This window comes from Nocardioides lijunqiniae (assembly GCF_015024225.1).
Lineage (GTDB): Bacteria > Actinomycetota > Actinomycetes > Propionibacteriales > Nocardioidaceae > Nocardioides > Nocardioides lijunqiniae.
This window is the reverse complement of sequence record NZ_JACJGM010000033.1, coordinates 1-41,453: the sequence shown is the minus strand read 5'-3', so window position 1 is coordinate 41,453 and position 41,453 is coordinate 1. Positions and strand designations below refer to the sequence as shown.

Below are 41,453 nucleotides of genomic sequence, written 5' to 3'. Positions count from 1 at the left end.
TGGCGTCTCGCGGGAGCCGGCGCGCCGTGGGCGCGGTGACCGCCGCGGCACCGGCCGCCGACCTGCCCGCCGCCTTCCGCACGGCGCGCGGCGCGCTGGCGCTGGCCGCCACCGGGGGACGGGACGGTGTCGTCGTGGACCTGTCCGACCTGGCGCTGGACACGCTGCTGCTCCAGCTCGACGACATCGAGGGGCTGCGGCGCTTCGCCGTGCGCGTCCTCGGGCCGGTTCTGGACTACGACCGGGAGCGGCACACCGAGCTCGTCGCGACGCTGCGGACGCTGCTCGACGCCGACCTCGACCGACGCGCCGCCGCCCGGGTCCTGCACCTGCACCCCAACACCGTGCTGCAACGCACCCGTCGGATCGAGGAGCTCACCGGCCTCCGGCTGACGCACCCCCGCGACCTGCTCGAGCTGACCTCGGCGCTGACGGTGGCGCGCCTGGCCGGGCTGTGAGGCTCAGCCCAGGGCCAGACCGCGCCAGGTGGTGAGGACCGCGGCGGCCATGGTGACCGCGGCGAAGCCCAGCAGGACCGTGACCGGGGCGAGGACCAGCAGGGCGAGCCCGGTGAGCAGCACCGGGACGGTCAGCCCGGCGTAGGCGGTGAGGAACAGCGCGGCGAGGACCTCACCGCGCACCTCCGCCGGTGCGAGCGCCGCGGCCCGGGCGACCGCCGACCGGAACACCAGGCCGACGCCGGCACCGGCCACGACTGCTCCGACGAGGAAGGCCGGGAGCGACGCCAGGGCTCCCCCGGCGGCGACGACCGCCAGGCCGGCGACGAGGCCGACGGTGCCGTCGCGCAGCTGGCGCTGCGGCGACCAGGCACCGGCCAGCACCTGGGCGAGCGCGGCCGAGGCGAACACGGAGAACGTCACCGTGCCGGCCAGCAGGTGGTCGCGGTGGCCGAGCACCGTGACCAGGAAGGTCGGGGCGAGCGCCGTGAACATCCCGAAGACCGCGAACGCCGCGCAGGCACTGGCTCCTGCGGCCCAGAAGGCCCCTCGCGACTCGGTCGGGACGGCGACCCGCTGCGGCCGGTAGGGCGCACGGGCCTCGGGCGGGACGACGGTCTCGGGCACCCGGCTGGTCGCCCAGGCGGCGGCGACGAGCAGCACCAGGAACACCGCGTACGGCGTGACGAGCGGCGCCGGCGCGTACTCGGCGATCAGTCCGCCCACCAGCGGCCCGAGAGCCAGGCCGCCGATGTTGGCGAGCCCGGCCACGGTGGCCGCGTGCCGCGGTCCGGCGCCGGGACGCGCCACCCCGCGCAGCTCGCCCAGGTGGGCGGTGGCCGACGCGGTCAGCGTCCCCACGCCGATCCCGCACAGCAGTCGCGCCACCAGCAGGGCGGGCAGCGAGGTCGAGGCGAGGAAGACGAGCGCCGAGACCACCTCCACCCCGATCGAGACCAGGATCAGCGGCCGCCGTCCGAGGGCGTCGCTGAGGTGCCCGGCGAGGAGCAGGCTGACCATCACCCCGACGGCGAAGGCCGCGAAGACGACCGTCACGACGACCGGCGCGAAGCCGGCCTCCTGCTGGTAGATCGCGTAGAGCGGCGTCGGCACGGTCGCGAACGCCATGACCGAGAGGAAGGCAAGGGCGACGACCCAGTAGCCGGTGGCGTGCCGGGCCCGGTGGCGGTGGTCGTCGTCGCGGTCGGAGACGAGGGTGGGCCGTGCTGCTGCGGTGGTGATGGACATGGCACCAGCGTGCGCCTGTCCGGTCGACGAGTCCAACGAAGAATCATGCAGATACTCATCGGCGAGAGCGCATAATGGCGAGCATGGAGCTCCGCACACTCGAGCAGTTCGTCGCCGTCGCGGAGGAGCTGAGCGTGACCCGCGCCGCGCTCCGCCTCTACGCCGCCCAGTCGACGGTCTCCGCCGGCCTGCGCAGCCTCGAGCGCGAGCTGGGGACGACGCTCTTCGTGCGGACCACGCGGAGCATGCGGCTGACCCCGGCGGGCGAGCGCGCCCTCCCGGAGGCGAGGGCGACCCTGGCGGCCGCGGCCCGGCTGCGCGACGCCACCTCCGAGGACGGCGAGGAGCTGCGCGGCCGGGTGCGGCTGGGCTCGTTCGCCGCGCTGGACGTGATCGACCTGCCGCGGCTGGTCGCGGACTTCCGAGGGGAGCACCCCCTCGTCGACCTCGCGCTGGTGGCGTCCGCGACGGGGTCCTCCGGCCTGCTCGACGACCTGCGCCACGGCCGCATCGACCTCGCGTTCTCGGGCCTGGCCGACGAGGACGACCCCGAGCTCGCCTCGGTCCCGCTGCTGTCGTTCCCCTTCGTCGCCCTGGTGGCGCCGACCCACCGGCTGGCCCGGCGCAGGCGGGTGCGGCTCGCCGACCTGGCCGACGAGCCGTGGGTGGACACCCTCGACGGCTACGGCAACCGCGTGCTGCTCGACCGGACGCTGCGCGAGCGCTCCCTGCGACGACGCCTGGTCGTCCAGCTCGGGGACCTGCCCTCGGTGCCGGGATTCGTGGCGGCAGGGGTGGGCGTGGCCGTCGTCCCGGACGCCGTGCCCACCGGCGAGTGCGTCAGGATCGCGGTCGCCGACGGGCCGGCGCCGTGGCAGGTGTCGCTGCACTGGCGACGGGACCAGCCGCTCGGAGCGGCGGCCCGCACCCTCGTCGACGTCCTGGTCGAGGCCGCGGGCGCCGCATCGTCGTCCGGCGGCTGAGCGCCGGGGCGCGCGGTCGGCGCGTCCCAGGTCCTTCCGATGTCATCGTCAGGTCGATCCCCGGTCTCGCCGGGACCGGGACGGGCGGACTGCCGGTGCGGACGCGAGGACCAGCAGCAGCCCGGCCACCCCGAGCGGCGGCAGTCGCTCGCCAGGAAGACGACCGCCAGGGCGGTGGCCGACACGACCTCGAGCAGGGACAGGACGCTCGCCGTCGTCTCCGGCCATGAACAGCAGCCAGCCCGCCCCGAGGCGTCACCGGTCACGACGACTCGCTCCGCCGGAGCGGCGTCAGCCGGGGCGACGGCGTCAGCCGGAGGTGACGAACCCGATGGCCAGGCAGTCCGGGGTGCCCTCGTCGGTGTCGATGACGCCGGTCACGACCGAGCCGTCGGCGGCGCCGTAGGCGAACTCGACGTGGTTGGTGTCGCCGTCCTCACCGGCCTGCAGGTCGAAGACCTCGCCGATCACGAAGCCCGAGCCCTCCTCGTCGGCCTGGAGGGGGTCGGCCGGGTTGGAGTCACGGCTGGCGTAGGTGCTGATGTACGCCGCGTTCTTGCTCGTCGTCGCGGTCAGGGTGAGCTCCCCGCCGGCGCACGACGCTCGCACGGTCAGGCCCCCCGCGGCCGCCAGGACGGTGGAGCCGGGGCCCGCAGGCTTCCGGTAGGACACCTTCGCGATCGACACCCCGTCGACGGCGTCCGCCTGGGAGGCTCGCTTGGCCTTGCCGACCGCGCCCAGCGTGGACTCCTTGACGTCGGCGCCGGTCACGGCGTCGTTCTTGATCTTCGCCGACGTCACGGCCCCCTTGGCCAGCTTGGGGGTCGTGACCGCGCCGCTCTTGAGCTGGGCGGTACCGATCTTGACGGCCGCGTAGCTGGTGCCGCCGAGGGAGACGGCGAGGGCCAGGGTGGCGGCGACGGCCGCGTAGCGACCGGCGGTGAGGGATGACATGGAGGCTCCTGGGGTTGGCGGTGTGCTTCAGCGTCGCCCCTCGGCCCCGCACCCACCATGGCCCAGACAGGTGGTCCCACCCTGACCCACCTGTCCGTCCCGCCTGGCCCACGTGCGCGTCCCGCTGGCCCGCTTGCGCGTTCCGCCCCGGCGCCACCGGAGGGCGACCGGCACCGGACGCGACAGGGCCGGCAGCACCCGAAGGTGCTGCCGGCCCCGTGCTCAGCTCAGGTCAGCGGACGACGCGCACCACCTTCCGGGTGGTGGACGCCTTGACCCGGGCGTTGCCGGCGTAGCTGACGACCAGCGTCTTGCGGCCGACCTTGCCCAGCTTGGCCAGGGTCAGCACGACCCGGCCGTTGGCGCCGACCGTGCCGCGACCCACGACCTTGCCGCCCGAGCGGACCACGACCTGCCCGGCGACGGGCGCCGAGGCCGTGACCCTCACGGTCAGCCGGGCCCGGGTGCTCCGGGTGATCCGCGCCGGGGCCACCTTGGTGACGGCGACCTTGGAGGCCACCTTCACCACCGGCGCCGCGGTGACCTGGACGGTCACCGGAGCCGAGGACCCACCGGAGGTGACGTCGTCACCGGAGTACGTCGCCACGACCGGGACGGACCCGGCCCTGGTGAACGGACCCACGGGGCCGCTGGCCCTGCCCTCGGCGTCGACCGGCAGGGTGCCGATCGTCTCGCCGCCGGCCTTGACCGTGACCGTGCCCGACGGTGCGAGCTCGAAGTCGTTGGTCGCGGTCACGGTGACCGTGGCCGTGGACTTCTGACCCTGCTTGACGCTCGTCGGGGCGAGCGACAGCTCGACGGTCGAGGTGCCGGCCTCCGGCGACCACGACGGGTCGGCGATCCACTTGCGGTAGCGACGGTCGGCCGCGTCGGTCGGGTCGTAGCCCGCCTCGACGTTCTCGGCCGGGTCGACGGCGTACCAGTAGATCGGGGTGCCCTTGGCGACGCTCAGGCGCTTGCCGCCCTCACGGTCGCCCTCGGACTCCCAGCGGATGCCGTTCTCCTTGGTGGGAGCGGTGCCGTCCAGCGTGTAGTAGATCTCCGCCGCCTCGTTCGAGGAGAAGGTGAAGTCGACCCGGTCGGGGTCGCTCGTCTCCGCGAACTCGATCTTGGTGGTCGGCGCCGTGACGTCGAGCTCCTCGTCGCGGGCGACCCGCAGCAGCTCGATCAGGCCGTTGGCGTACTCGAGCGACTCCTGGTGCGCACCCGGACCGGTCGGCGTCAGGGACTCGAACGGGGGCTGGAAGGTGCGGCCCACCTCGAAGTTCCAGCCGTACAGGCCGTACTTGTACCAGGCGAGGTCACCGGAGTTGCCCGCCGCGGAGTAGAGCACGTCGATGATCGGGCCCGTGCGGGCCGGGGTCACCGTCATCCCGCGCTGACGCTTGATGGCCGTGAGGATCCGGCTGGAGGCCTGCCAGAAGTAGGCCTCCTCGCCCACGCTCGGGCGCGGCGCCGTCTCGCGACCCGCGTCCTTGTACGCGCCCGGCGCCCACATGAAGTAGTCGCCCGACGAGTGCATGTTCATCGAGTAGCGCATGTTGGGCTTCGCCATCATCCAGTCGACGTTGCGGGCCTCGGGCTCGGAGAGCTCCTGCGGTCCGGCGTAGGTGTCGCTGGTGCAGTTGGTGGGCGACGCCCCCGAGTAGCCGTCGTGCGCGCTGTACTCGGTGTGGTTGCGGTTGAGGTCGACGCCCCAGCTGTTGCGACCGGCGGCGTCGTAGACCCCGCCCTTCGCGCAGTGCCGCGTCATGTTGCGACGCTGCGACGCGAAGTCGAAGAACGAGTAGTGGCCACCGTCGGGGTTGATCGACGGGGCGATCCAGATCTCGAGGTTGTCCACGAGCTCACGCGTCGGGGCGTGGGTCGAGTAGTTGCGCAGCAGTCGCTCCGCGGCCTCGAGGGTCACCAGCGGCGGCACCCACTCGCGAGCGTGCTCCTGGGCGTAGGCCAGGACGCCCGGCTTGGAGCCGTCGCGGGTCTTGCCGATCTTGATCGCGTAGACCGGGTGCGGGTCGCGGGAGACCCACGCCGGCGCGTTCAGGTTGTCGCTGAGCGCGACGACCGGGGTGGCGCGCACGACGCCGGTTCCGGTCTCGGTCCGGTACGGGTAGGCGTCGACCAGCGCGGCGGCGGTGGGGTTGGCCTTGATCGCGGCCACCACCTCGGCCACGGTGCTGACGATCGCACCCTCGGCGTTCGTGGCGGCGCTGACCGTGATGGCGTTGCCGGACACCGTGACCTCGAGCGGCGCGTTGGCGGGCTCGGGGTCGACGATCTGGGCGGTGATGTCGTTGCCACCCTCGTGTCCCCAGGCCAGGGACTCGATGCCGAGCCGGGAGGCGTTGGGGGTCGCGGTGACGGGGACCAGGCGGCCCGTGACGGTGGTGCCGCCGTTGCGGATCTTGGTGGCGTCCTGCAGCGAGATGCCGACGGTCGGCAGGGTGACGGCCGTCGCGCTGCCGGTGGGGGTGGCGGAGCCGCTCGGGGCGGTGGCGAGGCCGGCGGTGGCGTTGACCAGGGCGACGGCGACGGCGCCGGCGTTCTGGGCGTTCTGCACCTTGTCGGCCAGGCTGCACTCACCGCGGTCGATGACCGCGATGGCGCCGGCCGGGAGACCGGAGATCGCGCCGCAGCCCATGCTCGGCGTCGCCGCCGGCCAGGCCGGGTTGGCGGCCGCGTTCACGCGGCGCACGGCGACCGGGTTGGGCGTCGTGGTGTCGCTCGGGGCGAGGGTCGCCCAGGCGCCGGTGGTCGCCACGGCGTACGGCAGGTCGACGCTCTGACCGCCGATCGTCGCGCTGATCCGGTTGGTCGGCTCGAGGAGTGCCTGCGCCTTGCGGCGGTAGCCCGCCGAGGCGTTGGGCAGCTCGACGATCTCGGCGAGGGCCGGGTAGGTCGCCGCCAGCTGCTTGATCCGGGCGTAGAGCTCGGTCGGCACGAGGTACTTGTTGACGAAGTCCTCCTGGTAGCCGGCGCCCTTGAACGGGTCCTGCTCGGCACCGGTCGGCAGCCAGTCGTTGACCTTCGCGATGACGACGTCGCCGCTCGGGCTGGTGATCTGCACCCGGTCGGGGCGCGTGGACTCGCCGCGCACGTCGACGTTCACGTTGGCCGCGCCGAGGTGGTAGAGGTAGACGCCGGCGTCGACGAAGCGCGAGATGCTCTGCGTGCCGCCGGAGCCCATCGGGGTCCCGGGGCCGCTGTCGCGCTGGACGACGAGGGGCGTGTTGGACGTGGCGCCCTCGGCCCACTTGGCCTCGACCGAGAGCACCCCGGTGCCGAAGCTCGTGTAGTAGTCGGCGCGGATGATCCGCACGTCGGAGGCGTCCGCGGGGGTGGAGCCGGGGAGGGCGCGCAGGCCGGAGGACTTGCCGCGCTTGAGCCCGACGTTGGCCGCGCGCTCCACGGCGAGGGTGGCCTCACGGCCGGCGAGGGCCTTGGCGGAGTCCTCCGCGGAGTAGAGGATCTCGCCGACGTCGTAGCCGCCGGTCTTCAGCTGCTGGATCTCGCTGTCGGTGACGACCGCGCGGACCGACAGACCGTCGGGTCCCTGCTGGACGCCGTGGTCGAGGTCGACGCCGGTGGCGACCAGGCGGTCGAGCTCGGCGGTGTCGGCGAGGCGCACCTCGACGACCATCGCCTCCTCGTCGGGCTGCCGCTCGAGGACGACGTCGGAGTCCCCGGTGGCGGCGGTGACGCTCGCCGTCCCGGGGATCGCGAGGACGGCCAGCACGAGGGCGGCGGGCGCGACGAGTGCGAGCCCGCGCCTCCTCCAGCCGTGCCGTCGGTGGGGTAGAGACATACCTGCTCCTTCACGAGGGGACGCTCCGCGCGCGCCACATCGTGCGGCCGGACCCTGAGGGTCCGGTCGTGAACTGCGGGTGGCCAGCGAAGGTCCGGGGGGTGCAGAAAACCAACCAGTTCTGCTGACACGCGTCAACGGTTTCGGACACTTTGTCTGACAAATCGTCGAAACCAGGCCGATCCGCGCCGCTCGAAGCCCCTCGGCGGGCCTCGCCTAGACTCTCGGCCTGCACGCGCAGCACGTCGGCGAGCGACCGCCCCCACGCGATCCTCCCGGCCCAGATCCCCCCGGGCCCCTAGCTCAATTGGCAGAGCAGGAGACTTTTAATCTCTTGGTTGTGGGTTCGAGTCCCACGGGGCCTACCGGCGTGACGCCCCCCGGCGTCCCTTCCTCGTCGCCCTCCCCCGAGTAGCAGCCGAGCCGCAAGAGGAGTCGCAGCCGCTGCCTACCGGCCGGAGCGGTGCACGGTCGTGACGACCGTGTGCAGCGCCATGGCCACGAGCACCAGCAGGAGCACCTCGAGGGCTGACATGGCGGAACCGTTCCCCTCCCGACGCGCTTCCAAACCTGCCTGCCTGCTCGACGTCCGACCGATGCGCTTAAGTAGAGTGTGTCACTGGACTGAAGCATGTATGAGGAGGCGTCGTGCGGGACGACCTGGGTGGGGCTCCGGACCCCTCGGCCGACGAGGTGTGGCCGACCCTCCTCGGCGTGACCGGCTTCGCCGTCCTCACTCTGCTCGCGCTGACCGAGCACTTCGCCGAGGTGCCCGCCGCGGCTGTCGCCTTCGTCGCGGCGTGGCGCGTCTCGCGCTGGTGAGTGGCGGCGACGCTCCCCCACACTTCTGCCCGTAGGGTCGCTCCCAGCACAGGGAGCGGGAGGTGAGCGGGCATGGCGGCAGGCGACGCCGAGCATCGCTCCGACGAAGACGCCCAGCGGCTGGTCGCGGTCGAGCGGGCGATGCGCGAGACCAGCGAGCGCTACCGCTCGCTCTTCGAGTACCACCCCAACGCGGTGTTCTCGCTGGACCTGGAGGGTCGCTTCACCAGCGCGAACCCCTCCTCGCAGCTCCTGAGCGGCTACTCCGAGGCCGAGCTGCTGGGGATGCTGTTCACCGACCTGCTGCCGCCCGACGAGCTCGAGCCGACGCTCGCGGCCTTCCTGCGGCTGCTCGACCGCGAGCCCCAGCGCTTCGAGGTGCAGTTCCTGCACAAGGCCGGGCACCTCGTCGACCTCTCGGTCACCGGCCTGCCGATCATCGTCGAGGACGAGCTGGTCGGCGCCTATGGCATCGCGGAGGACGTCACCGCGCGCAACCGCATGCGCGCCGAGCTCGACGACGCGAGGCGAGCCGCCGAGGAGGCGAGCAACGCCAAGTCACTCTTCCTGGCCAACATGAGCCACGAGATCCGGACGCCGCTCACCAGCGTGCTTGCGGCCGCCGAGATGCTCAGCGACACCGACCTCGACGACCGGCAGCAGCGGCTCGCGGCGGTCATGGACCGCCAGGGGGCCCAGCTGCTGCGCCTCGTCGACGAGATCCTGGACTTCTCCCGCGTCGAGGCCGGCAAGGCCGACCTCGTCCGGGTGCCGTTCGCGCTGCGCGAGGTCCTCACGCAGGCCGTCGGCACGCAGGCGGCCGCCGCGGAGGGCAAGGGGCTGGCGCTGAGGCTCGAGGTCGACGAGCGGCTGGACGACGCCGCCACCGGCGACCCGGCCCGGCTGGCGCAGGTGCTCACCAACCTGGTCGGCAACGCGGTGAAGTTCACCGAGACGGGCTCGGTGCGCGTGCAGGCGGAGCCGGGGCCACCCGCGCCCGACGGCCCGACGGTCCTCGTCGCCGTCACCGACACCGGCATCGGCGTGACCCCGGAGCAGAAGGACCGGCTCTTCACCTCGTTCAGCCAGGCGGACCCCTCGATCACCCGCCGCTACGGCGGCACCGGGCTCGGGCTGGCGATCTGCAAGGAGCTCGTCACGCTCATGGGCGGCGAGATCGGCCTCGAGCTCCCCGCCGAGGGCGGCTGCCGGTTCTCCTTCCACGTGCCCCAGCACCTGCCGGCCTGAGGACGCGTACGGCGCCCGGCGTCAGCGCAGGTGCCACCAGTCGCGGGAGGCGGAGTCGCCGGCGGGCTCGGTCGCCGACCCCGGCCAGAAGTCCAGCAGGTCGCCCGGCCCGAGGCCGAGCGCGCGCTCGATGTCAGACGGCGTGGTCTCCTGCAGGTAGCGCGAGACCCCCAGCGTGAGCTCGCGCCAGTAGCCGCGCAGCGTCGACTCCGACAGGAACAGCGAGCGGCTCAGCTCGGCGTAGGTGAGCCCGCGCGCCCGGCCGGCGAGCACCTGACGCTGCCGCTCCCCCAGGATCGTGATGCAGTTGCGGCGCACCAGCAGCTCCATCAGGCTGATGATCGCCTGCGGCACGACGATCTGGCCGGCCATCGCGTCCAGGAACATGCTCTGCGCCGACTCGACCGGCTCGGACTTCGAGACGATGCCGGTGGCCCCGGCCGCCAGGCACGCCGCGAGCACGAACCGTCGCTCCTCCTGGCTGTAGACGCAGGCGCGGTAGCCCGCCGCGACCACGGCGCGCACGGCGGCGACGCCCTGGCGGGCGGAGGGCTGCGTGGAGTTGACGAGGTGCAGGTCGAGGATCACCAGGTCGGCGTGCGGCCGCTCGGCGATCAGCGCCTCGACGCGCGGGTAGGAGCCGACGATGTCGAACGCCGGCATCAGCGCCGGTATCGACTGCCGGATCACCGTCGCGTCGTCGACCACCACCGCGGTCGGTCGCTCGCTCATCGCGTTCCCTCCACATCGATGCCGGGGAAGCCGGCGACGGCTCCCGCCATGGTCACGGTCGTGCCGCCTGCGGCCGTGGACTCGATCCGGACGTCGACCCCGTGCCGGCCGAGCTCGCCGCGGACCACCTCGCGCAGCCCCACGCCCAGCTCGACGCCGGCGGGGTCGAACCCGTGGCCGTCGTCGTGGACCGTGAGCACCCAGCCGGTCGGCGGGAAGTCGTCGCCGGCGTCCAGGTGCACCACCACGAGCCGGGCCCCGGAGTGCATGCGCACGTTGAGCAGGAGGCTGGTGAGCGCGTTCTCGACGGCCTCGGCGACGGCCGGCTCGACCCGCACGCCCTGGCCCAGGTCGAGGGCGACCTCGATCACGAGGTCGTCGAACTCGCGGCACTTGCGGCTCACCACGTCGGCGAGCGGCCGGGGACCCGAGGTGTCCTCGTCGGGGTCCAGGTGCGACCGCGGCACCCCGCGCAGGTAGGCGCGCATGCGGGTCGCCTCGTACTGAGCCTGCTCCAGCAGCCGGTCGCGCGTGACGTCGTCGAGGCTGGGGTCGCCCAGCAGGTGCATGACCGCGGCACCGTTGTGGATCGCGACCTGGGCGCGCTGCTCCTCCCGGAGACGGGCCAGCTCCGAGGCCTGGGCGCGGGCCTCGTCGGCGTCGTCCGCGACCCGCCGGAGGTACTGCACGCTGCCCCGGCCGACGACCCCGAGCACGATCACGGTGAACAGGTTGCCCACGATCGTGGAGGCGCTCGCGGTCTCGGACGCCGAGGCGAGGTAGAAGACCTCCGCGGCCACGATGGCGCTGAGACCGGCCAGCCACACGCCGCCGTGGCGCATCGCGATCATCGACAGCACGACCGACAGCGCGTAGCCCGGCTGGAAGCCCTCCCAGGAGCCGATCCGGTCCTCCACGGCCACGGTCCACGGCCCGAGCAGCACGATCACGACGGCGAGCGCGATGTCGACGGCCTGCGCGCGGTCGGACAGCGCGTGGCCGCGGCGGTAGGACGTCACGCTGACGGTGATGGACGCGGCGGCCGCGGCGGCCCAGCAGGCGACGTACCAGGCGGGGGCCGGGGAGCTGGACACCCCGCCGGGCAGCGAGGGCAGCGCCTGGACCAGCGTCCCGATCCGGGCGCCGATGACGAGCACCACGATGGCGCTCTCCGCGCCGGCGACCGTCGTGGGCGGCCCGCCGCCCCGCACCCAGGACCACGTGCGCGGGCCGGGGACGGCGTCCGCGGTCTCCTCGCGCAGGTCTGGTCGTCGGCTCACGAGGTCACATCCTGCCGGACCGTCGAGGCGTGTGGGAGCGCGGATTCCGCGGTTTCGTTGGTGTCCCGGTCACCCCGGCCACGACAGGCTGGGCGCGCCGGTCATCGGGGCCGCGCATCCCAAGGAGGACCCATGAAGATCCGACTGTCCGCAGCCGCAGCGCTCACCGTGATGAGCCTGGGAGTCCTCACCGCGTGTGGGGGCGACGACGAGCCCGCCGACGAGCCCTCGAGCTCGGCCAGCGAGAGCGAGAGCAGCTCCGACGACGCCACCCCCAGCCCGAGCGAGCCGGAGACCGAGCCGGAGACTGAGCCCGAGGCTGGCGCCGCGGACGGCGACAAGCCCGAGCGCGACGTCGTCATCTCGGGCTACGAGAAGATCATCACGGCTCAGACGACGGTCGAGCTGCCGGCCGACATCGTCAAGCAGACGGCCACCTGCTTCGTCGACGAGATCTACGACGACGCCTCGGCCCAGACGCTGCAGGCGATCGCCGACGAGAAGCCCGAGGGCATCGACCCGTCGGACGCCAGCCTCTTCACCGAGGCCACCACCGCCTGCACCGCGGCCGGCTAGTCCGGCTCGCACTCGGCAGCCGGGGCGGGACGCGCCGCTAGTCGCCGTCCGCGGGGACGAGCGTCAGCGTGTCCGCCCCGGCGTCGAGGACGGCCTCGCGGGAGAAGACCCACGGCAGCGAGCCGCCGGCGGCCCACACGTCGGTCTGGTCGGTGTGGTGCGCGCTGAACGGGTGTCCTGAGACCCCGGTGAGGTTGACCCAGCGTGACTCGTCGAGGTCGCCGAGCGACACGACCATCCGCATCGACGGCGCGGTGACCACCCCGTAGCCCTCGCGCGCGTCCCAGCCCGTGGCGTCCACGGTGGCCGAGCCGCCGCCGACCTCCCAGCCGCCGCGGTTGACCATCCGCTCGACGGGGCCGATCCCGGACTCCCCGAGGGTGTTGGAGCGCAGGTCGAGCCGGTGCAGGTCGCCCCAGCGCCACTCGCCGGCGTCCGGGGAGAGCCGCGACGTCAGCTCGTCGCGGGCGGCGAGCTGGGCGGCGGCGAGCACGTCGTCGCGGGTCTCGACGACGTCGTCGGTGGCGACGTCGTCCCACCACGGGGACCGCGGCCTCTCCAGGAGCTGCTCCACCACGCCCATCCAGCGGCTCCCCCCGTCGGGGCGCTGGTCGCCGGTCAGCTCGTCGTGGAAGGTGAGCTCCAGCAGGTTGCGCCAGACCACGTTGAAGTACGCCGCCGCGCCGCTGTCGGCCTGCTGACGGAAGTCCCAGCCGCGCAGGAGGCGCTGGCCGTCGTCGGCGTACCCGCGCCGCAGCCGCACGTCCAGCAGGTACGGCGTGAGCACCGGCGCGAGCGGGTGGCGGTCGTCCAGCTGGAGGGAGCCCATGTCGGCGACCGACAGCTCGCCGCCGTCGAGCAGCTCCCGGCGGATCCGCTCGGAACGGTAGCCGCGGTCCCAGTCGCCGGTGAGGAAGTAGGGGTAGTCGTCCTCGCCGATGACCGCCTGGTTGGCCGTGACCAGGAAGCCCTCGTCGGGGTCGAGCACGCGCGGCAGCCCGTCGTAGGGGACGAACTCCCCGGTCCAGTCGTTCTCGGGGCGCCAGCCGGCCGAGGGCACCGTGCCGTCGTTGCCCGACCGGCGGATCGGCACGAGACCCGGCGCCTGGTAGCCGATGTGCCCGGCGCGATCGGCGTAGACGAGGTTCTGCGCGGGCACGGCGAAGTCGGCGGCGGCGTCGCGGAAGGAGTCCCAGTCGGTCGCCGCGTTGAGCCCGAGGATCGCGTCGGCGGTGGTGCCCGGCTGCAGCGCGGTCCACGACAGCGCGACGGCGTACTCGTCGCGCTCGGGGCCGCTCCTGCGGCTGCCGGCCGCGCCCGCGACCCGGGCGACGGCCTCGTCCACGTCGGAGACGAGCGGACCGTGGTCGGTCTCGCGCACGGTGAGCTCCACGTCGTCGCCGCCGGCCACCTCGACCGTCTCGGTGCGCACCCTGAGCGGACGCCGGCGCCCGTCGTAGCGCCAGGTGTCGCCGCGCACGCGCTCCACGAAGAGATCGGTGACGTCGGGGCCGAGGTTGGTGAAGCCCCAGGCGATGTCGGCGTTGTGGCCGATGATCACGCCCGGCACCCCGGAGAACGTGAATCCGGCGACGTCCAGCGGGCACTCCGGACCGACGCGGCGGCAGTGCAGGCCCATCTGCATCCACACGCCGGGGATGCCGACGCCCAGGTGCGGGTCGTTGGCCAGCAGCGGCTCGCCGGTGGCGGAGTGCTCGCCGTCGACGACCCAGGAGTTGCTGCCCAGGCCCTCGCCCCTGCCCAGCCACGACGGCATCCGCGCCAGCCCCTCGCCCAGGGCCGCGAGCGGCGCGCGCTGCGCGGCGGTGAACGGCGCGCGCTGCGGGTTGCGGGTGCCGCCGGTGGTCGCGTCCTGCTCGAAGACGCCGTCCACGACCGCCCCCTGCTGCACGATCGGCGCGTGCTCGGCGTAGGGGTAGGCCGGGTAGAGCTCGGCCGCGCGCCGCGCGCCGACCGCGTCGGCGGTCAGGACCCGGTCGATCTCCTCGGCCATGTTGCCGCGCAGGTCCCACGCCATCGCCTTGAGCCAGGCCAGGGAGTCGACCGCGGTCCAGTCCTCGGGGTGGTAGTCGAGGCCGCCGGCGTTCAGGACGGTGTACTCGAGGGCGGTCTCGGTCGGCGAGCTCTCGGCCAGGAAGGCGTTGACGCCGGCGGCGTAGGCCTCCAGCGCGGTGCGGGTCGACGGCTCGACCAGGGCCAGCTCGCGCTCCGCGACGCGTCGCCACCCCATCGTGCGGACGTAGAGGTCGGTCTCGAGCGCGTCCTCGCCGAACATCTCCGCGAGCCGTCCGGCCGTCGCGTGCCGCCGGACGTCCATCTCGAAGAACCGCTCCTGGGCGTGCACGTAGCCCTGGCCGCGCATCAGGTCGTCGAGGGTGTCGGCGTAGAGCTGCGGGATGCCGTGCTCGTCGCGGACCACCTCCACCTCGCCGGTCAGGCCGGGCAGGACCAGCTCGCCCGTGGTCTGCGGCAGCGGCCTCCGGGCCAGCACCACGAACGTCGCCAGCCCGGCGACGAGCGTCAGGACGACCAGCACGGCGACGTACGTCGTGACGCGCAGCCCGCGCGGCAGCCCCCGGAAGCCCGGCCTGCGGTCACGCGGTGCTGCGGTGTCCTCGGCCATGGCGCGACTCATTGTGCCGTGCCGTAGAATTGGCAGTCGCCAGGGCGGAGTGCCAGATCCGTGCCACCGAGGAGTAACAGTGCCGACCTACCAGTACGCCTGCACCGAGTGCGACCACTCGTTCGAGCAGTTCCAGAGCTTCTCCGACGACACGCTCACCGAGTGCCCGGAGTGCCACGGCCGCCTGCGCAAGCTCTTCAACGCGGTGGGCGTGGTCTTCAAGGGCTCCGGCTTCTACCGCAACGACAGCCGCTCGGCGACCACCTCGTCCGACGCCCCCGCGGCGAAGTCCGAGACCAAGCCGGAGACCAAGTCCGAGTCGAAGTCCGACTCCTCCTCCAGCACGCCCAAGAGCGACAGCAAGCCGGCAGCGGCCACCACCGCCTGAGGCTCCTTGGAGGTCGGGCGGGCGCTCCGGGGCCGGCCCTGTGGAGAGCCGGCGCACCGACGTCCCGGCTCGCCTAGCGTCGTGGGATGCACTCCCCCGCACCTGCTGACGGCGCGCGGTCGCGTCTCGCGCGGGCCCACCGTCGCGTACGCCGTGCGGTGCTGCGCCGCCGTCGGCTGCTCGCCGCGGTGCTGACGGCGGTCGCCCTCGCGGCCGGGCTGCACTCCGTCGCCGCTCCCCCGCCGGCGCGCGTGGAGGTCGTCGTCGCCGCCCGCGACCTGCCCGCAGGCACCGTCCTGTCCCCGGGCGACCTGGTCGAGGCGTCCTTCGCGCCCGGCTCGGTGCCCGACGACCTGGCCGAGGGCGCCGTGGGTCGCACCCTGGCCTCGCCGCTGCGACGCGGGGAGGCCGTCACCTCGGTGCGGCTGGTCGGGCCGGCGCTCGCCGACGGCCACCCCGGCCGGGTCGCGACGCCCGTGCGGCTCCCCGACCCGGGGATGGCGGCCCTGCTCACCGTCGGCGACCGGATCGACCTGGTCGCGGCCGACCCCCAGGGCGGGGACGCCGAGGTGGTGGCGCACGACGTACCCGTACTGGCGCTGCCCGCCGACGACGGCGCGGCCTCCGCGACGGGGCTGCCCGGACGCCTCGTGGTCGTGGGCGCCTCGGCCGGCGAGGTCGCGGTGGTCACGGCGGCGGCGGTGCGCGCGGTCGTGACATTCACCTGGGCCGAACGCTAGTTTCGAGGTCCCGGTGGGCGCGTCCCACCATCTCGGCAGCGAGGAGCAGCCATGACCGGCTTCAAGAACTTCATCCTGCGCGGCAACCTGATCGACCTGGCCGTCGCGTTCATCATCGGCAGCGCCTTCGCCGCGGTCGTCACGGCGTTCACCGAGATGCTGCTCTCCGCGATCGCCAAGGTCCTGGGCGGCAACGAGCCGGACTTCAACAACTTCGCGCCGGGCGACATCGCGGTCGGCTCGTTCCTGACCGCGCTCGTCGCGTTCCTGATCCTCGCCGCGGTCGTCTACTTCTTCGTCGTGACGCCGTACGTCGCCGCCAAGGAGCGCTTCTTCCCCAGCCCCGAGCCCGGCACCCCCGAGGACGTCAAGCTCCTCCAGGAGATCCGCGACCTGCTCGCCACGCGGCCGCAGGTCTGATCGGCAGGGTTATCAGCAGATGCTGAAATCCCTGACGTTCTGGGGCGAAATAACGGCCCAGAACGTCAGGGAAAAGCCCAGAACCCCCGGGGAATGCTGGTCCTAGCCGCCGTGGTGCGGCGGGACCTGGGCGCGGAGCCAGGCGTCGTTGTCGTCGCGGCCGGCGGGGTCGCGCTCGTCGCTGGTGGTGTCAGGGAGGGCGTCGCCGAAGACCGCCTCGAGACGCCGCCGGCGCTCCCAGTCGGACTCCTCCGGCTGCGTGGTCCCAGTCGGCCCCGTCGGCCCCGTCGGATCCGTCGGCTCGCTCACGCGCAGAGCCCCGCGGCCTCGCGGGCGGCGGCCTGGTCCTCGTCGACGTCCGGGGACGGTGAGCCGCCCGGGCTGGTGGTCGGCGAGCCGCTGGGCGGACCGTCGGGCGAGCCGCTGGGCGTCGCACCCGGGAGGTTGCCGGCGTCGATGGAGCCCTCACTGAGGCGCTTGCTCAGCGGCTCGTCGGCGCGCACCTTGCGCCAGACGTTCTTGGCGTCGGGCAGCCACACGACGCGGCCCTCGAAGCCCTCGCGGGTGTCGTAGGCCCACGGGACGGTCACGAACTTGATGTTGTCGAGGCCGATGCCCTTGAAGCCCAGCCCGAGCTTGCCCATGTCGACGACGCTCTTGAGGCCCGGGTCGACGATGAGCGACTTGGTGGCAGCGTTGAGGAAGCGGATCACGCGGTCGGGACGGGCGAGGGTGCCGCCCGACACGACCTTGTTGGCCATGGCCGCGACGAAGACCTGCTGGCGCTGGATGCGGCCGATGTCGGAGCCGTCGCCGAGCGTGTAGCGCGCTCGGACGTAGTTGAGCGCCTCCTTGCCCCGGATCTGGCGGGTGCCGGCCGGGATGCTGATCCCGTGGGCGGGGTCCTCGATGTCCTCGGGGATGCAGACCTCGACCCCGTCGATCGCGTCGACCATGTCGCGGAAGCCCGCGAAGTCCACGACGACGAAGTGGTCGATGCGGACGTCCGTGAGCTGCTCGAACTGCTGGATGGTGCACGCCGGGCCGCCCAGCGCGAAGGCGGTGTTCCACATCTGGTTCTCGCCGCCGGGGATGGTCTTGCCGTCCTCGTCCTTGCACTCCGGACGGGTCACCAGCGAGTCGCGCGGGATGCTCACGCCGTACGCGTGCTTCCGGTCCGCCGAGAGGTGCATCAGGATCGTGGTGTCGGACCGGGCGCCGTCGCCGGTGAGCCCGTCGATGTTGTTGCCGGCCCCGTCGCGGGCGTCGGAGCCCATCACCAGGATGTTCAGCGGCTCCTTGGGACCCGAGTCGGTGTCGACCTTGTCGGGGCGGTTGGAGAGCTGGGCGCGGGGGTCCAGGACGGTGACGTTGCCCTCGAGGTGGCGGGTCAGGAAGACCACTGAGAGCCCGGTCACCATGGCCAGCACGACGGCGGTGGTGAGCAGGACGCGCGCGACGACGTGCCGCTTGCGGGTCCGGCCCCGACGCCGGCCCTTGCGCGGGGTCGACGGCTCCGACTCAGCAGCCTGCTGCTCGTCGGACATCTGCACCTCTGCTCGCGGGGGTCACCTTCGCAGTGGCGAAGGTACGTGCTAACGCCAAATTGTCTCCGTGACCGACGAGTAGGCCAAACCCTCGCCGTGGACGGACGCACAACCTCGACCCTCCAGCACGCGTCCCACCGGCATGGGAACCAGACGTACGCGCACCGACGCCCTCCGCTGGGTCTGCCTCGTGCTGGCCGCAGCGTCGCTGAGCGCCTGCAGTGCCGCCGGGGACTCGCCGGGGCCGGCTCACGCCAGGGACGGCTCGCGGGTCACGGCGCCCGCTGCTGACCCACCCGCGCCACCGGGACCGCCCGCAACGGACGACGACGACGACGACGACGACGACGCGGCGAGCATCAGGCGCCTGGCGACCGCGGCGCGCGAGCTCGACCGCGACGAGCTGATGGCGATGCCCCTGTCGGAGCAGGCACGGCTGCTGTCGGCGTGCGCTCCGCTGAGCTGGGGCGACCTCTACTGCCTCGGGTTCGGCTTCGTCACGGAGCGCCCCGACCACCGCGCGGCGCTCCGGCCGCCGCGCTACGAGTCGACCGGCGACCTGTCCTTCCGGGACTGGGTGGCCAGACGCGCCGCCCTGCCACGTCGGGAGCGACTGGTCGAGCAGCGGGAGGAGGCAGTGAACGCGAGCCTCGGCGTGGACAAGGCCCGGTCCTTGTCGCGCATGGTCGAGGGGCCGGAGCGCGAGTGGCCGGACGAGCTGTGAGCCGGGCCGTCTCCCCTGGACGCAGGGCGACGTGCACGCTCCGCCAGCGCGCGCGGGCCCTCTGCTGCGGGGTCTGGTTCCCCGCCGCCGGCCGGTCCTGACAAGATGAGCGCCGTCAGCGTCACCTCCACGTGGGGGATGCGCTCGGCCCGCCCCAGTAGCTCAGTGGATAGAGCAGCCGCCTCCTAAGCGAAAGGTCGCAGGTTCGACTCCTGCCTGGGGCACCATCCTCGTCCCGCGCCTGGGTAAAGGTTGTGCCGAACGCCACACCGGCCGCTGGCGCGACCATTACCGTCGGCCCACCCGGCCCTGCGCCGGGTGAGTGCGGAAGGCTGGGGGGTCTTCCCACTCACCGAGTGGGAGGTACGGCATGACCCGACCCGTGGAAGTCATCGCGATCCTGGTCGGCGTCTGCTGGCTCGACGGAGCGACGAGGACGCTGTCCAACCTCACGACGGTGCTGTGGGGATGAGCGGCTCGTAGGCCGTCGCGCGGGGGTCCGGTCCCGAGGCAGTCCGGTCAGCGGGTCGACGACGCGACGACGCCCGACGCCGCGTCCGGTACGCCGGTCAGCGTGCGGCGGGCGCGCTCGGCGAGGGCGGCCGCGACGAGCCCGGCCACCAGCGGCAGGGCCCAGGCGACGCGCAGGCTGCTGGCGTCCGAGACCACCCCGACCACGGGTGAGGTGATGAGGAAGCCGACCCGCATCAGCCATCCCAGGATCGCGATCCCGGTGCCCTCCGGGAGCCCGGGCACCCGGCCCGCCGCGGCGAACGCCGCAGGGACCAGGGTCGCGCTGCCGAAGCCCGAGATCGCCAGGCCGACGACCGTGAGCGGGTAGACCGGGGCGACGATCGCCACCAGCGCCCCGAGCGCGATCAGCAGGCCGCCGGCGCGCGCGACCCGGTCGCGGCCCCACCGGTCGGTGATCGGGTCGCCGCACAGGCGGCCGACGAACTGGGCGGCCAGCATGACGCTCACCCCGAGGCCCGCGACGGCCAGCGGCGCGTCGGTCTCGACCTGCAGGTAGAGCACCGACCAGTTGTTGGCGACGTCCTCCACGAGGGTCCCGCAGATGGCGAGCAGACCGAGGGGCGCGAGCAGCGCCCAGGTGCCCCGCCGCGACGGCAGCGACGTACCCCCGGCCTCCGGCTCGCCCTCCGGAGCGGCTTCCTGGGGCGAGGAGTCGGAGGGCAGGCGGGCGACGAGGGTGGCGAGGACGGCCACGGCGGCCCAGACGCCGCCGTTGACGACCATCTGCGTGGTGAGGTCGACGTCGCGCGCGGCGCACCAGGCGCCGATCAAGCCCCCGAAGGCCGCGCCCAGGCTCCACAGGGCGTGCAGCGAGTTGATGATCGAGCGGCCGGCCCGGTCCTCCACGATCACGCCGTGGATGTTCTGGGCGGCGTCGACGACGGCGTCGATGGCGCCCGCGGCGAACAGCGCCGCGGCGAACAGCAGGGCGGACGTCGAGGCCGCCGCCAGGGCGAAGGCCACCGCGAGCAGCACCGACCCGACGCAGCCCGCGCGCAGGACCCCCACGGCACGGGTCACCCGGCCGGCGTAGGCGGCGGCGACCAGGGCGCCGACCGGGAAGGCGACCAGGACCAGCCCGAACTCGCTGTTGTCGAGGTCGAGCTGAGCCTTGATCTCGGGGTAGCGAGGCAGCAGCGCGGCCAGCAGGACGCCGTTGGTGAAGAACATCAGCGACACGCCCGCGCGCGCCCGGCGCACGGTCGAGCGGGTGGGGGTGGACGGGTGGCTCACGCGGCGGCCCCTTCACGGCGAGGAACGGAACGTCGGGACGCTAGGTGCCACCATGATCACGTGCAACGATCACTTCGTCATGCTTCGATCACCAAGGCGGTCGCTCAGCCGGGCCTGACGTCGGTCGAGGCACTGGTGTCGCTGACCGGCGCGTCGGCGGTCACGATCCGGCGGGATCTCACCGACCTGGAGTCGCGCGGGCTGGTGCAGCGCAAGCGCGGCGGCGCGGTGCGGGCACCCCGGCGCGGCGTGCGCACGCCGTTCACCGCGCGGTACGAGACCGGCCGCGCTCCCAAGCAGGCGCTGGCGGCGCACGTGGCGACGCTGGTGGCCGACGACGACTCGGTCATCCTGGACAACGGGACGACCTGCTTCGCCGTGGCCCAGGAGCTGGTGGGGCGGCCGCTGACGGTGCTGGCGCTGTCGCTGCACGCCGCGGCGGTCCTCGCCTCCCGGCCAGGCCCGACCGTGCTGGTGCCGGGAGGGCCGGTCGAGGTGGACTCGCTGGCCATGGTCGGGTCGGCCGCGCTCGAGTCCGTCACCGAGACGCTGGCCGACGTGCTGATCCTGGGAGCGTGCTCGGCGTCGCCGGCCCACGGCCTGTCGAGCTCGACCCACGAGGACGCCCGCATCAAGCGGGCCGCGATCGCCGCCTCCACCCGGCGGGTGCTGGTCACGACCGGCGAGAAGCTCAGCCAGACCTCCACCTTCCGCTTCGGCACGATCAGCGACGTCACCGACCTCGTGACCACCTCCGACGCTCCCCCGGACCTGCTGCGGTGGTTCTCCGACAAGGGCGTCGTCGTGCACGTCGTCACCACCGACCCCGGTGACGATCCCGCCGACGACGGCCCCGACGCGCCCTGAGAGGCGCCGCCCGGACAACGCGAACCGCCCCCGACCTGCGCGCAGGTCGGGGGCGGTCCACTCACAGGTCAGCGCAGGACGCGCACCCGCACCACCCGGGTGACGGTGCGGTCACCGACGCGGAGCGTGACCCGCACCCGGTGCCCGCCCAGGCGCGCCCGCTCGCCGATGGCGAAGCGGAAGCTCACCCTGCGCACGGCGCCGGCACGGACGCCGGGCAGCCGCACGACCCGCTTGCCGTAGGCACGCAGCGCCGCCGGGGGCCGGGCGCTGACGGTCGAGCGCAGCGCGCGCGACGTCTTGTTGCGCAGGACGAAGCCCAGCCGCGCGCGGTCGCCGCGGTGGACCGTGACGACCTTCTGCGACGCGCCGAACACGACGGCGCCCATCGGACCCCGCGGACCCTGCGGACCCGCCGGACCCTGGGGGCCGGTGGCACCCGGGGTGCCGGACTCGCCACCGGGGCCCTGGGGACCCTGCGGACCCTGCGGGCCGGTCGGGCCGGTCGGGCCGTCCTGGCCGGGCTCGCCCGGCTCCCCCTTCAGCGGACCGGTGCTCAGACCCGTCAGGGGCACCTCGACGCGACCCTCGGGGGTGTTGGCGGTGATGACCAGCTCGGCGGTCGAGGTGACCTCCGCGGCGGACGGCGAGAAGCGCACCAGCGCCTCGCAGGACGCACCCGGAGCGATCTCGACGTCGACGCACTGCTCGCCGGCCAGCACGAACTCGCCGGCCGGGCTGGTGCCGCTGGCGGCGATCGCGACCTTGGTGATCCGCAGGGGCTGGTCGCCGCTGTTGGTCACCGTCACCCGCTGCCCGACCCCGATGGTGCCGACCGCCTGGGTCGGGAAGACCGGCGCCGGGGCGTCGATGCGGGACCCGGGCCCGGCGTAGGCGACGACCTGGACGGTGCGCCGGCCGGTGACCGGAGCGGCGGAGGCCTCGTCGGTGTACTCGCGCATCGAGTCGTTGGTGACGCTCAGCGTCACCTCGCCGGTGCGCAGGCCCGTCAGCTGGCGGGTCCGCGGGTCCAGGATCGCGACCTTCTTGTCGGCGCGGGCGGCCTCGACCGCGGCGTCGCCGGAGCCGATCGCCAGGGCCGGGTCACCGGACCAGTGCACCGAGACCGGGAAGGACAGCGGGACGACGCGGCTGCCGGGGGTGACCCCCGACGGCTGGACGACGTGGCCTCCGACCGTGGCGGTCCGGCTGACCTCGAGGGTCTCCGGGGCGTCCACGACGGTCTCCTGCGAGAAGGCGCGGACGTCGGCGGTCAGCCACTGCTCGGCGGCCGACGCGTCACGGTCGACGCTCCAGCTCAGCCACCCGGTAATGCCGCCCCGGTCGGGGGTGCCGTACGGCGACTTGCCCGACGACGGCAGCACGACGAAGGGCACGCCCTCCAGCCTCTGGACGCTCGCGATCTGCGCGTGGGAGCCGACCATGGCAACGCCCTTGTCGCTCTCCTCGCGGAAGTCGGTCAGGAGCTTCTCGACCAGCCGCACCTCGATGCGGTCGGTGAGCTGGCTGGAGTCCGTCTCGGCCGGGTCGTCCACCGGGTGGTGGGCGAAGACCATGACGTTGTCGACGGCCGGGTCGTCAGCCGCGCTGTCCAGGGCCTGCTGGAGCATCGGGAGCTGGTCCCAGTCGGAGCCGCGCAGCGAGCCGAGCGCACTGTTGAGCAGCACGAACCGGGTGCCCTTGTGGTCGAAGGTGCGGTACGGCTGCCCGAACTCGGCCTCCCACGCGTCGAGCGTCGACTGCACGTTGCCGACGCCGTAGGACTCATGGTTGCCGGGGACGTAGTAGCAGGGCACGGTGCCGGACGCGGGGTCGGGCGTGCTCTCCGCGGCGGGCTCCTCCCCCAGGCCGATCAGGTCGCAGCCGCCGGCCTCGAGGGTCTGGCGCGCGAGCGTCACGTCCTCGGCCAGGCCGCGGTCGACGATGTCGCCGTTGAGGACGATCAGGTCCGGCTTCTGCGCGCGGATCCGTGCGAGGGCGGCGATCGCGACCTTGGTCAGCTCGGGCTGGGCAGCGGTGAACTGCACGTCCGAGAGGGTGGCGAAGCTCCAGTCCTGCTCCTCGTCGACGCGGCCGTCGGGCGAGAACAGCGCGTCGGCGAGCAGCAGCTCCTGGCCGGGCAGCTCGATCTCGGACGGCACGTCGGCCTCGATACCGCCGAACACGAAGTGACCGGCGACCTGCTGGCTGACCGCGGTGTTGATGCCCTGGAAGGAGTTGAAGCGGATCGGGTACGTCGCCGTGGAGGGGATCGTGAACGTGACGTACTGCCACTGGTCGGAGGCCACCAGGCCGGTGCCGTAGAGGCCGTGGGACTTGCCCGCGGCGTCCCAGAAGCCGGCGTAGGTGAGGCCCGCGGGCACCACGACGCTGGACTTCATCTTGACGCGGACCCGCAGCGGCTGGCCGGGGATCTCGACCCAGCGGGCCGGCACGCCGGCCGCGCTGATGCCCTTGTTGCGGGTGGCGCTGAACTCCAGGCGCACGCCCTCGGGGTCCTTCGTGATCGCGACCGTGGAGCCGGCCGAGCTGTTGCTCGTCCAGCGTCCGGAGCCGGCCGCCTCGTCGTCGAAGGCGTAGGGGCGCACGGTCTGGACCCCGACGGTGATCGGGACCCGCGTGGTGCGGCCGCCGGCGCTCAGGACGAGCACGGTGCCGCCGTCGGTGACGGGCGTGATCTTGAGCCCGGTCCCGGACGGCGTCACCTTGATGACGCTGCGGTCGTAGTCGAGCTCCAGGTCGGCGGCCTCGACGGGCGCGGTGAAGCCCTGGCCGTCGCGGCCGGTGACGCGCAGCTGGACGGCGTTCGCGGGCACCGGGTCGGTGATCGCGATGCGGTTGGTGGAGAGCTCGAGGGTACGCAGCGGCCGCAGCACCCGGACGCGCGCGACGCCCTGGCTGCCGTCCGCGGTGCCCTTCACGGTGATGGTGCCGCTGGCGTCGGCGGGCGCCGCCAGCAGACCGCTGTCGACCATGCCGGCCGACGTGCTCCAGCGGACGTCGCCGCGCGCGAGCGGGACCGGCGTCAGGTGGTCGTCGATCGCCTTCGCCGAGAGCGTGCGGTGCAGACCGGGGAAGACCTTCGCCCGGCCCGTGCCCGGGGTGATCACGAGCTCCTCGGCCCGGCCGGTGCCGGGCGCGACGAACACGCCGACGCCGTTGGGGTCGAGCCGCTCGACGCCGTCGGAGGGACGGTTGCGCACCGTGGTGGCCGTCTCGCCGAGGGCGCGCGCCACCATCGTGGTGGAGCCGCCGCCGTCGAGGTTCCAGGCGGTCTCGGCGCCCTGGCCGACCATGAACGCCGCCAGCTCGCGCATCGTCATGCCGTTGATCGGCGACTGGCGGCCGTCGTTCGTGACCAGCAGCATCGTGCGACCGCCGTCCTTGAACCCGATGACCGTGCGCGGGTGCACGTCGTTGTCGAGCTCGGCGTCCGGGCGTGCGACGCCGTCGCGCACGAGCTCGCGGTTGGAGCCGATCACGAACTTCATCTGCTTCGCCAGGGTGTCGCTCAGCTCGTAGCCGAGCGTGACCGCGTCACCGGGCACCAGCGCGCGGATCGCCGCGGCGCCGGCCTCGCGACCGACCAGGACGAAGGCGCCCTCGGGGATCGGACCCGTGCCGGCGGCGGCCGGGTCCACGGAGACGACGACGTCTCCCTGCACCAGGACCGAGGCGACGTCGGTGGCGCCGGTAACCGCGATCGCGCGGCTGGCGCTGCCCCACCGCGAGGTGTAGGCGCTGATCGAGTCGACCGGCGAGCCGGCCAGGGTGTTCGACGCGTTCAGCGAGATGACCGCGTGGTCCACCCCGCCGAACGTCGCCTTGGCGTCCAGCGCCATGTCGACGGCGCGGCCGACGCCGTCCTGCCCGACCCCGACGTGGGTCCAGCTGCCGTAGTCGGAGGACTTGAGGAGCTCGTTGTCCTTCACGGCGGCGCCCAGCGGCGCCCCCGAGTTGTTGATGTCGAAGAAGTCGCCGTTGACGCCGGCGACGGCGCCGGCCTCGTCGGCCTTCTTCGAGATCGCGTTGCGGTCGGTCACGTGCTCACCGGACAGCAGGTCGCTGGTCACCGCCGGGTTGGCCAGGTCGACCTTGAGGATCTGCTGGTCGTACCAGCCCTTGGGCGTCACGGAGGTGAGGCTGCGCAGGGTGATGCCGGGACCGACGGTCTCGGTCTCGTCGACGAGCGAGAGCGAGTCCGGCGACGTCGTGTCGTCGGCAGCCGCGGCGGTCACGGGGGCGACCACCGGGGCGGCGGCCAGGGCCGGCTCGGCGGGGACGGCGCCGAGCACGCCGGCGGCGAGGGCCGTGACCGCGAGCGCGGAGAGGGATGATCGGAGCAGCGGTCGGCCCGATCGGGAGGGCAGGGTCATTCGTCACCTCGTGTAGGGGGCATCGTCACCGCGATCGCGGCACGGGAGGATTCACCCAGCGCCGCACCACCGGTCCGCGTCCGCTTCCCGGTGCTCAGGTAAACGGTGCGTGAAGACCCCTCTTAGCGAGAGCCGGTCGTCAGCTCTCGCCGTCTGACGCGCTGACTCTGCCCACCAGGCCGACCAGGCCGACCACACTCACCAGGACGGCCACGCCCGCCGTCAGCCAGCCGGCGACCACGTCGACGACGTAGTGCTCGCCGGTGTAGACCAGCACCCAGGCCATGGACCCGGCGTAGAGGAGCAACGCGCCGCGGACCCAGCTCCTCACCGAGGGCCACAGGAACAGCGCGACGAGGAGCGCGGCCCCCGCGTGCAGCGACGGCATGGCCGCCACCGGGTTGCTCTGTCCCTGGCCGAGCTCGGTCAGCCGCGCGATCGGCTCGAGGTGCAGGTAGTGCCAGCCGAGGCCGGAGATCCGGTCGACGGCACCGATCCGGTCCTGCTCGGAGGCCCACCACGGAGGGGCGGCGGGGTAGACGACGTAGCCGGTCACCCCGACGACGGTGAACGTCAGGACGGCCGTCAGCCACGCCGTGAACCGGTCCCGCATCCGGAACCACACCAGGCCGGTGACCACGGGGATGACGACGAAGTGGGTGACGTAGATCAGCGCGGCCAGGCCGTCGTACCAGTGCGCGGCGCCGTCGACGAGCCACTGCTGCAGGTGGACGGTCGGCACTGCCCCGAAGACGGCCTCGTCGGCTCGTGGAGGGCCGGCGACGTGAAGGCTGAAGCCGAGCCGGTTGCGGTCCCCGTCGACGGCCTGCTCGGCCAGGGGAGCGTTGATCCACTGGGCGACGGCGTAGGCGATCAGGATCCCGCTGAGCGGGGACCAGGCGATCAGCAGCTGTGCGATGGGGCCGTGACGAGACGGCGCCGGTCGTGACGTGTCACGCTCGCTGTCCAGGCTCGTCATCCCCGGCGGCGTCCGATCAGGGCGTTGATCCGGAAGCGGTTGTAGCGCTGGATGAGGATGAACGGCAGGTTGATCAGCACGCCGTAGGTGATGAGGAGGGCGGACGCGAGAGGAGGGTTCCAGAGGACGAAGAGCGGCCCGCAGAGCATGGCCCACCAGTGCGCCAGCTCGGCCCGTCGGGTCTCGCGGGCGAAGACCCGCAACCCCTCGGCGTCGTACGTCGGCAGGTGGCGCTTGCTCATGCCCCCTGGGAACAGGGCCCCGGCCTCGGGGAGCCGGTCCTTCCAGCGGTGGATCCGGAGCCGGCGTCGGTACCACCGTCCGCCGTCCTCGAACGCGCGCTGCCGCAGCAGCCAGCCGTCCCGGGCCAGGCGGCGATCGTCGAGCCGGTGGGCGACGAGGCCCGTGAGGCTGTGGAAGGCGCCCCAGGCGAGGATGTCGACCGCGATGGTCACGGTCTGCGGCATCAGCAGGCGGAGCATCAGGCGCCGTCCCTGTCCAGCCGGACCTCGCGCCCCCGCCACTGCACCGAGCGCCCGACGAGGGTGCGGCCCAGGGACCGCGCGAAGATCAGGTCGAACGCGAGCAGCGGCACCGGGAAGAGGAGCCACGTCCACCAGCGGAACGAGCCGAGCGACCTGAGGACCGATCGCAGCTGCCAGGACACGACCGCCCAGGCGGCCAGCCACAGGGCGGGATGACCGTGCGTCAGGGGCACGTCCTGGCCGGAGAGGGTCTGGACCAGCACCAGGACGACGCCGACGGCGACGGCGTGGTGCGCGCCGATCCACCCCACCGCCCCGAGCGTGGGACCGGGCGCGGCGGCCGCCGCCCCGGAGGCGACGTTCTTGGTCCAGCCGTCGGCCAGCTGCCGGATCCCGCCCGGGTAGCTGCGCATCCGCATCGACTCGCCGCCGACCCAGCACCGCACGGGGAGGCCGGCGCGCTCGTAGGCGGCCGCCAGTCGTACGTCGTCGAGGATCTCGCTCCTGACGGCGGCGTGACCCCCTGCGCGCTCGTAGTCGGCCCGCGAGGTCAGCAGGCACGGCCCGAAGGCCATCGGCCGAGCCGCGGGGCGACGACCGAAGGCGCCACTGGCCAGCACCGAGACCACGTTGAAGTAGGCCGAGAGCTGCTCGTAGGGCCGCACGACCGCGTGGAAGGGTTGCACCGACACGAGACCCCGGTACCCGTCGTGGGCCTCCAGCAGTCCACCCAGCGCGTCCGGCGACAGCCTGGTGTCGGCGTCGAGGAACAGCAGGAGGTCGCCGCTGGTCGCCTCGGCCCCCACGTGGCAGGCCCAGGCCTTGCCGGTCCAGCCCTCCGGCGGGTCCCCCGCGGGCAGGACGGTGGCGGAGGAGGCCCGGGCCACCGCCGCCGTGGCGTCGCGCGAGGCGTCGTCGACCACGACGACCTCGTGGACCCCGACGGTCAGGTCGCGCAGGGACTGCAGGAGCGCCGGCAGGCTCGCCTCCTCGTCGCGAGCGGGGACGACGACCGAGACGGAGCCGGCCCGGGCACCGTGCTCGCCGGCGGCCGGGAGCGTGCGGAGGTCGCGCAGCAGCCAGGCGGCACCGGCCGCGGCCACCAGCAGCAGCGCGGCGACGACCAGGTCGGTCACGACCGTGCCCGACCCAGCGGGGTCACCACCAGGGGCATGCCACCGCCGGGGTGCACCGCCACCTTCGCCTGCGCTCGTGGCCGCGACCAGCCGTCCGGCACGTCCACCTGGTAGGCCGTGAGCAGCCGGCTGAGCACGACGACCATCTCCCCCAGCGCGAACTCGCGGCCGATGCACAGGCGCGGTCCCTGCCCGAACGGCAGGTATCCCGGCGGCGTCCCGGTCGCACCGAGGAACCGGTCCGGCCGGAACGTGAGCGGGTCGGGCCAGAAGTCGGCGCGCCGGTGGACCAGCCACGGGCTGATGATGGCGAGGGTGCCCGCCGGCACGGCGCGACCCGCGACGACGTCGTCCCCGTGCGAGCGTCGCGACAGCGCCCAGGCCGGCGGGAAGAGGCGCAGCGACTCGTCCACGACGGCTCGCGTCCAGGGCAGCGTCTCGCGGTGCCCGAGCAGCGACACCGGACCGGAGTGCTGCGTCAGCTCGGCGCGCAGCCGGTCCTGGACCGACTGGTCCTCGGCGACGAGCATCAGCGTCCAGGCCAGCGCGGCGGCCACGGTCTCGTGCCCGGCGATGACCATGGTGACCAGCTCGTGCCTGATCTCGGCGTCGCTCATCCCGCTGTCCAGCAGCAGGCCCAGGAGGTCGTCGCCGTGGGACCCACCCGCCGACGACGGCCGGGCCCGCCGCTGGGCGACCAGGTCGGCGGAGATGGCGTCGAGGCGGCGGTACGTCGAGCGCAGCCACAGGTTCGTCGGCGTCGGGGCCCAGGACGCCGTCTGCAGGACCGAGCGTCCCAGCCGGTAGACCAGGGTGGCGGCGTCGCTGGTCGCGTCCAGCAGTCGTTGGGCGTGACCGGACAGGTCGGTGGAGAACAGGGCCCGCCCGACGGCGTCCAGACCGATGCGGTGCGTGAGGGCGGCGACGTCCACGAGCGCGCCGCCCGCGACGGCACCGCCGCCGAGCCTCTCGGAGATGGCCGCGTCGGCCGCAGCCCGGACCTGGTCGGCCACCGCCTCGAGCCGCTGGTGGTGGAACGCCGGCGCGGCGACGCGGCGGTGCTCGATCCAGTTGGGCTCGGAGGAGGCCAGCAGCCCGGGGCCGGTCACGCGGGAGAGGGCGGCGTACTGCACCGTCTGCTTGCCCCAGTTGCGGGCCGAGGTCTGCAGGACGTGCTTCACGTCGGCCGGGTCGTTCAGCAGCAGGGCCGGTGCGCCCGGGACCGGGAACGCCACCAGGTCGCCGTACTGCTCGCTCACCGAGGTGAGGAACGACAGCGGGTCGGCACGGATCGAGCGCAGCGACCGGGCCATGTCCAGCGGGGTCGGGCCGGGCACCCCGATGTCGAGGGGCTTGCTCGCCCAGGACCGGGCCGCGCTCACGCCTCACCCTCCGTGGCGCGTCGTCCCAGCCACACCCAGGCCACGCACGAGGTCAGCACGAGCGCGAAGCCGAACGCGAGGTCCTCGACCGGCGCGTAGACCAGGCGACCGTCCCCGACGAAGGTGATGCTCTCGCTGCCGAGGATCTCCGCGGCGTTGTAGCGGACGATGCCGCGACCGGTGAGCCAGCCGTTGGTCAGGAGCTGGAAGAAGATGATGATGCCGTAGGCCGTCCACCAGCTCCTCGTGCTGGTGAGCCGGGTGCCGACGAGCCGGTCCAGGGCGAGGGCCGCCAGCACCCCGACCACGGCGAGGGCGGTGTAGCTCATGGGGCCTCCTCGCGTCGGTCGTCGGCCCGGACCCGGTCCCGGGCGGACATGGCGCGCACGGCCTCGTAGGTCAGCACGGAGACCAGCGGGATCACCACGAAGAAGCCGATCTCCTCCAGCGGCAGCCCGGCCACCCGCCACGTCAGCGTCTGGGCGGCGTCAAAGGTCCAGTGGCCCGCCCCGGTCGCGTAGAGGTCCCAGACGAGGAACGGCGTGCCGGCGAGCAGGATCGTCAGCAGCAGGCGGGTCGGCTGCCGCAGCACGCGGAGCCGGAACGCCGGGACGAGCGGCAGCGTGCCCGCGAGGCAGAAGGCCAGCATCGCGACGTAGGACCAGTGGAGCAGGCTCATCGCGTCCTCACACCGGCTGCTGGTCGAGCGGCGTGCCGACCGCGGGGCCGGCGGACCGGTCGTCGGTGAGCCGCTTGAGCACCAGCTCGGCGCTGATCAGGCACATGGGCAGGCCGACCCCGGGCACGGTGCTGGCTCCGGCGTACAGGAGGCCGTCGACCTTGCCGGAGACGTTGCTCGGACGGAAGAACGCGCTCTGGCGCAGGGTGTGCTCCAGCCCGAGCGCCCCGCCCTGCCAGGCGTTGTAGCGCCGGGCGAAGTCCTCCGGGCCGACGGTGTGCCGCACCCGGATCCGGTCGCGCAGGTCCGGGATCCCGGCCCACGCCGCCACCTGGTCGATCGCGGCGTCCGCCGCGCGCTCCACGAGCGGCGAGCCGCCCCCGTCGTCGCCTCCGGAGCCGATCGAGACGTCGGCCGGCACCGGCACCAGGACGAACAGGTTCTCCGAGCCCTCGGGAGCGACGCTCGGGTCGGTCTCGGAGGGCTTGCAGACGTAGACCGACGCCGGGTCCGGCACCCGGGCCTCGGACCCGAAGATGTCGCCGAAGTTCTGCTTCCAGTCGGAGGTGAAGAACAGGGAGTGGTGGGGCAGCTGCGGCAGCCGGCCCTCCACCCCGAGCATCGCGAGCACGGCGCCGGTCCCGGGGGTGCGCCGCGGCCACGTCTTCTCCGGGTGGGTCTGCAGCTCCGGGGGGAGCAGGGTGGTCTCGACGTGGTGGAGGTCCGCGGCGCCCACGACGATGTCGGCGGGGAACGAGTGACGCCGCCCGTCCACCGACACCTCGACGCCGACCACCCGCGGCCGGCCCGCCCGGTCGCTCTCGTCGGTGAGGATGGCGGTGACCGGCGTGGCGGTGTGCAGCCGCGCTCCGTGGCGCTGGGCGAGCGCGGCGATGGCGTCGATGAGGTGCGTGAACCCGCCCTGCGGGTAGAGCACCCGGTCGCCGAGGTCGAGCCGGCTCATCAGGTGGTACATGCTCGGTGCCCGGCTCGGCGACGAGCCGAGGAACACCGCGGGATAGCCCAGCACCTGGCGGAGCCGGTTGTCGGAGAACCGCGCCGCGACGTGGCTCTCGAGGGACCGGGTCAGCAGCCGGCTCAGTCGGGGGATCCGGCGGACCACCTCGGGATGGAGCAGCGTCGACGGGGCGGCGAAGTTGTTGTAGAGGAAGCGGCGCAGCGCGACGTCGTAGGTGTCCTCCGCGGAGCGGAGGTAGGCGTCGAACCGGTCGCCGGCGCCGGGCTCCAGCGACTCGAAGAGCGCGCGGTTGTGCTCGCGGTCGGGGCGGATGTCGATCGGCTCGGCATGGCCCTCGAAGAACACGCGGTAGCTCGGGTCGAGCACCGCGAGGTCCAGCTCCGCGTCGACGGAGGTGCCGAGCAAGGAGAAGAACCGCTCGAAGACCTCCGGCATCAGGTACCACGACGCGCCGGTGTCGAAGCGGAACCCGTCCCGCTCGACGCTGCCGACCCGACCGCCGAGGTCGTCGTTCTGCTCGAGGAGGTCGACGTCGTAGCCGCGCGATGCCAGGAGGGCGGCGGTGGCCAGGCCGGCGATCCCGCCGCCGATCACCACGACCCGACCGGAGCCGGAGGAGGTCGGGGCCGAGTCCGACCCCGCGTCGTCGAGCACGGGTCTCATGCGCGCCTTCCGTAGAGCGCTCCGGCCATGACCCGCATCTTAACGGGGTCCGGGACTCGGACGCGGGTGCGGCGGATGCGGTCCGCCGGGGTGGCCCGGAGCCGGGCGGCGAGCTCGGCGAACGTGGCGTGCGCGACGCGGACCGCCCGTCGGCTGCCGGCCGGCAGCTGGGGAATGACCGCGTCGGCCGCGTCCAGGTCGGTGTCGATGTCGTCGAGGATCCGGTCGCGGTCGGTGTCGTCGAAGCGGTCGACGTCGAGCCCCGGGAAGTAGCACCGGTGCAGGGTGTCGTGGTCCTCGGCGAGGTCACGAAGGAAGTTGAGCTTCTGGAACGCGGCGCCGAGGCGTTGCGCGCCCGGTGCGAGCCGGGCGTAGTCCCGGTCGCGGGCCGGCTCCCGGGCCAGGAAGACCCGCAGGCACATCAGGCCCACCACCTCTGCCGACCCGTAGACGTAGCGCTCGAAGCTCTCGGGGGTGTGGACGGTGATGTCCAGGTCCATCCGCATCGACGCGAAGAACGGGTCCACGAGATCCGCGCCGATCCCGCACGCGCTCGCCGTCGCGGCGAAGGCGTGCACGGTCAGGTTGGGGCTGTATCCGGTCCGCAGCGACTGGTGCACGTCGTCCTGGAGCGCGGTGAGCATGAGGTCGCGGGACTCCCGCCGCAGGCCCGGGTCGGGGTTGTCGACGATCTCGTCGGCCACCCGGACGAGCGCGTAGGCGTTGCGCACGTGGGTGCGGACGGGCTGGCCGAGGAGCAGGGACGCCAGTCCGAAGGAGCTGGAGTAGCGACGGATGACCATCGCCGCACTCCGCTCGGAGACGGAGTCGTAGAGGCTGTGGCCGGGGCGCCGAGGCACGAGGAACGGGCTCACGCCGCGACCTCCTTGCGTTCGACGAGGCCCGGGCGGCAGGCACTCAGGGCGGGGACGATGGCGGAGGGGATGCCCAGGTCCTCGACGATCCCGCGGGCCTCCGCGAGGTAGGTCTCGGCGAGCTCCTCGACGAACCCGCGGGAGCCCGACGACGTGAGCAGCCGCCGCGCCTCGAGGAGCTGCTCGTCGGTGAGGTCGCGCCCGACGTAGTCGCGGATCTCGGCCCACTCGTCGGTGGTGCTCGCATGGATGAGCAGCGGGGTCTGCTTGCGCGTGCGCAGGTCGCTGGTCGCGCTCTTGCCGGTCTGCGCGGGGTCCCCGAACACGCCGATGAGGTCGTCCGCCAGCTGGAAGGCGATGCCGAGCAGGCAGCCGGCCCTCCCCAGCCGCTCGACCGTGTGCTCGTCGGCGCCGGCGAGCACCGCTCCGGCCTGCAGCGGGAGGGCGAAGGAGTAGGCACTCGTCTTCTGCTCCTCCATCGCCAGGCTCTCGCGCAGCGACGCGGGCCCCAGGTGGAGCGCGAGCCTCACGTCGGCGAGCTCTCCCGCCGCCGTCGTGTGCAGCGCGCCGTCGAACAGGTCGAGCAGCCGGCCGACCGCGTCGGTGGCGGCGCCGCACGTGGCGACCGCGCGGATCGCGCCGGCCAGCGCGAGGTCCCCGGCGAGGACGCCCGCGGCGAGCCCGAGCTCGGCGGCCCCCTCGGGCGTCGCTCCGGCGTCGCGCGCCTGCGCGGTGAAGGTCCCGCTGACGTTGAGGCGGCCCCGCCGGACCTGGTCGCCGTCGATGACGTCGTCGTGGATGACGAACGCCGTGTGGAGCAGCTCCACCGCCGCCCCGACCTGCGCCGCCGCGGCCGCACTGGTGCCGGCGAGCGCGTCGTGGGCGGCGCTCACCAGTGCGGGACGAAACCTCTTGCCGCCCTCGGTGGCCTGCGCCACGGACTCCCAGAGACGCGCGTGCGAGGGATCGATCGCCGCCGCACGCGCTCGCCCGTCCGTCAGCAGTCGGTGCAACGCATCATCGGAACCTCGTGATGTCACGTCCATCTCCTCGTGCCACGCGGTAGGGAGGCTTGTGCAAGACTTTGAGTCTAAACTACGCACTGTGAAGAGGTTGCCATGGAGCGGTCGCCCCACGGGCATCTGCTGACCATCAGCGACCTCTCGGAGCGCACCGGCGTCCCGCCGGGCACGCTGCGCAGCTGGGAGTCGCGCTACGGGTTCCCTCGCCCCGTCCGCCTCGCCGGCGGCCACCGCCGGTACGCCGCCGCCGACGTGGTCGCGGTGCAGGAGGTGTGCCGGCACCGCGACGCCGGGCAGATGCTGGGAGCCGCGATCCGGCGGGTGAGCGCGGAGTCCCTCCAGGCACGGTCGGTCTTCGCCGAGCTGCGCCGCTCCCACCCAGCCCTCGTGTCGCAGGCCCTGACCAAGTCCAGCGTCCTCGCGCTCAGCCGGGCCATCGAGGACGAGTGCTGCGCGCAGGCACAGGCTCCGGTGATCTTCGGGGGCTTCCAGCGCGCCCGGTTCCTCCGTGCCTCCCGCTCACGCTGGGTCGAGCTCGCGCGCACCGCCGAGGCCGCCGTCGTGTTCGCCGACCTCGCTCGACCCGCAGCACTGGAGCCAGGTCAACCGATCGAGGTGGCCCTGCCTCACGAGGCTCCCCTGAACCGCGAGTGGGTCGTCGTGTGCGACGCTCCCGACCTGCCGGCCTGCCTGGCCGCCGTCGAACGACCCGGACAGGCCGGCGTCGCCGATGGGCTGCGCCGTTTCGACGCGGTGTGGACCGTGGACCCCCGGGTGGTGCGCGACGCCAGCCGAGTGGCAGCGGCCCTGGCCGACGAGTACCGGCCCGGTTGGCGCAGCTCCAACCTCGCCGTGCTCAACGAGGAGCCGCCGGCTGCGTCCGCGGACCTCCGACGGGCGTCGGACCTCATGACCCGCACCCTGGGCTACCTCGACTCGGCGCGCTGAGAGGCCGTCGCCGAGACCCGCACCCAGGCTCGGTCAGGCGTCGGGACCGGACAGGTGCGTCCAGCGCAGCTTCTCGGCGATCTGGTCGCCGAGCGACATCGGGTCGAAGGGCTTGGCGATGACCCCGGAGATGGCGTAGCCGTCCCAGGGCTGCTGCTGCCCGACGGTGCTCTTGGCGGTGAACAGGATGACCGGGATGTCGCGGGTGGTCTCGTCGTCCTGGAGGTGCTGGAACGTCGTGAGGCCGTCCATGTCCGGCATCATCATGTCCAGCAGCATGGCGTCGGGGTGGTGGCGCCGGGCCAGCTCGATGGCCTCGCCCCCGCCGCTGGCGGTCAGGACCGTCCAGCCGTTGACCGACTCCAGGCTCATCTCGGTGAGCTGGCGGATCATCTCGTCGTCGTCGACCACGAGCACGGTGGGCATCGTCATGACGATCCTTCCTCGTGGGGGTCTGCGGTCGGGTCGTCGGTGCGCGGCCCGTGGTAGGTCGCCGCGTAGTAGGTCTGGCGGTCGATGACCTCGGTCGTGACGTCGCCGAACGCCTCCAGCAGCTTCATGTAGGTCTGGCCGAAGCCGCGGGCGTCGTTGGCGGCGCACATGTCCCACGTGACGACGCCACGGTTCCGCATCACCTCGAGGGCCATGGGCTCGATCATGGCGCGCAGCACCTGAGCGCCCTGGTGGTCGGGGTGGACCAGCGCGAAGCCGAAGTAGTACGCCGCCTGGCGCGCGCTGTGCTCGGGCAGGTGGTGGGCGAACCACTGCGGGCTGATCCACGGCACCGTCGCCAGGTCCTGGGTGAGCGTGGTCATGCCGACCGCCTGGCCGTCGTGGCCCCAGGCGATGTACTTGTGCACACGCGGGTCGAGCATCTCCTCGAGGAACTCCGACTCGTGCAGCATGTGGCGGGCCACGGCCAGGGTCTCGATGCCCGAGAAGCTCGCGCGGTAGAGCCGGTAGTAGTCCTTGGCCGTCGCGGCGTCGACGTGCGTCTCCACCGTCACCCGCGCCACGGCGCTGCGCGACGTCTCGGGCACCGGGACCGACCGGGACGTGACCACCTCGTCGTCGTGCAGCGGGGGCTCGGAGGGCTCCGCCGACGTCACGGCGTGGCCGTGGACGGTGCGCGGGCCGACGTGACCGTGCCCGGCGTCCGAGACCTGCCCCTCCGCGCGGACGGGTGCCGCGGCGGGGACGGCGTCGCGCCACGTGGCGACCTCGTAGGCCGCGATCACCAGGGCGCACACGGGTCGGTCGACGCACACCGCCGAGGCCAGCGTCATGGAGACCGGGCCGTAGTCGTGGTCCCGGGTGGCCTTCATGTCGGCCAGGCTGGTCTCGATGAGGTGGGCGACCTGCTCCTCGGAGGTCCCGTGGTGCTCCACGAAGAGACCCGCGCCGGTCTCGTCGGCGCACCAGCCGAGGCCCGCCCACGCGACGTCGCCCGGACGCTCGGCGAAGGCCTCGGCGCGCACGGCGAACAGCACGTCGCCGTGACCGCCGGCCAGCGCCGCGTCGACGTTGCGGACGCGGCTGCCGGGCGGGATCACCGAGGAGAGCGTGACCAGGTTGAAGTCGGCGACGCCGGCCAGGTGCAGCGCATGGTCGAACGCCGACAGCAGCGTGCGCCCGGACCCCGAGCCGGTGCGCACCGTGATGGTCAGGCCTGCGTCGGCGGCGGTGGGCACGGTCTCGGCCGGAGGCCGCTGCGCCGATCGTGCGGTGCTCATGGGACTCCTCGCTCGGTCATTCGTCGGTCACGGCCACGGCCTCCAGGAGCCTCAGCAGCTCGTGGCTGAGCGACTCGGGGCCGGTGCTGCGCTTGGTGAGGAAGACGGTCCGCCCGAGTCGGAGGTCCTCGCGGCGGTGCCCCTGGACGTCCACGGCGCTGTAGACGACGAGAGGAGTCTGCGCCAGCGTCCGACGGTGCCGGAAGGCGGCCACCACGTCCTCCCCCGAGCCGTCGGGCAGCTGCAGGTCGAGGACGATGACGTCGGGCTCCCAGGCGGGCCCGCGGGCCGTGGCCTCGGCCACGGACGTCGCGTGCACGACCTCCAGGCCGGCGTCGACGAGCAGGGCGGACAGCACCTGCGCCAGGTCCTCGTCGTCCTCGATCAGGAGCACGCGCGTGCCGCTGTGCCCGCGCCCCGACGCGGCCAGCGTCACGGCCTCGACCAGCCGGGTCTCGCTGACGGGCTTGACCAGCCAGTCGTCGGTCTCGCGAGCCACCGCCTCGTCGGCCTCCGGGCGCAGGCCGGAGACGACCACCACCGGGATGTCGTGGGTGGGCTCGGACGCGCGCAGGGCGTGCAGCACCTCCGCGCCCGTGGTGCCCGGCATCATCAGGTCCAGCACCAGGGCGTGGGGCTGCTCGCCGCGGATGAGCTCCAGCGCGCGATCGCCGCTGGTCACCCCGGTGGCGCGGAAGCCGTGCTGGCGCAAGAGCGAGCAGAACTGCTCCACCACCGTCTCGTCGTCGTCGCAGACCAGCACGTGTCGCGATCCGGGCGCCGCCGAGGGCGGGGTCGGCGCCGGGACGGAGCGCGAGACGCTCAGGACCGACGGCAGCGTGAAGTGGATGACGGCGCCCCGCTCGAGCCCGTCCTCGGCCCAGATGCGGCCGCCGTGCTTCTCCACGATGCCGCGCGAGATGGTCAGACCCAGCCCGGTGCCGCCCTTCTGACGGGTGTCGGAGGAGTCGACCTGCTCGAACCGCTCGAAGATGGACTCGAGCTTGTCGGCCGGGATCCCTCGTCCCTCGTCGCTGACGCGGAAGTGGACCTTCGCCCCGACCGTCCGCGCGTCCACGTGCACCGCCGAGCCCGGGTCGGAGAACTTGATCGCGTTGCCGAGGAGGTTCAGCAGCGTCTGCACGACCTGGTCCTCGTCGGCGAGCACACGGCCCTCGGCCGCGCCCACGACGACCCTCACCTGGGCCTGGGTCGCCATGCCCTCGATGAGGCCGGCCGCGGTCTCGAGCAGGGCGCGGGCGTCGCGCGGCTGCAGGTCCATCGGATTGGTCCCCGACTCGATCCGCTCGATGTCCAGCAGGTCGTTGATCAGGCGGGTGAGTCGCTCGCTGCTCTGGAGGGCGACCTCCACGAGCGGTGCGGCGCGCTCCGGCAGCGCGCCGAGCCGGCCGCTGTTGAGGAGGCCGAGCGAGCCGCGGATCGAGGTCAGCGGGGTCCGTAGCTCATGGCTCACCACCGACAGGAACTCGTTCTTCATCCGCTCGACCTCGCGGCGCTGGGTGATGTCGCGGAAGGTCACCACCGCCCCCCGGTCGGCGGAGTCCTCGACCAGCGGGGACGCGGTGATCTCGACGGCGAACGTGCTGCCGTCGGCGCGGACGTACTCGTCCTCCTCGGACATGGCCAGGTCGCCGTGGGCGATCGCCTGGTGGATGTAGCAGCCGGCGTACGGCAGCGCGACGCCGTCCTCGCCCGGGGCGTGGAAGCGGTCGTGCGCGCGCGTGCCGCGCAGCTCGTCGGCCGACGACCCGAGCATCTGCGCGGCGGAGGGGTTGATGAAGGTGATCCGGCCCTCGGCGTCCACGCCGTAGACGCCGTCGCCGACCGAGGTGATCAGCACCTCGTTCTGGCGGGCCAGGCGCCGCAGGCCGGCCGTCTGCTCCGCGACGCGGCGCTCGAGGCCGCGTCGCAGCGCGATGTTGTCGGCGGTCAGCAGGAGCTGCCGGGAGCCGGCCGCCACCACGATCAGCACCCAGAGGACCGACTGGGCCGCCTGCAGCCGGCCGGTGTCGCCGGCCACCACCTGGACGACGGTCGCCACGGCCAGGATGCCGAAGACGAGGGCCGTGCCGGTCAGGTCGGAGGGACGGAACAGGCGCGGGTCGCTCCCGCCGTCGTCGCGCGGCGGCGCCCAGGTCGCGAGCCCGAGCGTGAGGTAGCCCGCGATCCAGCCCAGGTCCAGCGGGTCGCCGAAGCGGTAGGTGCCCTCGGCGGTGAGGACGGCGAAGGACAGATCCGCGGCGGCGTACATCAGGAAGGCCGCGGCGACGAGGCCGAGCATCAGCCGGTCGCCGCGCGGCGCGCGGACCACGAGGAGCACGGCGACGGTCGCCAGGGCGATGTCGAGGGCGGGGAAGAACAGCGCGAGGGCCCGGTTGGCCGCGCCCCCGGCGGGCCCCGCACCACTGAGCAGCTCGGAGTAGACCAGCGCGGCCGCGATCAGCAGGAACGCACCGCCGGCGACGATGCCGTCGAGGAGCATCACGAGCAGGTCCGCGCCCCGGCGGCGTACCCCGGGGAAGAGCGTGAGGGCGACCGTCGACATGACGAGCGCTGTGGCGATGCACAGGTTGGCGAAGAGGCTGGGCGAGGTGACCGGGTCGGCCCCCACGACGGCGGACCACGAGTTGCCGGCCAGGAGGACGCAGCCCGCGACGACGAGCACCCACCACGGGAGGGCGTCGGCGGCCGAGCTCGTGCGCGCCCGGCGCACCCCGCAGGTGATCGCCACGAGGCCGGCCAGGACGAGCCCGACCGCACTGATCGACTCCCGGGGGTCGGCGGGCAGCAGCGGCGAGAGCAACAGGGCGACGGACACCACTGCCACGGCCCATGCGCCCACAGCCCAGCGGAACTGCCGTCGGTGGTCGGACCTCTGCCCTCCGACCATCACGAACGCCCCCGATGCTCCAGCGCACGACGACCGCCTGCCGCGAAGGAGGAGCCTCCGGGCAGCGGACGGGTGCGAGTCAAGACCACACCCAGTCTAGAGCCTGCGGCGCCTCGTGCACGCGCCGCTCCCTCGCAGTCGGGCCGGTCCCGGTCGAGGGGCCTCGGACGGTCGGCGGCCGGGCGCCGTCACTCCGCCGGCGCCGGCGCGGGCGTCGGAGGCAGCAGCCGCAGCTGGAGCAGGGCGCCGAAGCGGACGTCGGGGTCGGAGAGGTCCATCTCCCCCACCTCCATGAGCCGGCGCAGCCGGTAGCGGAAGGTGTTGGGGTGGACGTAGAGGCCCTCGGCCGCGGCGACCACGTCGCCGAAGGCCTCGAGCCACGCCTGCAGGGTCTCGACGAGGTTGGCGTGGTGCTGGGCGTCGTAGGCCATCAGCCGCGCCAGCGCCCCCTCGGGACGGTCGCCGCGCGCGGCGACGACGTCGCGCATCTCGAGCACGAGCGCCTCGACGTGGATGTCGGCCAGCCGGGCCACGCGGCGTCCGCCGCCGCCGTCGCGCAGGACGCGCAGGGCGCGGTCGACGCAGGAGCGCGAGTGGGCCAGCTCGGCCACGTCGCCGGCGGCGGGCCCGATGCCGACGACGGCGCTGCGCCGGTCGCCGACCCGGTCGAGGAACTCCTGGCCGATCCTGGCGGCCCGCTCCTCGGCGCCGTCGGCGGTGCCGGGCACCGGGACCAGGCCGTAGGCGACGCCGCCGATCAGGGCCGCGGCCGACTTGGGGTGGACGGCGGAGAGGTGCATCGCGAACGCGTCGCTGAGGCGCTCGCGCTCGTGGGCGACCACGGCGTCGTCGTCCGCGCCGTCGCCGACGTCGGAGCCGGTCACCGCGACCCCGAGCACCATCAGCTGCTGGCCGCCGAGGCCGAGGCGGTCCAGGGCCTCGCGGGCGCCCACCCCGCCCTCGAGGGCCGAGCTGAGCAGGTCGGCGCGCAGCCGGCGCTGGACGTCGGCGCCGGCGCGCACGCGCAGGAGGTGCAGGGCCACCAGCTTGGCGGCGTCGCAGAGCGCCTCGGTGCGCTCGTCGCTGAGCGGGCCGGGCACGGCGGCCCAGATCGAGCCGAGCACCTCGTCGCCGGCGCGCACGGCGACCGCGACGCGGGGCTGGGTGAAGGTGTTGCCGGCCATCGGGATCGGGGTGATGAAGACCGGCCGGTCGCTGCGGTGGAGCTCACGGAAGACGCCCCGCTCGGAGAGGACCCGGGCGTAGCGCTCGGGGACCTGGCGGCCCAGGATCGTCTCGACCCGCGACGGGTCGGCCTCGTCCTGCCGGCCCGAGAACGCCAGCACGCGCGAGCTGCGGTCCTCGATCGTGATCGGCGCGTCCAGCAGCGACGAGATCGCGTTGGCGACCGCGAACAGGTCACCCGAGGGCAGCCCGCCCAGCGACTCCGGCTCCGAGACGCCGACGTCGCCCTCGGCCAGCAGCGAGCGGAGCATCGCGGCGAGGTGTGCCCACGGGGCTCCCCGGCTCAGCCCGAGCAGCGTGACCCCGGAGTCGGCCACCGCCGCGCGCACCTCGTCGGTGACCTGGACCGGGCTCCGGAGCACCAGTCCCGCGGCGCGCTGCTCGCCCAGCGAGCGCAGGAGCGCGACCACGTGGCCGGGCTCGTCGACGCCGACCCCGAGCACCAGCGCGGCCGGCGGCAGCAGCGGCAGGTCGACCGGGTCGTGGATGACCACGCCGCCGATCTCCTGGGCGCCCTCCGCGTCACCGGCGACCAGGTCGAGCAGGGTCGCCCCCAGGTCGTCGAGGACGCGTCCGAGGCTGGCGCGAGGACGCAGGTTCACGGCGGGGATCACCATCCGACGGTAGGGAGGCCGGCGCCAGCCTACTTCGTCGGACCGCACCAGATCGGGCTGTCAGGTTGGTGGATCGGACAGGGGGGGGTGGGGCGGCGGGAGGGTCGGGGGGGGGGGGGGGGGGGGGGCGCCCGGGGGGGGCCCCCCCCCCCCCCCCCCCCCCGCCCCCCCCCCCCCCCCC

The 41,453-nt window shown here is 73.5% G+C and carries 34 protein-coding genes and 2 tRNA genes; 13 read left to right on the top strand and 23 right to left on the bottom strand.

Annotated features, from left to right (window positions below):
* Window positions 1–458: PucR family transcriptional regulator (locus tag IRQ30_RS18195; RefSeq protein ID WP_193614379.1), on the top strand; the 458-nt coding region annotated here is incomplete at its 5' end.
* 3 nt (window positions 459–461) lie between these two features.
* On the opposite strand, the gene IRQ30_RS18190 is transcribed toward IRQ30_RS18195, so the two are convergent.
* Complete coding sequence (locus tag IRQ30_RS18190; RefSeq protein ID WP_193614378.1) at window positions 462–1,706, bottom strand: MFS transporter; 1,245 nt, start codon at window positions 1,704–1,706, stop codon at window positions 462–464.
* 83 nt (window positions 1,707–1,789) lie between these two features.
* Between IRQ30_RS18190 and IRQ30_RS18185 the strand changes: the two genes are divergently transcribed.
* Window positions 1,790–2,689, top strand: coding sequence for a LysR family transcriptional regulator (locus IRQ30_RS18185; protein WP_193614377.1), 900 nt, complete (start codon window positions 1,790–1,792; stop codon window positions 2,687–2,689).
* 309 nt (window positions 2,690–2,998) lie between these two features.
* On the opposite strand, the gene IRQ30_RS18180 is transcribed toward IRQ30_RS18185, so the two are convergent.
* Together IRQ30_RS18180 and IRQ30_RS18175 are read right to left on the bottom strand one after the other, a co-directional pair.
* Entirely contained in the window at window positions 2,999–3,643 is a 645-nt protein-coding gene (locus IRQ30_RS18180; RefSeq protein ID WP_193614385.1) for a hypothetical protein, read from the bottom strand.
* 232 nt (window positions 3,644–3,875) lie between these two features.
* A complete protein-coding gene (locus IRQ30_RS18175; protein ID WP_193614376.1) occupies window positions 3,876–7,469 on the bottom strand; it encodes a M14 family zinc carboxypeptidase in 3,594 nt (1,197 codons plus the stop codon).
* 292 nt (window positions 7,470–7,761) lie between these two features.
* Here IRQ30_RS18175 and IRQ30_RS18170 point away from each other — a divergent pair.
* From IRQ30_RS18170 to IRQ30_RS18160, 3 genes are all read left to right on the top strand, one after another.
* Window positions 7,762–7,834, top strand: a tRNA-Lys gene (locus IRQ30_RS18170).
* Between the two features lie 283 nt (window positions 7,835–8,117).
* Window positions 8,118–8,291, top strand: a complete 174-nt coding sequence (locus IRQ30_RS18165) for a hypothetical protein (RefSeq protein ID WP_193614375.1) — start codon at window positions 8,118–8,120, stop codon at window positions 8,289–8,291.
* Between the two features lie 72 nt (window positions 8,292–8,363).
* Entirely contained in the window at window positions 8,364–9,539 is a 1,176-nt protein-coding gene (locus tag IRQ30_RS18160; RefSeq protein ID WP_193614374.1) for a PAS domain-containing sensor histidine kinase, read from the top strand.
* 21 nt (window positions 9,540–9,560) lie between these two features.
* Here IRQ30_RS18160 and IRQ30_RS18155 read toward each other — a convergent pair whose 3' ends face one another.
* Both IRQ30_RS18155 and IRQ30_RS18150 read right to left on the bottom strand, forming a co-directional pair.
* On the bottom strand, window positions 9,561–10,271 hold the full coding sequence (locus IRQ30_RS18155; RefSeq protein ID WP_193608693.1) for a response regulator transcription factor: 711 nt from the start codon (window positions 10,269–10,271) through the stop codon (window positions 9,561–9,563).
* Window positions 10,268–11,551, bottom strand: a complete 1,284-nt coding sequence (locus IRQ30_RS18150; protein ID WP_193614373.1) for a sensor histidine kinase — start codon at window positions 11,549–11,551, stop codon at window positions 10,268–10,270. Before IRQ30_RS18150 ends, IRQ30_RS18155 begins: the two co-directional genes overlap by 4 nt.
* Window positions 11,552–11,683: 132 nt before the next feature.
* Between IRQ30_RS18150 and IRQ30_RS18145 the strand changes: the two genes are divergently transcribed.
* A complete protein-coding gene (locus IRQ30_RS18145) occupies window positions 11,684–12,127 on the top strand; it encodes a hypothetical protein (RefSeq protein ID WP_193614372.1) in 444 nt (147 codons plus the stop codon).
* 37 nt (window positions 12,128–12,164) lie between these two features.
* On the opposite strand, the gene IRQ30_RS18140 is transcribed toward IRQ30_RS18145, so the two are convergent.
* Window positions 12,165–14,771 (bottom strand): penicillin acylase family protein, encoded by a 2,607-nt coding sequence (locus IRQ30_RS18140; RefSeq protein ID WP_193614371.1) that lies wholly within the window; start codon window positions 14,769–14,771, stop codon window positions 12,165–12,167.
* A 79-nt stretch (window positions 14,772–14,850) separates the two neighbouring features.
* Between IRQ30_RS18140 and IRQ30_RS18135 the strand changes: the two genes are divergently transcribed.
* The 3 genes from IRQ30_RS18135 (at window position 14,851) to IRQ30_RS18125 (ending at window position 16,319) form a co-directional block, all read left to right on the top strand.
* Window positions 14,851–15,159 carry an FmdB family zinc ribbon protein gene (locus IRQ30_RS18135; RefSeq protein WP_193614370.1) on the top strand — a complete coding sequence of 103 codons (309 nt, stop codon included), beginning with the start codon at window positions 14,851–14,853 and terminating at the stop codon, window positions 15,157–15,159.
* 86 nt (window positions 15,160–15,245) lie between these two features.
* The gene (locus IRQ30_RS18130) at window positions 15,246–15,899 is read left to right on the top strand and encodes an SAF domain-containing protein (RefSeq protein WP_193614369.1); all 654 of its coding nucleotides are present in this window, start codon (window positions 15,246–15,248) and stop codon (window positions 15,897–15,899) included.
* Between the two features lie 51 nt (window positions 15,900–15,950).
* Window positions 15,951–16,319, top strand: coding sequence for an MscL family protein (locus tag IRQ30_RS18125; RefSeq protein ID WP_193614368.1), 369 nt, complete (start codon window positions 15,951–15,953; stop codon window positions 16,317–16,319).
* A 102-nt stretch (window positions 16,320–16,421) separates the two neighbouring features.
* On the opposite strand, the gene IRQ30_RS18120 is transcribed toward IRQ30_RS18125, so the two are convergent.
* Both IRQ30_RS18120 and IRQ30_RS18115 read right to left on the bottom strand, forming a co-directional pair.
* Window positions 16,422–16,628, bottom strand: coding sequence for a hypothetical protein (locus IRQ30_RS18120; protein ID WP_193614367.1), 207 nt, complete (start codon window positions 16,626–16,628; stop codon window positions 16,422–16,424).
* The gene (locus IRQ30_RS18115) at window positions 16,625–17,866 is read right to left on the bottom strand and encodes an LCP family protein (protein WP_193614366.1); all 1,242 of its coding nucleotides are present in this window, start codon (window positions 17,864–17,866) and stop codon (window positions 16,625–16,627) included. Before IRQ30_RS18115 ends, IRQ30_RS18120 begins: the two co-directional genes overlap by 4 nt.
* A 142-nt stretch (window positions 17,867–18,008) precedes the next feature.
* Between IRQ30_RS18115 and IRQ30_RS18110 the strand changes: the two genes are divergently transcribed.
* Window positions 18,009–18,590 carry a hypothetical protein gene (locus IRQ30_RS18110; RefSeq protein ID WP_193614365.1) on the top strand — a complete coding sequence of 194 codons (582 nt, stop codon included), beginning with the start codon at window positions 18,009–18,011 and terminating at the stop codon, window positions 18,588–18,590.
* A gap of 151 nt (window positions 18,591–18,741) precedes the next feature.
* Window positions 18,742–18,817: transfer RNA gene (locus tag IRQ30_RS18105), tRNA-Arg, on the top strand.
* A gap of 292 nt (window positions 18,818–19,109) precedes the next feature.
* Here the strand turns inward: IRQ30_RS18105 and IRQ30_RS18100 are convergent.
* Window positions 19,110–20,357, bottom strand: coding sequence for an MFS transporter (locus IRQ30_RS18100; RefSeq protein WP_338089779.1), 1,248 nt, complete (start codon window positions 20,355–20,357; stop codon window positions 19,110–19,112).
* 60 nt (window positions 20,358–20,417) lie between these two features.
* On the opposite strand from IRQ30_RS18100, the gene IRQ30_RS18095 reads away from it, so the two are divergent.
* On the top strand, window positions 20,418–21,224 hold the full coding sequence (locus IRQ30_RS18095) for a DeoR family transcriptional regulator (protein ID WP_193614364.1): 807 nt from the start codon (window positions 20,418–20,420) through the stop codon (window positions 21,222–21,224).
* A 68-nt stretch (window positions 21,225–21,292) separates the two neighbouring features.
* Here IRQ30_RS18095 and IRQ30_RS23910 read toward each other — a convergent pair whose 3' ends face one another.
* The 10 genes from IRQ30_RS23910 to IRQ30_RS18045 form a co-directional block, all read right to left on the bottom strand.
* Window positions 21,293–25,621, bottom strand: coding sequence for a phosphodiester glycosidase family protein (locus IRQ30_RS23910; RefSeq protein ID WP_264674631.1), 4,329 nt, complete (start codon window positions 25,619–25,621; stop codon window positions 21,293–21,295).
* 139 nt (window positions 25,622–25,760) lie between these two features.
* On the bottom strand, window positions 25,761–26,600 hold the full coding sequence (locus IRQ30_RS18085) for a phosphatase PAP2 family protein (protein ID WP_193614363.1): 840 nt from the start codon (window positions 26,598–26,600) through the stop codon (window positions 25,761–25,763).
* Complete coding sequence (locus IRQ30_RS18080; protein ID WP_193614362.1) at window positions 26,597–27,082, bottom strand: glycosyl-4,4'-diaponeurosporenoate acyltransferase CrtO family protein; 486 nt, start codon at window positions 27,080–27,082, stop codon at window positions 26,597–26,599. Before IRQ30_RS18080 ends, IRQ30_RS18085 begins: the two co-directional genes overlap by 4 nt.
* Window positions 27,082–28,221 (bottom strand): glycosyltransferase, encoded by a 1,140-nt coding sequence (locus IRQ30_RS18075; RefSeq protein WP_193614361.1) that lies wholly within the window; start codon window positions 28,219–28,221, stop codon window positions 27,082–27,084. Before IRQ30_RS18075 ends, IRQ30_RS18080 begins: the two co-directional genes overlap by 1 nt.
* Window positions 28,218–29,603 carry a cytochrome P450 gene (locus IRQ30_RS18070; RefSeq protein WP_193614360.1) on the bottom strand — a complete coding sequence of 462 codons (1,386 nt, stop codon included), beginning with the start codon at window positions 29,601–29,603 and terminating at the stop codon, window positions 28,218–28,220. The genes IRQ30_RS18075 and IRQ30_RS18070 overlap by 4 nt, the downstream gene beginning before the upstream one ends.
* Window positions 29,600–29,932 (bottom strand): lycopene cyclase domain-containing protein, encoded by a 333-nt coding sequence (locus tag IRQ30_RS18065; protein ID WP_193614359.1) that lies wholly within the window; start codon window positions 29,930–29,932, stop codon window positions 29,600–29,602. Before IRQ30_RS18065 ends, IRQ30_RS18070 begins: the two co-directional genes overlap by 4 nt.
* Window positions 29,929–30,282 (bottom strand): lycopene cyclase domain-containing protein, encoded by a 354-nt coding sequence (locus IRQ30_RS18060; protein ID WP_227467783.1) that lies wholly within the window; start codon window positions 30,280–30,282, stop codon window positions 29,929–29,931. Before IRQ30_RS18060 ends, IRQ30_RS18065 begins: the two co-directional genes overlap by 4 nt.
* 7 nt (window positions 30,283–30,289) lie before the next feature.
* Window positions 30,290–31,924, bottom strand: a complete 1,635-nt coding sequence (crtI, locus tag IRQ30_RS18055; RefSeq protein WP_193614358.1) for a phytoene desaturase family protein — start codon at window positions 31,922–31,924, stop codon at window positions 30,290–30,292.
* Window positions 31,921–32,799: a phytoene/squalene synthase family protein gene (locus IRQ30_RS18050; RefSeq protein ID WP_338089778.1), complete on the bottom strand. Its 879-nt coding sequence runs from the start codon at window positions 32,797–32,799 to the stop codon at window positions 31,921–31,923. The genes crtI and IRQ30_RS18050 overlap by 4 nt, the downstream gene beginning before the upstream one ends.
* Window positions 32,796–33,812, bottom strand: a complete 1,017-nt coding sequence (locus IRQ30_RS18045) for a polyprenyl synthetase family protein (protein WP_227467782.1) — start codon at window positions 33,810–33,812, stop codon at window positions 32,796–32,798. The genes IRQ30_RS18050 and IRQ30_RS18045 overlap by 4 nt, the downstream gene beginning before the upstream one ends.
* Before the next feature lie 105 nt (window positions 33,813–33,917).
* Here IRQ30_RS18045 and IRQ30_RS18040 point away from each other — a divergent pair, with 105 nt between their 5' ends.
* Complete coding sequence (locus IRQ30_RS18040; RefSeq protein WP_193614356.1) at window positions 33,918–34,769, top strand: DICT sensory domain-containing protein; 852 nt, start codon at window positions 33,918–33,920, stop codon at window positions 34,767–34,769.
* A 33-nt stretch (window positions 34,770–34,802) separates the two neighbouring features.
* Here IRQ30_RS18040 and IRQ30_RS18035 read toward each other — a convergent pair whose 3' ends face one another.
* The 4 genes from IRQ30_RS18035 to IRQ30_RS18020 form a co-directional block, all read right to left on the bottom strand.
* On the bottom strand, window positions 34,803–35,201 hold the full coding sequence (locus IRQ30_RS18035; RefSeq protein ID WP_193614355.1) for a response regulator: 399 nt from the start codon (window positions 35,199–35,201) through the stop codon (window positions 34,803–34,805).
* A complete protein-coding gene (locus IRQ30_RS18030; RefSeq protein ID WP_227467781.1) occupies window positions 35,198–36,502 on the bottom strand; it encodes a pyruvoyl-dependent arginine decarboxylase in 1,305 nt (434 codons plus the stop codon). The genes IRQ30_RS18035 and IRQ30_RS18030 overlap by 4 nt, the downstream gene beginning before the upstream one ends.
* Before the next feature lie 16 nt (window positions 36,503–36,518).
* Window positions 36,519–39,350 carry a response regulator gene (locus tag IRQ30_RS18025; protein ID WP_193614354.1) on the bottom strand — a complete coding sequence of 944 codons (2,832 nt, stop codon included), beginning with the start codon at window positions 39,348–39,350 and terminating at the stop codon, window positions 36,519–36,521.
* A 251-nt stretch (window positions 39,351–39,601) separates the two neighbouring features.
* A complete protein-coding gene (locus IRQ30_RS18020) occupies window positions 39,602–41,272 on the bottom strand; it encodes a PucR family transcriptional regulator (RefSeq protein ID WP_338089777.1) in 1,671 nt (556 codons plus the stop codon).
* Between the last annotated feature and the right edge of the window lie 181 nt (window positions 41,273–41,453).

What these genes read in the sequence shown, in the direction of transcription:
- IRQ30_RS18060 (WP_227467783.1), bottom strand. Translation starts at nt 30,282, where the DNA reads ATGAGCCTGCTCCACTGGTCCTACGTCGCGATGCTGGCCTTCTGCCTC.
- IRQ30_RS18115 (WP_193614366.1), bottom strand. Translation starts at nt 17,866, where the DNA reads ATGTCCGACGAGCAGCAGGCTGCTGAGTCGGAGCCGTCGACCCCGCGC.
- IRQ30_RS18145 (WP_193614372.1), top strand. Translation starts at nt 11,684, where the DNA reads ATGAAGATCCGACTGTCCGCAGCCGCAGCGCTCACCGTGATGAGCCTG.
- IRQ30_RS18040 (WP_193614356.1), top strand. Translation starts at nt 33,918, where the DNA reads ATGGAGCGGTCGCCCCACGGGCATCTGCTGACCATCAGCGACCTCTCG.
- IRQ30_RS18035 (WP_193614355.1), bottom strand. Translation starts at nt 35,201, where the DNA reads ATGACGATGCCCACCGTGCTCGTGGTCGACGACGACGAGATGATCCGC.
- IRQ30_RS18160 (WP_193614374.1), top strand. Translation starts at nt 8,364, where the DNA reads ATGGCGGCAGGCGACGCCGAGCATCGCTCCGACGAAGACGCCCAGCGG.
- IRQ30_RS18080 (WP_193614362.1), bottom strand. Translation starts at nt 27,082, where the DNA reads ATGCTCCGCCTGCTGATGCCGCAGACCGTGACCATCGCGGTCGACATC.
- IRQ30_RS18030 (WP_227467781.1), bottom strand. Translation starts at nt 36,502, where the DNA reads ATGAGCACCGCACGATCGGCGCAGCGGCCTCCGGCCGAGACCGTGCCC.
- IRQ30_RS18085 (WP_193614363.1), bottom strand. Translation starts at nt 26,600, where the DNA reads ATGACGAGCCTGGACAGCGAGCGTGACACGTCACGACCGGCGCCGTCT.
- IRQ30_RS18180 (WP_193614385.1), bottom strand. Translation starts at nt 3,643, where the DNA reads ATGTCATCCCTCACCGCCGGTCGCTACGCGGCCGTCGCCGCCACCCTG.
- IRQ30_RS18130 (WP_193614369.1), top strand. Translation starts at nt 15,246, where the DNA reads ATGCACTCCCCCGCACCTGCTGACGGCGCGCGGTCGCGTCTCGCGCGG.
- crtI (WP_193614358.1), bottom strand. Translation starts at nt 31,924, where the DNA reads ATGAGACCCGTGCTCGACGACGCGGGGTCGGACTCGGCCCCGACCTCC.
- IRQ30_RS18175 (WP_193614376.1), bottom strand. Translation starts at nt 7,469, where the DNA reads ATGTCTCTACCCCACCGACGGCACGGCTGGAGGAGGCGCGGGCTCGCA.
- IRQ30_RS18125 (WP_193614368.1), top strand. Translation starts at nt 15,951, where the DNA reads ATGACCGGCTTCAAGAACTTCATCCTGCGCGGCAACCTGATCGACCTG.
- IRQ30_RS18190 (WP_193614378.1), bottom strand. Translation starts at nt 1,706, where the DNA reads ATGTCCATCACCACCGCAGCAGCACGGCCCACCCTCGTCTCCGACCGC.
- IRQ30_RS18185 (WP_193614377.1), top strand. Translation starts at nt 1,790, where the DNA reads ATGGAGCTCCGCACACTCGAGCAGTTCGTCGCCGTCGCGGAGGAGCTG.
- IRQ30_RS23910 (WP_264674631.1), bottom strand. Translation starts at nt 25,621, where the DNA reads ATGACCCTGCCCTCCCGATCGGGCCGACCGCTGCTCCGATCATCCCTC.
- IRQ30_RS18155 (WP_193608693.1), bottom strand. Translation starts at nt 10,271, where the DNA reads ATGAGCGAGCGACCGACCGCGGTGGTGGTCGACGACGCGACGGTGATC.
- IRQ30_RS18140 (WP_193614371.1), bottom strand. Translation starts at nt 14,771, where the DNA reads ATGGCCGAGGACACCGCAGCACCGCGTGACCGCAGGCCGGGCTTCCGG.
- IRQ30_RS18110 (WP_193614365.1), top strand. Translation starts at nt 18,009, where the DNA reads ATGGGAACCAGACGTACGCGCACCGACGCCCTCCGCTGGGTCTGCCTC.
- IRQ30_RS18065 (WP_193614359.1), bottom strand. Translation starts at nt 29,932, where the DNA reads ATGAGCTACACCGCCCTCGCCGTGGTCGGGGTGCTGGCGGCCCTCGCC.